The sequence below is a fragment of the Salimicrobium flavidum genome, assembly GCF_900156645.1.
Lineage (GTDB): Bacteria > Bacillota > Bacilli > Bacillales > Halobacillaceae > Salimicrobium > Salimicrobium flavidum.
This window is the reverse complement of the sequence record NZ_FTOC01000002.1, coordinates 287,271-344,941: the sequence shown is the minus strand read 5'-3', so window position 1 is coordinate 344,941 and position 57,671 is coordinate 287,271. Positions and strand designations below refer to the sequence as shown.

The following is a 57,671-nucleotide window of genomic DNA, read 5'->3' as shown; positions in this document are numbered from 1 at the left end:
CATAAGCGCCATCATCTGCGACTGCATGTCTGTCGGGAAGCCGGGGTGCGGCATCGTTTTGATATCTGTCGCCTTCAGTCGATCAGGACCGATGATGCGCAGTCCATCCCCTTCTTCTTCGACGGAAACACCCATCTCCTGCATTTTCGAAATGACGGCACGGAGATGTTCCGCTTCGGCGCGTTCGAGCAATACGTTACCACCGGTGATCGCAGCGGCTACCATGAAGGTGCCGGCTTCGACTCTATCCGGGATGATCGTATGCTCTGCGCCGTAAAGCTTTTCGACACCGATGATTTTGATTGTTTCTGTACCGGCGCCGATGACCTTCGCACCCATTTTGTTCAAGTAATTTGCTAAATCAATGATTTCCGGCTCTTTCGCAGCATTCTCGAGAATCGTCTTGCCATCTGCGAGTGCTGCTGCCATAACCAGATTTTCGGTCGCTCCTACGCTAGGGAAATCAAGGTAGATTTTCGCACCCTTGAGACGGCCATCCGTCGTAGCTTCAATGTAGCCGTCACCGACGGTTACATCAGCGCCCATCGCTTCAAAGCCTTTCAGGTGCTGGTCGATCGGGCGGGACCCGATTGCACATCCACCGGGCAGAGCGACTTTCGCGTGTCCATAGCGGGCCAAAAGTGGTCCCAGTACGAGCACGGAAGCACGCATTTTACGTACATATTCAAAAGGCGCCTCTGTTTTCAAAGGCTGAGTTGCATCTACAGTAACCGTGTTTCCATTTGTAGTCACGTCCGCATTCATATGCGAGATGACCTGGTTGATGGTCGTTACATCCGCCAGCTCCGGGACTTCATGGAGTACACTTTTACCTTCACTTGCTAAGATACTTGCTGTAATGACGGGAAGAACGGCATTCTTCGCACCTTCGACTTTCACGGTGCCGTTCAGTTTCCCTCCACCACGGACAATGATTTTTTCCACCATTCATTCTCCTCTACGTCCAGATTCTTTTACTATCATATTCAATCTCCATTGATTACATCCATAAGGTCAACACTGCATCTTCATTTGATTACTTCGTTACTTTCTTTACACAATAAAACAACATCCATCATACCACCATAATGTACTAATCGACAAGGGATAAATGGGGGATTTTAGAATCCGAGGTCTCGAATCTACATATTTTCCCCAAAAGTTGCTTCATGTACCTTTTTCCCGAGCACATTTAATCATAAACGCTTTTCTCCGTTAAAATAAGTAGATAAGACTATTGGACCATGACAGGAAATCCAGAAAGAACCTGCTCACTGTCGTACCGATCGCAATCGTCAGGAATATGACGAGTATCCGTGCCTCGAACACTTTCCCTTTACGGAATAAACCATCGAGGTTTACAGCCTGAAGTGCGTACCAGGTGATTACGATGAATACGAGATGACTCGTCATACTCATCAATGCATCCTGGACAAAAAAATCTTCCATCGTGCTTCCTCCTTCGGCATTTCCCGGGAAATATTATAGCATTCGGGAAATGTTCGTCTTTTACAGGGGTTGGGACGTAATTCATATGAGAATGGACATAAAAAATAATTGTCCGGGCTGTCAGTGCAGTATCGAGAAGAATCTTCCCCTCTTCGGCTCTTTTGCTCAACCCACAAAAAAACTGCTCTCCGAAGAGAAAGCAGTTTTTTTAAAAGTTGTTGTTATATACATCCAGACGGTTGATGGCTCGTTTAAGTGCCAGTTCTGCCCGTTGAAAATCAATATCGGACTGCTTGTCTTTCAGGCGGCGTTCGGCACGCTCTTTCGCTTTACGGGCACGTTCCACATCGATGTCCGATGGGCGCTCCGCAGACTGCGCTAAGATCGTCACTTTGTCCGGACGCACTTCCAGAAATCCACCGCTTACAGCGACCCTCTGGGAAGCTCCGTCCCCTTTGAGACGCACGGCACTGATCGTGAGTGGGGCTACCATCGGAATGTGGCCGGGCAAAATACCGAGTTCCCCGCTCTCCGCCTTGGCGCTGACCATATTGAACTCTTCTTCCAATACCGGGCCGTCAGGAGTTACAACACTCACCGTTAGTGTGCTCATGGATCTACCTCCTTAGGCAATGGAATAACAAGCACCTCCAGGGTACCTGTTATTCCTCATGTACTTACTCCATGTTTTTCGCTTTTTCGACAACGTCTTCAATACGGCCGACAAGACGGAATGCGTCTTCCGGAATATCGTCGTGTTTGCCGGCAAGGATCTCTTTGAAGCCTTTCACCGCTTCGGATACCGGAACATAAGAACCTTTCTGACCGGTGAACTGCTCAGCGACGTGGAAGTTCTGGGACAGGAAGAACTGGATACGGCGCGCACGCGCGACCGTCAGCTTGTCCTCGTCCGAAAGCTCGTCCATACCGAGAATCGCGATGATGTCCTGCAGTTCATTGTACCGCTGAAGTGTCTGCTGCACTTCACGCGCTACGTTGTAGTGCTCATCTCCTACGATTTCAGGGTCGAGAGCGCGGGATGTGGATGCCAGAGGATCCACGGCAGGATAAATACCCTGCTCGGACAATTTACGCTCCAGGTTCGTCGTCGCATCAAGGTGTGCGAACGTCGTAGCCGGAGCCGGGTCCGTGTAGTCATCGGCAGGGACGTAAATCGCCTGGATCGATGTTACGGAACCTTTGTCCGTGGAGGTGATACGCTCCTGCAACTGACCCATCTCTGTAGCCAGGGTCGGCTGATAACCGACGGCGGATGGCATACGTCCGAGCAGTGCGGATACTTCCAGACCACCTTGGGTGAAACGGAAAATGTTGTCGATGAACAGAAGTACGTCCTGTCCCTGTTCATCACGGAAATACTCGGCCATCGTAAGTCCTGTAAGCGCGACACGCATACGGGCTCCTGGTGGTTCGTTCATCTGACCGAACACCATTGCGGTTTTCGCGATAACGCCGGAGTCTTTCATTTCGTAGTAAAGGTCGTTCCCTTCACGGGTACGCTCACCGACACCAGCGAATACGGAAATACCTCCGTGCTCCTGGGCGATGTTGTTGATAAGTTCCTGGATCAGTACCGTTTTTCCTACACCGGCACCACCGAAGAGACCGATCTTACCACCTTTTACATAAGGGGCAAGCAGGTCGACGACTTTGATTCCTGTTTCAAGAATTTCCGTTTCGGTAGCCAGATGATCGAATGTAGGTGCCAATCTGTGAATCGGATCCCGACGAACGTCTTTAGAAAGCGGCTCGTCCAGGTCGATATTTTTACCGAGTACGTCGAAAACACGACCAAGCGTTTCGTCCCCTACCGGTGCGGTAATGGCTCCGCCTGTATCTTTCACTTCGAGTCCACGCTGAACTCCGTCTGTCGATACCATGGAAATGGTACGAACGGAGTTGTCGCCGAGGTGAAGTGCCACTTCAAATGTCAAATCTTCTTTGTCTTCCCGTTCTACAACGAGAGCATTGTTGATCTCAGGGAGTTGGCCATCGTCGAAAGCGACGTCTACAACCGGTCCCATAACCTGTGTTATGCGTCCAACACTCATTATCCTTCCCCTCCTAACTTAACTTCTCCCTCACTCATTACTATTCGAGGGCGGATGCACCACCGACGATTTCGGTGATTTCCTGGGTGATCGCTGCCTGACGAGCGCGGTTGTACGTAAGCGACAAGTCGTCGATAAGGTCGTCGGCGTTGTCGGTCGCACTCTTCATCGCTGTCATGCGGGCAGCGTGTTCGCTTGCTTTACTATCTATCAGCGATCCGTAAATAAGGCTCTCCGCGTATTGCGGCAGGAGCACCGCCAGAATTTCTTCCTGGTTCGGTTCATATTCGTAGGAAGCCGAAGAAGATTTCGTCGCCTGCTCAGCGGAAATATCGTTGAGCGGAAGTACTTTCGTCTTCTGCACTTCCTGTGTGATGGCACTGACATAGTGATTGTAGTAGATATGGAGTTCATCGATCTCTTCATCTGTATAAAGCTGGACCGTTTCGCTCGCCAGCTCTTTGATGTCTTCAAAATCAGGCTGATCGGCGATGCCGGTGATCTCTTTATCCACGGCCATATTCCGTTTCCGGAAAAAGTCCCGTCCGATACGGCCGATCGCTATGATCTTATATTCATCGGCGGAGGTATGGTTATTCCGGATGTCCTGATAGGCTTTTCGCAGGATGCTGGCGTTGTACGCCCCTGCAAGACCCCGGTCCGAAGTGATGACGACGTACCCGGTACGCTTCACTTCCCGTTCTTCAAGCATCGGGTGAGACGCATCTCCTCCACCTTGAGCGATACTGGCAACGACTTCCTGGATTTTTTCGCTATACGGAACGAATGCTTTCGCATTCTCTTCCGCACGGTTCAATTTGGAAGCGGAGACCATCTGCATCGCTTTCGTGATCTGCTTCGTTTTTTTCGTAGAATTAATACGGCCTTTGATCTCTCTAAGGGATGCCAAGCTGATTCACCACCCTTTCTGAAAACTCTCCGGCCTCTGAAGAAGAAAACCTTCTCCTCCGGGGGACACCCGTGGCGCGCTGATACCTGGTACGGGACGTCCTGGAGAGGAGAACCTTCCTTTTTTCATAGGAACAGAGGTTTTGTAATACTTACCATTTATTCAGAAACGACGAATGTCTTTTTGAATGCTTCGACCGCTTCACTCATATCACCGTCATCAGCAAGTTTGCCTGTGTCACGGATCTGATTGATGAGGTCTTTGCGGTTGTTGTCGAGCCAGTTGTGGAACTCGCGCTCGAAACGGGTTACTTCTTCAGTCGGGATGTCATCGATGTATCCTTTTGTAAGGGCATAGATGATCATCACCTGTTTTTCGACGGCGATCGGCTGGTGAAGTCCCTGTTTAAGTACTTCGACGGTTCTCGCACCACGGTTCAGTTTCGCCTGCGTCGCTTTATCCAGATCCGAACCGAACTGGGCGAAAGCCTCTAGTTCACGGAAGGATGCAAGGTCGAGACGAAGCGTACCGGCTACCTTCTTCATCGCTTTGATCTGTGCGGAACCACCGACACGTGATACGGAAAGTCCCGGGTTGATCGCCGGTCGTACACCGGAGAAGAACAGATCGGATTGAAGGAAAATCTGACCGTCGGTGATCGAGATGACGTTCGTCGGAATATAGGCGGAAATATCTCCGGCCTGTGTCTCAACGAATGGAAGCGCCGTAAGCGATCCTCCGCCTTTGTCATCATTCAGCTTCGCTGCACGCTCAAGTAGACGGGAGTGCAGGTAGAATACGTCCCCCGGGAATGCTTCACGACCCGGCGGGCGGCGAAGTAGCAAGGAAAGTTCACGGTAAGCGGATGCCTGTTTGGAAAGGTCATCGTAAACGACGAGTACGTGTTTGCCGTTATGCATGAATTCTTCACCCATGGATACACCGGCATAAGGTGCAAGGTAAAGAAGTGGTGCCGGCTGGGAGGCACTCGCTGTTACGACGATTGTGTAATCAAGCGCTCCGTGACGACGTAGTGTTTCCACTGTTCCGCGGACGGTCGATTCTTTCTGGCCGATGGCGACATAGATACAGATCATATCCTGGTCGTGCTGGTTCAGAATCGTATCGAGCGCTACGGACGTTTTACCTGTCTGACGGTCTCCGATGATCAACTCACGCTGACCACGGCCGATCGGTACAAGAGCATCGATCGCTTTGACCCCGGTCTGAAGCGGTTCATCAACCGATTTACGATCCATGACTCCAGGCGCCGGAGATTCGATTGGACGGGTTTTCGTCGTTTCGATGTTACCGAGTCCGTCCACCGGCTGACCGAGCGGGTTCACGACGCGGCCGAGAAGTTCATCTCCTACCGGTACCTGCATGATGCGTCCGGTACGACGTACTTCATCGCCTTCTTTGATTTCTGTAAACGGTCCTAGAATGACGAGACCGACGTTGCTTTCTTCCAAGTTCTGCGCCAATCCCATGACACCGTTCTGGAATTCGACAAGTTCACCGGCCATGACATTATCAAGGCCATGAGCGCGGGCGATACCGTCTCCGACCTCGATGACAGTACCGACATCGGTGACTTCCATGTCTGCTTCGTAATTTTCAATCTGTTGTTTAATCAGCGTACTGATTTCTTCAGCATTGATGCTCATGCGATTTCACCCCTATCCTCTATTGTTCGCTGAAAGTAGTTCACGTTCCATTTGATCGAGTTTGCCACGGACGGATCCGTCGAATATACGGTTTCCGATACGTATGCGTACCCCACCGAGAAGATCAGGATCCACGCGGTTATCGATGATAAGGGAATCCTTGCCTACTTTCGGGGCAAACGTGCGGGACAAACGCTGTTTCTCATCTTCCGTCAGTTCACGTACCGAATAGACGGTCGCTTCCTGTACTCCCTGATGGATGTGTACCTTTTCAAGGAAACGATCCGCAAGCGGTACGATGATATCTGTACGGTGACGATCGATAAGGAGGTGAAGCGTGTGAAGGACTTCTTCCGAGAATCCTTTGAAGCTACTCGTCACCAGTTCCTTTTTACGATCAGCCGGAATACGTGGATGTCCGAGAACGCTCTCGAGGGAACGGTTCTCCAGCGTAACTTTCCTAAGTGTTTTCATTTCTTCCTGAAACGTATCAAGTTTCGACTTTTCCTGTCCGATGTCGAAGAGTGCATCTGCATATCTCTTTGCTACGACTTCCTGACTCATTGCTCTTCTCCTGTGTCATTCACGTATTGATCGATCAGTTCTTTCTGATCCTGTTCGGAAAGTTCTTTTTCAATGACTTTCGATGCAATCATGACGGACATGGAAGAGACTTGATCCTTAAGCTGCTGTACAGCTTTTTCTTTCTCCTGCTCGATTTCCTGACGCGCAGCTTCTTTCATACGATCGCCTTCTTTTCTTGCGGAGGCGACGATTTCTTTTTCCTGCTTTGTTGCGGTCTGGCGTGCGTCTTCGATGATCTTTTGTGCATCCTGACGCGTCTGTTTCAGCTCTTCGGAGGCTTCGCGTTGAAGGCGTGCTGCTTCTTCACGGCTTTTCTCCGCTGATTCTATTTCACTGGAAATGTAATCTTCCCGTTCTTTCATCATATTCATGAGCGGTCCCCACGCAAATTTGCGTAGAAGTACCAGCAGAATAAGGAAGAAGAACAATTGGGCGAGCGCATCGCCTAATGCAAATCCACTTGCCTGAATGATCAGATTATCAGTCAACCCGTACACAGCTTTCACTCCTTTCCTTTCCTTACCGTAAGTACATAAAGATAAGCGCAAGTACCCGGCCGAAACGGAAAAACCGTCGGCTTGTAAGGCCTCAGGTACAAGCGCTCCTGCCAGAAGTATATCGATTCGTCAATTAATTAGATACAAGAAAGGCGAAGGTAGACTCCGCCCGTTCCAAGCGACGGCTATTAGCCACCGATTACGATAAACGCGATAACAACACCGATGATCGGAATCGCCTCAACTAGAGCGACACCAATGAACATTGTTGTCTGAAGGGCACCACGAAGTTCAGGTTGACGCGCGATTCCCTCTACTGTACGACTTACGATCAAACCGTTACCAATACCGGCACCAAGTGCTGCCAGTCCTACTGCGATAGCTGCTGCTAAAAGACCCATAATGTAAATCCTCCTCAAATAGTGTATAAATAGTTAGTTACTTTCTAAAAATATGTTAATGATCTTCGCTCACTTTGTGAGACATGTAGACCATCGTCAACATAACGAAAATGAATGCCTGGATGAACCCGATAAATGTACTGAAACCGAGCCAGGCGACCATCGGCAGTGTTGCTCCGATGAAACCTAAGAAACTGCTTGTGGCCAGCCCAAGAAGCAGGCTGATCAAAATTTCCCCTGCGTAAATGTTTCCGTAAAGACGAAGACCAAGCGTCAGGGTGTTCGAAAATTCTTCAATGATGTTGAAGGGCAAGAGGAACGGCAATGGACGAACATAATCCTTTGCGTATTCTTTTGACCCGCGCAGTTTGACCCCGTAATAGTGGGTCAGTACTACGACCATGACGGCTAACGTCATTGTTACCAGAGGATCCGCCGTCGGTGATTTCCACCATATGGTGTCTCCGACGATCCCGGTAACGACAACCCCCAGCATGTTTGAAACAAATATGTAGAGGAATAACGTCAACCCGAGCGGCAGGAACATTTTTCCTGTGCGCCAGTCCATATTGGAGCCGATGATATTTTTAATAAAATCGACGGTCCACTCGATCGCATTCTGCATGCCTTTTGGACGCCGCTGCAACTGTCTCGTCGCCGCAACGCAAAAGATAAAGACAACAAGAGATGCGATAAACATCATGAGGACGTTCGACAAGTTGAAACTTAACCATGGTATGCCAAACGCTTCATTCCACATTGGTGCTTCGTGATCCAATCTCTTCACCTCTCTTCCATCGTACTATCCTTGCTAGAATTAATGAAGGCATCTATAAAAATGACAACCGTGGCTGTCATCAGGCCCGATACTACGCCAATCAAATGGAAATATTCTTCGAACTGAAGGGCGATGACGACTGCTAATGCGCCGCTCGCAAGTCTCGTGAACGTGCCGATCCCTTTCATCGTACGGTTATCGGCCACGACTTCTCCAAGTTGCTTCATCTTACGCTGCATCAGCCACAAATTATAGAAGCTGAGCACACCTCCGAGAAGAGTCCCGAGAAAAAACGCTTTCCAAGGAGTGATCCCCCAAGCGAGAACCAGTAGTGCGAGAAGGTAGAACATCCATTTGCGTTGACGGGTCACCATAACATCATAATCTTTCAAGTTAATCGTCCCCCGTATACTTTCCGGCTAAATGAATCGTTCCATATGTACCTGCTCCGAGTCCGGTCAAAAGCCCGATGATCATAAAAAGCGGATCAGTCGAGAATTGCTCGTCCATCCATTTGCCAGCGAAGATGCCGACAAGGATGCCGCCTGCCAATTGTGAGGATATGGCACTGACGAGTCCGATTGTCCGGAACGAACCGTGGGAATGCCTCATACATTTTTCACCCGTTTCTGTCGTGTGAAAGCGCTTGTTTTTTTGAAAACCTTATCATTCCACACTATGTAAGATTACAATAGCAGTCCAGTCATGTCAATGAGTTGCTTCGTAAAAGTACAAACGTTCGATAACGATTTTTTCACATTTTTGCCACATTTCTTTCACCTTCTGTTCACGGGTGTGCAATCGTTTGTATTAGAAAAAGTGGAAGCTTCCGTTTAGAAATGCTGGCATAAGCAGATTGGTCAGACGAAAGGTGTTCTTTCCTTTCTCTGATCCGAGCTGCTTATGACACGAATTTCTGGAAGCTGGAACTGGACTAGGAAAGTGTAGCCATTCGTTTAGAAGCTCTAATATAAGTGGACGGCCCTGGCTTTGGGTGTTCTCCTCCAAAACAGGGATGGCCGCTTATATTATGGGCTTCTGAATGGTGGAACTGGACAAGGAAAGCGGAGCCACCCCGCTTAGAAGTTCTGGCGTAAGCAGGAGTTTGCTTTATGCGGCGTTCGGCGCTCCTAATCTTTTGCGAGCGCGGTATAAATGTAGATTATCCCGAACTCAGCCGGTGATCCGACCCGTGAACGCCGCAATACTCAAAGAAATGAGGTGCTCACCACAAAAGCCAGGTCGTGAGCACCTCATAAATCTCCTCTCCCCGCTTCTGCTTACGCCTCCCCGCGTGCGGGGGAGGCCAAGGGCATTCGAATGCTTTTATGCGGCGTTCGGCACCCCTACTTCCTCGTGAGCGCGGTATAACTTTAGGTTATCCCGAACTCAGGCAGCGATCCGACCCGTGAACGCCGCAATACATAAAGAAATGAGGTGCTCACCACAAAAGCCAGGTCGTGAGCACCTCATAAATCTCCCGTACCCGCTTCTGCTTACGCCTCCCCGCGTGCGGGGGAGGCCAAGAGCATTTGAATGCTTTTATGCGGCGTTCGGCACTCCCAATTTCTTCTGAGCGCGGTATAACTGTAGGTTATTCCGAACTCAGCCGGTGATCCGACTCATGAACGCCGCAATGCATAAAGAAATCAGGTGCTCACACTGTGAACCGTCCTGAGAACCCTGCATAACTCGAATTTTTTACCAAAAAAGGGCACCGGACCTATAAAAGTCCGATGCCTGTTTATCCAAGCTTATTCGATTTCGAACGGAGCGGGCCTGTCCGTACGCTGGCCGAAGAAATAACGGATCGCTTCGGCTATACGGGCGGACGCTTCTCCATCACCATAAGGATTCGATGCTTTCGACATCGCTTTATAGGCCTCGTCATCCGACAGAAGCTCATGAGCAAGGTCGAAAATATGATCCTCCTCGGTGCCGGCGAGTTTCAACGTACCCGCATCAATCCCTTCCGGGCGTTCCGTCGTGTCGCGGAGGACAAGAACGGGGACACCGAGAGACGGCGCTTCTTCCTGGACGCCACCGGAATCTGTGAGAATCAAGTGCGCCCGTGAAGCGAAGTTGTGGAAATCGATGACATCAAGCGGCGAAATCAGCTTGATCCGGTCGTCGTTTCCGAGAATCTCATCCGCCGTTTCCTGAACGACAGGGTTGAGATGCACCGGGTACACAACTTCGACATCGTCATGACTCTCCACCATACGCTTGATGGCACGGAACATCTGCTTCATATTATTACCGAGGTTCTCCCGGCGGTGTGCCGTCATAAGGACAAGCCGTTTTCCGTCAAGAGCATCAAGAACCTCGCTCGTGTACGTGTCATCGACCGTCGTCTTCAACGCGTCAATCGCCGTATTTCCGGTAACGAAAATATTCTCCTCCGGCTTGTTTTCAGCAAGAAGGTTGTCCTGGGATCTATTTGTCGGAGCAAAATGAAGATCGGCCATGACGCCGGTGAGCTGGCGGTTCATCTCTTCCGGGAACGGGGAGTACTTATTCCACGTTCTGAGTCCCGCTTCCACGTGCCCGACAGGAATCTGATTGTAAAGTCCGGCGAGAGAAGCGGCGAACGTCGTCGTCGTATCTCCGTGCACAAGCACGATATCCGGCTTCGTCTCTTTCATCACTTCATCCAGCCCTTCAAGCGCGCGTGTCGTCACCTGAGCCAGGGTCTGCTGCTTTTTCATGATATTCAGGTCATAGTCAGGCTTAATGTCGAAAATCGACAGCACCTGGTCGAGCATTTCGCGGTGCTGGGCAGTGACTGCTACAATCGGTTCGAACTGCTCCGGACGCTTTTTCAACTCCAGCACAAGAGGAGCCATTTTGATCGCTTCCGGTCTCGTTCCGAAAATCGTCATTACTTTGATTGGCTTTGACATAAGGACCTCCTTATTTTGTTCCGTATAGACGGTCGCCAGCATCTCCAAGACCTGGAACGATGTATCCTTTATCGTTCAGTTTCTCATCAAGTGCCGCTAAATAGATATCTACATCCGGATGTGCTTCCTGCATGAGTTCCACGCCTTCAGGAGCAGCAACGAGACACATCAGGCGAATCTGTTTCGCGCCCCGGCTTTTCAGGGAATTGATCGCTTCGATTGCCGAACCGCCGGTGGCTAGCATCGGATCGAGGACAATCAGCTCGCGGTCTTCGATATCACTCGGAAGCTTCACGTAGTATTCCACCGGTTTCAACGTCTCCGGGTCCCGGTAAAGTCCGACGTGACCGATTTTTGCAGCAGGGATCAGGTCGACCATCCCGTCCACCATACCGAGCCCGGCACGCAGAATCGGAACAAGTCCCATTTTCTTCCCTGAGAGTACTTGCGCTGTTGCATTATCGACGACAGGTGTATCGACGGAAACGTCCTCAAGCGGCAGGTCGCGGGTAATTTCGAATGCCATCAGCGTCGCGACTTCATCCACCAGTTCGCGGAAATCTTTCGTCCCGGTCTCCTTTTTTCGTATGTAGGTCAATTTGTGTTGGATCAGCGGGTGGTCCAGTACGTAAACGTTGCTCATCGAAGCACACTCCTTCGTATTTTTCATTATTCATATCTGTCTAATTGTACTGAATAATCGACTTGTTTGCAATGAGGAATGAAGAGGGGTAATGAAGGTTCAGATATTCATCTCAAAAAAGCGATCCGATCTGACGCGTCGGTACTTTTATCGTAAAAAAATTCAGTTTATCGTAATTTATTCCGGTTTATCGTAAAAAATGGGCGACTTATCGTAAATTATAGAAAAAGCCGCCCTGACATAGAGCGGCTTTCCTTATTTACTGCTGGGCACTTTCGAGTGACGGATAAAGCGGGAAGCGGGATGTGAGGGCACGGACGCGCTCTTTCGCTTCTGCCAACTTCTCTTCATTTTCATGGTGATCAAGAGTGAAGGCGATGAGTTCTCCGACTTCCTTCATCTCCTCTTCTTTGAAGCCGCGTGTCGTCACGGCTGCTGTTCCGATACGGATACCACTCGTTACAAACGGGCTCTCCGGATCGAACGGAATCGTATTCTTGTTCGTGGTAATACCGACTTCGTCCAATGCTTTCTCTGCAACTTTACCAGTCAGGCCTTTGTTGCGAAGGTCGAGAAGCAGAAGGTGGTTCTCTGTACCGTCGGAAACGAGACGGACCCCATTTTCCTGCAGCGACTCGCCAAGTTTCTTCGCATTTTTTACGATTTGACCGGAGTAGTCGCTGAACGAGCTGTCAAGAATCTCTTTGAATGCTACGGCTTTCGCAGCGATGACGTGCATAAGCGGGCCACCCTGCATGCCGGGGAATACGTTTTTGTCGATTTTCTTCGCGAACTCTTCCTTACACAGAATCATCCCGCCACGCGGACCGCGTAGCGTTTTGTGCGTCGTCGTCGTTATGAAATGGGCATGAGGGACCGGATCGGAGTGGTGTCCTGTCGCTACGAGTCCGGCCACGTGAGCCATATCGACGAGCAGGTACGCTCCTACTTCGTCCGCGATTTCACGGAACTTCCCGAAATCGATGTCGCGCGGATAGGCGCTTGCACCGGCGACGATCAGTTTCGGCTGCACTTCTTTGGCCTTGGCGAGCACAGCGTCGAAGTCGATCAGTTCGGACTCTTCGTCCACCCCGTATTCTTCGAAATTGTAAAGAGAGCCGCTGAAGTTCACGGGACTGCCGTGGGTCAGGTGGCCCCCGTGGTTCAGGTTCATTCCGAGCACGGTATCGCCGGGCTCTAATACTGTGAAGTACACAGCCATGTTCGCCTGGGAACCGGAATGGGACTGGACGTTGGCATGATCAGCGCCGAAAATCTCCTTCGCACGCTCACGCGCCAGATTTTCCGCGACGTCGACGAATTCACACCCGCCGTAATAGCGTTTGCCCGGGTACCCTTCTGCATATTTATTGGTCATGACAGATCCCATCGCTTCCATCACCGCTTCTGAAGTGAAGTTTTCGGATGCGATAAGTTCAATATTGTAATCCTGACGATGGTGCTCCTTCTGGATGGATGCGAACAGTTCCGGGTCTTGCGATTTCAATTGTTTCATCGGTTCGTATTCCCCTTTCTGATTGCCTTTTTCACCTTAGTTATACTTGGCTCGCGGTCCGCCGATCAGCGGCGGTCTTGTCCGGGCTGCTGTGACTCGCGCTTGTCCGATCCATTTCTGCTCGAGACGAAGCGGAACGGCTACGTGTTTCAGGTGCATGCCGATCAGCGTCTCTCCGATATCGATCCCTGCGTCCGCCTCTATGGTTTCCACCAGAACCGGATCGTTCATCTGCCGATACGCATGCGCCGCCATTGAACCCCCGGCTTCCCGGACCGGCACTGCAGCCACAATACGCCCGCGATAGCGTTCAGCCGTCTCCCTTTCCACGACGAGCGAGCGGTTCAAATGCTCACAGCACTGAAAAGCGAGCGACATCCCCGTTTTTTCGGCGAATGTACGGAATTCACCGTACAGGTCCTTCGCTATTTCTTCGCTTCCGGAGGTCCCGATCCGCTCCCCATGGACTTCACTGGTGGAACAGCCGATCACCAATGTGCCACCGGTCATAAACCCTGTGTCCGAGAGCTGTCGCAGAACGGTGGATGCATCGTGTTGAATATTCATAACGGGTCCCTCCTCTCTCCTGAAACTCCTATATTCACCTTCTGAAAAAGAGAAGCGACGGCTCCTCTTTAAAACTTTCTCCTATTGTATTACTATTTCTCATTTTCGGCAATGTTCGGATTCTGCTCTCTTCAGCAGTGGAATTCACCGTTCACCCTATGCTGACTACCGTTTTTCGTCGGTTTTTCCGATCAAAAGCTCAATATATTCCAGTAACTCCCGGTAAGTTTTTCGATAGATGTCTATATCCGCTCCGAACGGATCCATGATATTCACGTCCGGGAGAGAAGCCTCGATCTCCTCGATTTCCTCCAATTCTTCGCGGGCCTCTTCCCGCCATTTATCTCCGATATCGCCCTCATGTTCCTGACTGAGGCAGTTTCGCTTTTCTTCCACACGGCTGTACAGAGATTTCAATCGCTCCCATTTCTCGTCGGAAATGAGCACGTATTCCTTCAGCGTAAAAAGTTTCTCTTCATAGCCGGACTGTTGCATGGCAAGCGCCTGCTTGTGCCTCTCGGTCATCGTCAAAATGAGGTCTGCCCATTCAAGCAGCTCCGGAGTTACCGGTTGGGAATGGTGGTCCGTCTCCACGTCCTCTTCTTCCATCACTTCCCGTGCCTGAGCGGAAAGAGGGTGGCCTTCTCCCGCGAAAACACCTGCGGACTGAACGTCGAACCCTTCGTTTTTATCTTTCAAAATCGCTTCCGCCATAGGGCTTCGGCATGTATTTCCCGTACAAACGAATAATATATTCATACTTTCTCACTCCCCGTAAAAAATCATCCATACGTCTATTCTTCAGGAAACCGTAAAATCAGCCGCTTTTCGTAGACGATTCATGACGGCTGCTCCGACTTCCGTTTCTTCGAACGATTCACATAGAATAAGGCTGACCTCCGACCGATTGAACGCTCGCAGCGCTCCGTACAGCTCTCCGGCCACCTCGGTGAGATCATGACGCGAGCCGCATTCGATGAGCGGGGAATGGTCGAGGTTCTCGGCGAGTTCTCTGCTTGCAATCACGCCGACTTTTTCCCCCTGTCGTTTATACTCATCCAAAAGAGCGGCAAATTTCTGGTCATCCCCTTCCACAAGCCAGAGTGGAACTTCAGGGGCGTAGTGACGATATTTCATACCCGGGGATTTCGGCTGTTCTTCTGTGTCCAGAAGAGCAGGATCGACCCGCACCTCCCGGAATACTTGTTCAAGATCTTCTTTCGTCACGCCCCCCGGACGAAGAATGACTGGAATATCAGACGTACAGTCCACGACTGTAGACTCGACGCCGACTCCGGTACGCCCTCCATCAACGATTCCCGCAATTTTCCCGTGTAAATCCTGATACACATGCTGGGCTGTCGTCGGAGAAGGTTTGCCTGAGCTGTTCGCACTCGGTGCCGCAACCGGCAATCCGACTTCACGGAGAAGGTCGAGTGCCACCGGATGGTCCGGCATACGCACTCCGATCGTTCCAAGGCCTGCCGTCACGTTCGATGCTGCCTGATTATTTGAAGGAACGATGATCGTAAGCGGACCCGGCCAAAAAGCATCCATACATTTCTCGGCGGTCTCCGTCCAATGTGAAGCTACCGAACCCAGCTGGCTCCGGTCTCCGATGTGGACGATCAATGGATTGTCTGCCGGCCGTCCTTTCGCTTCGAATATTTTCTGCACCGCTGTTTCCCTGGTCGCATCCGCACCAAGGCCATATACCGTTTCTGTCGGAAAAGCGACCGCTTCTCCCTTTTTCAGAGCCGCCGCCGCTTCTTTCATCCCTTCCCCCGTCTTCCATAGCTTTGTCTCCATTACGCTTCTCCTTTGCCATTCAATTCTCTACTATCTATTATGTACAATGGATCGGCTCGAGGCAAGTTTAAGAAGTGGACAGTATTAAAACCCTTTCCACAGGGTTATCCACAGAATACGGTTTCATTTGTATATAAAAATCGAAATATAATCGCTTTCTTTCTCACTTATCCCCATTATACACAGGTTATGTGTACAAATAATCCACTTATGCACAGTTTCCTGTGGTTAACTTACGAAACCTGTGCATGAATCCCCGTTTCACGCCTTCTCCCGCGTTTTTTATCCCCAAATTTGTATATGGGACACGCTTTTATCCACACCTTCTGTTGTTCATTCCACTCTTTGTGGTAAGGCTACCCTGAAAATAACTATTAAGGCGGACGCTTATCCAGAGGCAACGCTTCAGCCTCCTCGATTCCCTACATCCACCCTGGCCACGCGAATCATTAACAACGGCCAGGAATTTTCATACATATTACTTGGCATGAACGTCTCTGTTAAAACCGGTTGTTGATTTCAAAACGAAGGGTGGAGACGCCTGCGGAACTAGCATGGAAGGAAAATCACCCGTATCGACCAGAGGGAGATGGGGGAAGTTTCCGCCATGCCCACGGCAAGCTTCCACCTGAAGAGACGAATATCAACAACAAACGATAACAGAGCCGTAGTAAAAAAATTCTCCGCCTCCGATGGTTTTCCCATCAGATGGACAGAGAGTCCGTCACTTATACACAGCTTTAACGATCCGATCTTTTCCGCTCAAATCTTTGATCACTTCCACCTCATAGCCAGGCAGCGCTTCTTCGAACAGACGGGATACTGCCGCTCCTTGTGTATAGCCGATTTCAAAAGCGACGAGCCGTGGTTTCCGTCTCCATCCTTTCAGTTCCCGGCATATCGTTTCATAGGCCGAGAGTCCGTCATTATCGGCAAAAAGAGCGAGTTCCGGATCATAATCCCGCACCGTGGCATCGAGATCCTTTTTTTCTTCCCAGGCGATATAAGGAGGATTGGAGACAAGAATATCGATCTCTTTTTCTTCAAGTGGGGTGAGGAAACTCCCTTCATAGAAATGCACACGCGCTCCGAGGTTCCAGGCATTTTCACGGGCCACACTCAGTGCTTCCGGGGAAATATCGGTGGCGACAACCTCCGCTTCTGTCTCGAGTGCAAGCGTGACTGCGAGCACACCGCTCCCTGTCCCGATGTCAGCGATGGTCTCTCCCGGGCGTGCATGCGTTCTTATGAAATCCATCAGTTCTTCGGTTTCCTGCCGGGGAATGAGCACATCCGGGCTGACGCGGAAAGTCCTGCCGTAAAAGGGAGCCGACCCGATGATATGCTGGTACGGCTCTCCCGTTTCGGCGTGGGTCCTCACTGCTTTCACGAAGCGATCCTTCTCTTTACCGGAAAGGTTACGGGGCTCTTCCATATAAAGGCGCGCCCCCTCGAGTCCGGTGTAGTACTCGAGAAGCAATATGCCGACGCGGCTTTCACGGTTATGTTCCTGTAAAAAAGAAGAAGCCCACTGAAGAGCTTCTCTTATCGTCATATCACTCATGTCATTCACCGATCTGCTCAAGCTTTTGTGCCTGTTCTTCCATGAGAAGCGGTTCTACGATCTGATCCAGATGCCCCTGAAGGACCTGATCGAGCTTCTGCAACGTCAGACCGATGCGGTGGTCCGTCACGCGTGTCTGCGGGAAGTTATACGTACGGATCCGCTCGGAGCGGTCGCCGGTTCCCACCGCAGATTTACGGCTTTCGTCGTATTCTTCCTGCGCCTCGCGCTCATATTTATCGTAAATACGGGCACGGAGGATCTGCATCGCTTTTTCTTTGTTCTTGATCTGTGATTTCCCGTCCTGACAGGAGGCGGAAATCCCGGTCGGTTCGTGGGTCAGACGCACAGCGGACATGGTCGTGTTGACACTTTGACCGCCGGGGCCGCTTGAGGCGAAGGTGTCGGTACGGATATCTTTTTCATGGATATCGACTTCGACATCTTCCGCTTCCGGAAGACATACGACAGTAGCTGTCGACGTGTGGATCCGTCCGCCGGATTCCGTCTCCGGAACACGCTGCACGCGGTGCGCTCCGCTTTCGTATTTGAAGCTGGAGTAGGCGCCTTCGCCTTTGATCATGATCGTAATCTCCTTGTAGCCGCCGACCTCGCTCATCGTCGAGTCGATGACTTCCGTTTTCCAGCCCTTGGCTTCCGCATAGCGGGTGTACATACGGTACAGATCGCCGGCGAACAGCGCTGCTTCGTCTCCTCCGGCTGCTCCGCGGATTTCCAGAATAACGTTTTTGCTGTCATTCGGGTCTTTCGGAAGCATAAGCACGCGGAGGCTTTCCTCGAGTTCTTCTTTACGGGTGGTCAATTCATCCAGTTCGTCCTTCGCCATTTCCTTCATCTCATCGTCCGATTCATCTTCAAGCATCATTTTCGTCTCGTCGATCTGTTCGTTGACATTCTTATATTCCTGGTAAGCCTGAACCGTCTCCGAAAGGTCCGACTGTTCCTTCGAATATTCCCGAAGCTTTTTCGTATCGCTGATGACGTCAGGGTCACTCAACAGTTCGTTCAATTTATCATAGCGGTCTTCTAATGTCTGTAACCGTTCGAGCATATTATTCACCTCTTTTTTCTTTACCGTCTGTCATTATATTATAGTCCTTTTTCCGATACAACTCCACACCCTGAGGCTCAATCTCTGTTCAAAGGGGAGGGTTGTTGTGACATTTACGACAGACGGGGTAATAAGCGTCATTCCCTCCGATCAGAATCTGCTCTCCGGAGTAGACCGGTTCGCCCGCTTCGTTGACTCGCAGGTTCATCACCGCTTTTTTCTCACAAAACCAGCAGATCGTTTTCATCTCTTCGATTTTATCGGCATAGAGAAGAAAATATTTGCTGCCTTCGAACAGTTCGTTCTGGAAATCGTTCTTCAGGCCGAAGCCCATCACCGGTATATTCAGCCGGTCGACAATCCTCGTCAGTTGCAGGACATGTTCTTTATCGAGAAATTGCGCCTCGTCCACGAGGACACAGTACGGCTGATCGTCTAACTGTCTGACTGTTTCATACAGGTCCGTTTCTTCAAAAATCGGATGCGCTTTGCGACGCAGGCCGATCCGTGAGGAGACATACCCGATTTCATCCCGGTCATCGAGCCCCGGTGTAAAGATGAGGACGGGCTTGTTCTGTTCCTCATAGTTGTGGGCGACCTTGATGATTTCGATCGATTTCCCACTGTTCATCGCTCCGTATTTGAAATACAGTTGTGCCATGTTCGACTCCCCTTTTTCTAAACGCTTCCCCCATTATACACAAAATCGCAGCTTCTTGGGATGCACTGTCTGTAATTCTTTTTATGTGGTACTCGAGGGTGCGATTCAGACCTTGAGCACCTCATTTCTTTCCGTATTGCGGTACTCACGCAGCGAAGCTCCTCCCGAGTTCCTTATAATCGAAATTTATACCGAACTCACGCCACATCAGGAACGCCGAGCGCCGCATAAAACATTCGATTGATGGGTCTCCGCCCGCTAGAGGGGAGGCGTCAGCCGGGGCGGAGAGGTGCGTTTATGAGGTGCTCAGGGGCTGTGTTCCGGCCCGAGCACCTCATTTCTTTCCGTATTGCGGTACTCACGTGGCGAAGATCCTCCCGAGTTCCGCATAACCGATCCTTTTACCGGACTCACAAGACGTCAGGAACGCCGAGCGCCTCATAAATCCATTCATATAAAAAACAGGCATATGCCTAAGCGACATGTGCCTGTTCTCTGTAAACTTTCCAAATCGATCAGGAAAGGTTGTATTTTTTCTTGAAACGGTCTACACGGCCACCAGCTTTGTCCGCTTTCTGTTTACCAGTGTAGAACGGGTGAGATGCAGAGCTGATCTCTACGCGGATCAATGGGTACGTATTACCGTCTTCCCATTCGATCGTCTCATCGGAAGTCTGAGTAGATCCTGTAAGGAACTTGTAGTCAGAACTTGTGTCGAGGAATACAACTTTTTGGTATTCGGGATGAAGATCTTTTTTCATTTTCTTCCACTCCTTTTTGCCCTGAACCCTTTTTCAGCCCAGAGTTATTGTAAGAGCCGTTTCAGGTGTACGTCCACACCATGAATGAAACTCACATAGAGAAATTATAGCAGTTCCCTATGGGGAATGCAACCGTTCTTTACCCCCGATTCTGGGAGGGCTGTTGCATCTCTTTGTCCATGATATCGAAGAATTCCTGATTGTCCTTCGACTTTTTCATGCGGCGCAGGAAGTTTTCGTAAAAGCCCTGGGAGTTCGCCATCGCCTGACGGATCGCCCACATTTTGTCGAGCTGTTCCTTGGAGAGAAGAAGTTCTTCTTTTCTCGTGCCGGAACGCTTCAGATCGATGGACGGGAAGATGCGACGCTCGGCAAGGCTGCGGTCGAGATGAAGTTCCATATTGCCGGTACCTTTGAACTCTTCATAAATGACATCATCCATTTTCGAGCCTGTATCGACGAGGGCTGTAGCCAGAATCGTAAGGCTCCCTCCTTCTTCGATGTTACGCGCGGCACCGAAGAATCGTTTCGGACGGTGGAAAGAGGCCGGGTCGATACCACCGGAAAGCGTACGACCACTCGGCGGGATGACCAGGTTGTAAGCCCGTGCCAGACGCGTAATGCTGTCCATGAGTACGATTACGTCACGCTTATGTTCCACAAGTCGCATCGAGCGCTCCAATACGAGTTCGGAGACTTTGATATGATTCTCCGGGACTTCATCGAAGGTGGAAGATACGACGTCGACGTCTCCTGCCACCGAGCGTTCAAGATCCGTCACTTCTTCCGGACGTTCATCGACGAGAAGAATGATCAGTTTCGCGTCGGGATGGTTTTTAGAGATACTATTGGCGATCTGTTTCAAAAGCATCGTTTTTCCGGCTTTCGGCGGGGCGACGATCAAGCCACGCTGACCATAACCGACCGGTGCCATCACGTCCATGATCCTTGTCGCCAGTTGGTTCTGAGCTGTTTCCAGGTTCATGTGACGATCCGGGTAGAGCGGAGTCAGTGCCGGGAAGTGAACCCGCTGCTTCGCTGAATCCGGCTCTTCTCCGTTCACCGCATCCACGTGCAATAGGCCGTAATACCGCTCATTCTCTTTCGGCGGGCGGACCTTCCCTGATACTTTATCCCCATTCCTCAAATCGAAACGTCGGATCTGGGAAGCGGAGATATAAATGTCCTCCGCACTCGGAGAATAGTTGATCGGGCGCAGGAAGCCGAACCCTTCGGACGGAATGATTTCAAGAATTCCATCCATGAACAAAAAGCCATCCTTTTCCGCTTGTGCTTTCAGAATGGCGAATATGAGCTCCCGTTTCGTCAATTTGGAATAGTAGGAGACTTTATATTCCCGAGCTTTGTCATACAAGTCTTTCAGTTTCATCGTTTCCAGGTTGGATAGATTCACTTCAACCACAAAATCACCACTTTAATTAAATTTTGGATTCATCGTTAATGTCTCGAAAGCTCATGAAGCAGAAGATAGATTGAGAAGGTAACAGAAGTAATATTTCTGAAGCTTACCGAGGCAGGTATTTTTCATTGAACGTACTCATTCTACATCTTAACACATTCAGACTGCAATAGGAGGATAAGGCTACTTCTCGGAAAAATTGCCGGTGTCCATAATCGTAAAAACTCAGGGAGAAAGGCCCCCTGAGTTATATTATGAGTTCTGGAACTGTTCTTTTTCGATCTCGGACATTTCTTCGTACCAGATGTTGGCACCCAGATTATTGAGTTTCTCCACAATATTTTCATATCCGCGTTCGATGTGCTCCACACCGGAAATTTCCGTCGTCCCCTCGGCCATCAGCCCGGCGATGACAAGCGCGGCTCCGGCACGAAGGTCGGAAGCTTTCACACTTGCGCCGTACAGAGGAGACGGACCGTGTACGATAACCGAACCGCCTTCTCCCCTGATTCTCGCATTCATCCGAGTCAGTTCGTCCACATGCTTGAAGCGGGACGGATAAATCGTATCGGTGACGACAGAGTTCCCCGAAGCATTCGTCAGCAATGAAGTGAACGGTTGCTGCAGGTCGGTCGGAAAACCGGGGTGCACGAGCGTTTTGATATCGACACTCTTCATCCTTTCAGGCGGGCGTATGTAGAGCTGATCATCCTTCATCTCTATCATGACACCCATCTCCCTCAGTTTCGCCAGCAGCGATTCGAGGTGTTGCGGGATGACGTTATCCAGAATGACTTCTTCGCCCTGGGCTGCTGCAAGAATCGCATAGGTTCCGGCTTCGATACGGTCCGGGATGATCGTATGCAGGCAGCCGGTGAGACGTTCCACCCCTTCGATACGGATCACATCGGTCCCGGCACCTTTGATGTTCGCACCCATGCTCGTGAGCAACGTTGCGACGTCAATGATTTCAGGTTCTTTGGCCGCATTCTCGATCACGGTCTTGCCCTCGGCGCGAACCGCGGCAAGCATGATGTTGATCGTCGCTCCGACACTGACCATATCCAGGTAAATGCGGGCGCCTTTCAGTTTTTCAGCACGAAGATAAATCGCTCCCTGTTCATTGGTCACTTCGGCGCCGAGTGCTTCGAAACCTTTGATATGCTGATCGATAGGTCTCGGGCCGAGCTGACATCCCCCGGGAAGACCGATCACCGCTTTGTTGAAGCGGCCGAGCATCGCTCCCATGAAATAATAGGAGGCCCTCAGTTTCTTCACCCGACCGTTCGGAAGTGGCATCGAAATCATTTCAGAAGGGTCGATGTGGATCGTCCTGTCTTCCTGTGATACTTCTCCTCCGATTTCCCTGAGCAGTTCCGACAAAGTTCCTACGTCTGAAATATCCGGAAGGCCTTCGATCGTTACCGGGGATTCCGCCAGAATCGCTGCCGGAAGCAGGGCCACAGCGCTGTTTTTCGCACCGCTGACCCGTAACGTCCCCCGCAGTTGCCTCCCTCCTTCTACCATTAGTTTATGCATGCCTGACTCCTCACTTTACACATTCTTGTGTTGGTTGGTGTGAAAAAAAGTTCTATCCGGAAAATCATTTGCTCTGTGCATTGTTCCAATCATTGAGGAATTTCTCGATTCCCTGATCGGTGAGCGGATGCTTCACAAGCTGACCCAGAACTTTGAAAGGGATCGTAGAAATATGTGCTCCGTTCAGAGCCGCTTCATGGACGTGCATCGGATGACGCACGGATGCCGCGATGATTTCTGTATCGATACCATGACGGTCGAACACTTCCGCGATCTGGGCAATCAGTTCCATACCGTTATGACCGATATCATCCAGACGTCCGAGGAACGGAGAAACGTAGGAAGCACCGGCACGGGCTGCCAGAAGAGCCTGATTGACAGAAAATACGAGTGTCACGTTCGTCTTCACGTTCAGATCAGCGAGCTGCTTCACCGCTTTCAGCCCTTCCATCGTCATCGGTACTTTCACCGTGATGTTCGGAGCGATGGCAGCAAGCTCTTTCGCTTCTTTCATCATGCCCTCCACCTCTTCAGAAACGACTTCCGCACTGACGGAACCGTCGACTTCCGCTGTGATTTCACGCAGACGATCGTGGAAAGATACACCTTCTTTCGCTACGAGGGAAGGATTCGTCGTAACACCTGAGAGTAACCCGAGTTCGTTCGCTTCTCTTACTTCGTCAATGTTCGCAGTATCGATGAAAAATTTCATAAATATTTCTCCTCCTTCAAAGTTATGGTTGCGTTTTCAAAATATATAGAAAGGAAACCGTTACGAGTGTAACGGCTTCACTATTCCCCTAAAGAAAAGACTGCAGTTGCGCTTATGCCCGGTTGGAAGAACCGAATTCACGCATTTTCCCGATGACGGTCTCTTTGATCGCGTCGCGTCCCGGTCCAAGGTATTTACGAGGATCATACTGTTCCGGCTGCTCTGCCAATACTTTACGTACCGCTTCCCCCTGGGCGATCTGGTTTTCTGTGTTCACATTGATTTTCGCTGTACCGAAAGAGATAGCCTTTTTGACATCCGCAGACGGGATGCCTGTACCACCATGAAGAACGAGCGGCTTATCAACGAGTCCCATGATCTCTTCCATACGGTCAAAACCAAGGTTCGGCTCTCCCTTATAAGGTCCGTGTACAGACCCGAGAGCGGGAGCGAACACATCAACATCCGTTTCATCGACGAGCTGTTTGCATTCGGAAGGGATCGCATAGGCGGCTTCCGCATCCTCTACAATGAGATCGTCTTCCTGACCACCGACGCGGCCAAGTTCAGCTTCCACGGATACTCCGTGGATATGAGCAAGTTCAACCACTTTTTTCGTCGTTGCGATATTTTCTTCGAGCGGGTCGTGGGAAGCATCGATCATCACCGATGTGAAACCGGCATGAATCGCTTCGGCACACTTCTCAAAGCTCGAACCGTGATCCAGATGAATCGCCACCGGTACCGTTGTACCATACGATGTCATAAGTGCCTTCACCATATCAACTACTACGTTGAAACCGCCTATGTAACGCCCAGCACCTTCAGAGACTCCCAGAATGACCGGAGATTTCTCCGCTTCTGCGGCCTGGAGAATCGCCTGTGCGTATTCCAGGTTGTTCAAATTGAACTGCCCTACGCCGTAACGCTCTTTCTTTGCTGTTTCCAGCATCTCTTTCATAGAAACTAATGGCATGAAAGGTTCCTCCTCATAACTATAACAAGCATGACGGCAGAGCGACCTCTGATATCACACGCGTTCACTTTTGTTTACAATTATAAGAATACCAGTCCCATTATAAAGGTGCAATACTGTCATTTCCATGTTCACGCTTACATGATAAAAATATTTTCACGGATAGAAAAAGACACCGCCCTTTCTCAAAAGGCGATGTCTTCAACAGTTCCAGTTTAAATCGGTAATGGAACAGATGCGTGTTCTACTGTGCAGTTCCCGACCGGGGAGACTACATTTTTCTTGGCCAATTGCGCCCCCCAGAAACCAGGGGTCATAAGCAGTCTCGCTTTTTTGTATAAGAGCATCCAAAACAAGACAAGGCTGCTTATGACTTAGGTTTTTGAACGGGAGACTCCATTTTTCCATTTAAGCTATATTAGCGTTTATTGTTGATTTTTGAACGAAGGGTGAAGACGCCTGCGGGAATAGCATGAACGGAAAATCACCGGAATCGAACGTAAGGAGATTCCGGTAGTTGACGTCATGCCCGCGGCAAGCTTCCACCCACAGAGAAGACAATCAACACCTGGCTTTAGTAGAGACGCTCATGCTAATTGGTTCGCACCATCACACGTGAAAATCATTCATTTTCAGGGTAGCTTTTATTTAAAGGTGGCGCCGATGAATCCGGTGAACAGTTCCTGCGGACGGGTCGGGCGTGATTTGAATTCCGGGTGGAACTGACTGGCTACAAACCATGGATGGTCCTCGACTTCAATGATTTCGACGAGACGACCGTCCGGGCTCGTGCCGGAGAAATGGAATCCTTCCTCTTCCATTTCATCACGGTAATGATTGTTGAACTCGAAGCGGTGACGGTGACGTTCATAAATCACTTCATCCTGATACGCCTCCATCGCTTTCGTCCCTTCCTTCAGACGGGAAGGATAGATACCCAGGCGAAGCGTACCGCCGAGGTCTTCCACATCTTTCTGTTCCGGCAGAAGATCGATGATCGGGTCTTCTGTGGATGGGTCGATTTCCGCGGAGTGGGCGTTTTTATAACCGAGCACGTTACGGGCGAATTCCACCGTAGCGAGCTGCATACCGAGACAGATGCCGAGGAACGGGATTTTGTTCACGCGGGCATGGCGGATCGCTTCGATTTTACCTTCGATACCACGATGACCGAAGCCTCCGGGAACGAGGATACCGTCTGCATCACCGATAAGCTCTCCGATATTGTCGGCAGTCACTTTTTCTGCATTGACCCATCTCACTTCCACGTCGGCATCGTGATGATAACCGGCATGTTTCAATGCTTCCACGACAGAAATGTAAGCATCCGGCAGTTCGACATATTTCCCGACGAGTGCAATGGTACGCTTGCCTTCGAGATGTTTGACCCGCTCGACGAGTTCATTCCACTCGGTCATATCCGCCGGCTGGCAGTCCAGACCGAAGTGATCACACGTCAGCTGATCGAGTTTCTGTTCCTGTAGCGTAAGCGGCACGTCATACAACGTTTCGGCATCGATCATTTCGATGACCGCTTCCTTTTTCAAGTCGCAGAACAGAGAAATCTTCTCTTTCATATCTTCTGAAATCTCCATCTCCGAACGGAGCACGATCACATCCGGCTGGATGCCGAGGGAGCGGAGTTCTTTCACACTATGCTGAGTCGGTTTCGTTTTCAGTTCTCCGGCCGCGCGGATATAAGGGACGAGCGTACAATGCAGGTACATCACGTTTTCCCGGCCGATGTCACTCTTGATCTGACGGATCGCTTCGAGGAAAGGAAGAGATTCGATATCCCCCACCGTTCCACCGATTTCCGTAATGATGACATCGGCGTTCGTTTCGTGTCCGGCACGATAGACACGTTCTTTGATTTCATTGGTGATATGTGGAATGACCTGGACTGTTCCGCCCAGGTAATCTCCGCGGCGTTCCTTTTTGATGACGTTCGAATAGACTTTTCCGGTAGTGACGTTCGAAAATTTATTAAGATTGATATCGATGAAACGTTCATAGTGACCGAGATCCAGATCCGTCTCCGCCCCGTCATCGGTCACGAATACTTCGCCGTGTTGATACGGACTCATCGTGCCCGGGTCTACGTTCAAATATGGGTCGAATTTCTGAATCGTCACGCTCAATCCCCGATTTTTCAAAAGTCGGCCGAGTGAGGCCGCCGTTATTCCTTTTCCTAATGAAGATACTACACCGCCGGTAACAAAAATGTACTTTGTCACTTTCATCCCTCTTTTCTGATTTATTTGCCTTACCTTTTCCTCACCTATGTCCAAACAGAGAAAGAGCGGGGATATCTCCGCCCTTTTTATAAAGGAAGTCCTGTTACTGCTCGCCGGGCAGATGTGAAAGCTTCCAGTATACTTATCTACATTCTTCCCTGTAAAAAAAGAAAAACTCCCCAATCGAAATTGGGGAGCTTCTGAAAGGTCGTTCTTTTTTAAGAGCCCAAATAGAATTATAAAAAGGTTGACCGGTAAAGTCAAGAACAGGAAGTAATTACCTGCCTTCCTTACGCTTTGTCGTCCTTGTTGTCATTATCATCATCTTCACCGATGAAGCTGGTGTCTTCACTGACCATTTCCTCTTCTTCGTCATCGAGGTCGTCCTCATCATAGTCGCCTTCGAAATCGTCGTCGTCCTCGAGGTCGAGGTCCTCATCAGTCAAATCGAGTTCTTCCGTACCTTCGCCCTCTTCATCTCCGTCTTCCTCGGAGAGACCGAGCTCATCTTCAAGAAGCTTGGAAGGTTTCTTTTTCTTCTTCTTTTTCTTCTTGCGTACTTTTGGAAGGTTCGCGATGTCTTCTTCCATCTGTTCGATCGGGTACCATTTACGGAGTCCCCATTGGTTCGTTCCCGTTGTGGTGAAACGTCCGTCAAGGTTCATATCCGTATAGAACTGAGCGATCGCTTCCTGTTTGCGGGTTTTCGAATATTTTTTCAAGTCTGCAATCTGATGGAACAAATCGTTGAAATCATACGTCTGCTGCTGGTCTTCCAATACGACATAAGCCATTTCCAGCATCGAAGTTTCTTCTATTTGTTGTTGGGTCAAATCTTTTAAACTCAACGTCAGCACTCCTTTTTTCTTGATCCGTCTTCGTCTCCCCGATCCATGAAGCTTACACTCAAGGAACGGAACTGTCACCTGCACTTGTTTATGCAATCACATACGAATCTCATTGTAACCATACCCTTCATTATAGAAAGAACAGCCGGAAAAATCAATAACAGAGATTTTTTTGGAATTCCCTCTCTATTTTTCGTACAATGTAATCAGATCCGTGACGAAGGAGAGAGAGAATTGAAACATAAAATGAAGATGCACCGCGTCAAAGAACTGCACCCGGTCACCTGGGTGATAATCGCCCTCATTGTAATCATCGTTCCGACCTGGCTTTATATGAACTACGGGATGATCCACGAAGAACATGTGTCGGAAGCGACAGTTTCTGAAAAGTACCAAAAAGAGAGTGACTACTACATCGTCGCAGATGGTACAGACATCAAGGTGGAGAATCCGAGTGAGTGGATGCTCATCGAAACAGATCAGAATTATGAAATCACCTACGAACAGTATGGTCAGAAAAGTCCTTACGTCGTCACCATCAACCAGGCTCATGATGATGACAGCGCAGGCGGCGGGCACTGATTTTTCTTTTTTGAAAGACACTTTCTTCGATTGGAAGAGTGTCTTTTTTTTGTGAAAAATGGGCGCCAAGTGTTTGTGTGGTGCTCAGAGAGGTCACTTCGGCCTGAGCACCTCTTTTCTTTTCCTATTGCGGCGTTCAGGTGCTTGGCCTGAGCGTGAGCACCTCATAACAGGAGGTTATGCCGGACTCGGGTGGGGCTTCTATCTGTGAACGCCGCATAAAAGCATTCCAATGTCCTGGCCTCCCTCGTCCACGGACGGGGAGGCGTTTATTCGATCTGGCTTCCGGCTGATGTATTAGGTGCTCAGAGAGCTCACTGGGGCCTGAGCACCTCTTTTCTTTTCCTATTGCGGCGTTCGGGTGCTTGGCCTGAGCGTGAGCACCTCATAACAGGAGGTTATGCCGGACTCGGGTGGGGCTTCTATCTGTGAACGCCGCATAAAAGCATTCCAATGTCCTGGCCTCCCTCGTCCACGGACGGGGAGGCGTTTATTCGATCTGGCTTCCGGCTGATGTATTAGGTGCTCAGAGAGCTCACTCGGGCCTGAGCACCTCTTTTCTTTTCCTATTGCGCCGTTCGGATGCTTAGCCTGTGCGTGAGCACCTCATAACAGGAGGTTATGCCGGACTCGGGTGGGGCTTCTATCTGTGAACGCCGCATAAAAGCATTCCAATGTCCTGGCCTCCCTCGTCCACGGACGGGGAGGCGTTTATTCGATCTGGCTTCCGGCTGATTTATGAGGTGTTCAGCGAGGTCACTCGGGCCTGAGCACCTCTTTTCTTTTCCTATTGCGCCGTTCGGATGCTTAGCCTGTGCGTGAGCACCTCATAACAGGAGGTTATGCCGGACTCGGGTGGGGCTTCTATCTGTGAACGCCGCATAAAAGCATTCCAATATCTCCGGAAACGCAAAAAAAAAGCGACCAGGTCTGAAGAGCGGAATCTATTCCGAATCAAGACCTGATCACTTATCATAACGCTTCTACTTTTATTGGCTAATTTTGCTACCGAGAGACCGGAGCCATAAGAAGCCAGGATCAGAGAAAGGAAATTCCGCCTTTCGTCTGACCGGTCTCCTTATGCTCGGGTTTCTAAGCGGGGTAGCTTCACTTTTCTTCCTACATATTCCTTCGATATTGTCCCCCTACCTGATACAACGCGTGTGTAATCTGACCAAGACTTGCGACACGCACGGTTTCCATCAGTTCTTCGAAAATATTCCCTCCTGAAGTCGCTGTTTCTTTCAGTCTGTCGAGGGCTTCTCCCGCTTCTTGTTCATGTGTTTTCTGGAAGTTGCGGAGCTCCGTAATCTGGTGCTCTTTTTCTTCTGTTGAGGCACGGGCGAGTTCCATCGAGTCGATATCTTCTTCCGACTGCGGGTTCGGGTGAAGGAACGTGTTCACTCCTACGATTGGTAGTTCTCCGGAATGCTTCTTGCTTTCATAATAGAGAGACTCTTCCTGGATTTTCCCGCGCTGATACTGACGTTCCATGGCTCCGAGGACACCGCCACGGTCGTTCATGCGTTCGAATTCCTGCAGGACGGCTTCCTCGACGAGATCGGTCAGCTCTCCGATCACGTAGGAGCCCTGCAGAGAGTTTTCGTTTTTCGTAAGTCCGAATTCCTTGCTGATGATCATCTGGATCGCCATTGCGCGGCGGACCGATTCCTCGGTCGGTGTCGTGATCGCTTCGTCATAGGAATTCGTGTGAAGCGAGTTACAGTTATCCTGTAGCGCAATCAGCGCCTGTAGCGTCGTCCGGATATCGTTGAAGTCGATTTCCTGGGCGTGGAGGGAGCGGCCAGACGTCTGAATGTGGTACTTCAGTTTCTGACTGCGCTCATTCGCTCCGTATTTATTTTTCATAACGATCGCCCAGATGCGGCGGGCGACGCGGCCGAGCACCGTGTATTCAGCATCGAGACCGTTGGAGAAAAAGAAGGACAGGTTCGGTGCGAATTTATCGATATCCATGCCGCGGCTCAAGTAATACTCGACATACGTGAATCCGTTCGCAAGCGTGAAAGCGAGCTGGGTGATCGGGTTCGCCCCGGCTTCCGCGATATGATAGCCGGAAATCGATACGGAATAATAGTTGCGCACCTCATGATCGATGAAATACTGCTGGATATCCCCCATCATTCTGAGTGCGAATTCCGTGGAGAAAATACACGTATTCTGTCCCTGATCCTCTTTCAGAATGTCGGCCTGTACGGTACCGCGTACGACGTTGACCGTCTCTTCTTTGATCCGTTTCGCTTCGTCTGTTGTCGGTTTTCTGCCTTCGTTCTCCTCGAATTTCTGCAGTTCCTTATCGATCGCCGTATTGAAATACATAGCGAGTATGATCGGAGCCGGTCCGTTGATGGTCATCGATACGGACGTCTTCGGGTCGACGAGGTCGAACCCGTCGTACAGTTTCTTCATATCTTCGAGTGTACAGATGTTCACGCCGCTTTCTCCGACTTTCCCGTAAATGTCCGGGCGCTCATCCGGGTCTTCGCCGTAAAGCGTCACCGAGTCGAAGGCGGTACTGAGACGTTTCGCTTCTCCGTCTTCTGATAAGTAATGGAAACGGCGATTCGTTTTTTCCGGCGTCCCCTCGCCTGCGAATTGACGGGTCGGGTCCTCCCCTTTCCGTTTGAAAGGAAAGACGCCTGCTGTGAACGGGAAAGCCCCGGGTACGTTCTCTCTTTGAAGCCATTGAACCCGGTCGCCCCAGTCCATGTACTTCGGCAAGGCCACTTTCGGCACTTTCGTCCCTGACAGACTCTCTGTCGTCAGATCCATCGTAATCTCCTGGTCCCGGACTTTGAACGTGAACGTATCGCCCTGGTAGCGCTCGTGAAGGTCATCCCAGTCGTCGAGTTTTTCTTTCACGTCCCGGTCCAGGCCACGTATCGCTTTCTGTTTCGCTTCGGTGATGGATTCATTCTCCCCGATAATCGCTTCTGTACCTTCCAGGTGGTACCACTGACGCGCCTTTTCCGCCTGTTCTTCGGCGAATTCGTGATAGCCCCTGACTTCTTTTGCGATATCACGGAGGTATTGCTGGCGATCATTCGGGATGATGACATTCTGTTTTTCCACTTTGGAAACACGCTCGAGAGACGTTTCGCGGTCCCACTCGTACCGTTCATTGATTTCATCAAGAATCGCCGCGAATAGCGTGTTCGTGCCGGGGTCGTTGAACTGACTGGCGATGGTTCCGTAGACAGGGAAGGATTCATGATCGCCGTGGAACAGCATGTGACTGCGCTGGTACTGCTTACGCACCTGTTTCAGAGCGTCTTCCGATCCTTTCTGTTCGAACTTGTTGATGACGATGAAATCGGCGAAATCGATCATATCGATTTTTTCAAGCTGGGACGGTGCGCCGAACTCCGCAGTCATCACGTACATGGAAAGATCAGTGATTTCCGTAATCTCCGCATCCCCCTGACCGATCCCGCTCGTTTCCACGATGATGAAGTCGTATTCCGCTTTTTTCAATATCTGGATGGCATCCTTCACCGCTGAAGCGATTTCTGTATGAGCTTCCCTTGTCGCGAGTGACCTCATGTAGACGTTCGGATGGAAGATGGCGTTCATGCGGATCCTGTCGCCGAGAAGTGCTCCACCTGTTTTCTTTTTCGTCGGGTCGACGGATAAAATGGCGATTCTTTTGTCCGGCACTTCATTCAGAAAACGACGGATCAGCTCATCCGTCAGGGAACTTTTCCCTGCGCCGCCGGTCCCGGTGATCCCGAGTACAGGCACTTCCTTCTCCGTTTGCCAATGCGTGCGAAGAGTTTCAAGTTCTTCTTCCTCTTTATTCTCCGCCTGAGTGATCATACGTGCGATTGTGAGCGGGTTCCCGTCCGTCAGGTCCATCTCTTCTTTCACAGGAGGGAGGAAATCCGCTTCTTCGACCATATTGTTGATCATGCCCTGCAGTCCATGTTCACGGCCGTATTCCGGGGAAAAGATACGAGTGACGCCGTACTCGTGCAGTTCTTTGATCTCGCGTGGCAGGATCACACCGCCACCACCGCCGAATATACGTACGTGAGAGGCACCTTTTTCATTCAAAAGATCGATCATGTATTTGAAATATTCCATGTGTCCCCCCTGGTAAGAGGATATAGCGATTCCCTGCGCATCTTCCTGAATCGCGGCGTTGACCACATCCTCTACAGAGCGGTTGTGACCGAGGTGAATGACTTCAGCCCCTGTCGCCTGCAAAATACGTCGCATAATGTTGATCGAAGCGTCGTGACCATCGAACAGACTGGAAGCGGTTACAAAACGAACCGCATTTTCCGGTTTATATACATCCATACTGTATTCCTCCTTCTTGATTTATCTGTGCGTCGAAACTCCTTCAAGCAACAGACTTACCTGATGATCGATGTATTCCTCGAGAGAGAACGACCGCTGCAGGATCCATCTCCGGAACCCCCACATCTGTCCCTCGACGAATACATTGTTCGCGATGATCGAAATTCTTCCCGGGGGTGCTCCCGGAAGACTGTGCGAGAGCACTTCCTCGAGCATGACCACCATTTCCTGCTCTTTTTCGAGAATATAGCTTTTCGCTTCTTTCGGCAGTGCTTTCACTTCCTGGTAAAGGACGATGACCTCTTCCTGCAGATCATCCATCAGATGGAAATAGGCGCGCACTGCTTCCTCCAGAGATGTCTCGCCGGGTATGGAGGCATCTACGACCTGTTTCATCCGCTCATTCACCTGTTCATAAATGGAATCACAGACGAGAAAAAGGACATCTTCCTTCGTGCGGATGTACTCATACAGCGTACCGATGCTGAAACCGCTCGCTTTGGCGATTTCTCTCGTCGTCGTTTTATGGAATCCCTTTTCACGGAAAAGGGTGACGGCGCCACGGATCATTTCCTCGCGCCTTTTTTCTACGAGTGCTCTATTTTTAATCGAGGACGGAACCTGTTTACTCTCCATCGCCACTCTTCCTTTCCTGCTTCCATTCATCAAACCATTGTGCGGCAAGTGCGTACGGATCATATCCGTCTTTCTGCAAACTTTCCGTGCGCTCTCCGGTTTCGATCCAACGCTTCACATCGCGCCATATCTCTTCCCGGATCAGTTCATATACTTCCATCTCCCGCTGCATCCGCTTTTTCTCCTGGCCGGAAGTGGTCTCCTCCAGATAACTGCGGTGCCGTTTCATTTCTTCCCACATTTCGGAGAGACCGGTTCTTTTCGTCGCGACGGTTTTGACGATCGGCGGGTACCAGCCCTCAGGATCCGCGATCATCATGTAGTCTTCGAGTGTGATCTTCAGCTTCTCCACATCCGGGAGGTCCGCCTTGTTGATGACGAACACGTCGGCGATTTCCATGATGCCCGCTTTGAATATCTGCAGAATGTCTCCGCTGTTCGGTGTAAGGACCAGTCCGGTCGTATCCACGACTTTCATCACATCCAGCTCCGACTGACCCACTCCGACCGTTTCCACGATGACGACGTCGAATCCGGCGGCATCACACATGCGTATCGCGTCTTTCGTAGCCCTGGCCAAGCCCCCGAGACTTCCGCGGGTCGCCATGCTTCTGATGAAAATCGAAGGATCGATGAAATGCTTCTGCATCCTCGTCCTGTCACCGAGAATCGAACCGCCGCTGAACGGACTGGTCGGATCGATGGCAATGACCGCTACACTCAAGTCCTGCTCCCGCAGGAGATGAAGCAGCTCGTTGATGAGCGTACTCTTGCCTGAGCCGGGGGAGCCGGTAATGCCGATATAGTGGGCCTGTTTTTTTATCGAAAATATGTCACTCATCAATGTGAGTTTTTCTTCGTCCTCCCTTTCCGCGAGAGTGATGGCTCTTGCGAGGGCGCGTCGGTCTCCGTTATGAATCCGTTCTGCGAGCGGGTGCATCGAATCCTCCTTTCTGTAGAGTTGATTCTGCTGTGAATTTACGATAAATGCAGTGTTTTTTACGATAAACATGGATTTTTTGCGATAACTGGTATCTTTTTTACGATAAATCAAAATAATTTACGACAAACTGAAATTTTTTACGATAAATGGGGTGCTGCGTAAGAAGTGGTTAGTGTTTTTTGAGATAAATGGCCGATTAATTGAGATAACTTCAAAAAAGTTGAGATAAACTTCTTACTTTTTGAGATAAATCCTGAAAAATTGAGATAACCCGCTCGTTTTTTGAGATAAAACTCTAAAGGGGCGTTTCCACTTTTCTTTGTACAGTTTCATCACCCAGAATCCCCTAATATAAGCGGCCATCCCTGCTTTGGGAAAGAACACCCGAAGCCAGGCCCGCCACTTATATTAGAGATTCTGAACGGGTGTCTCCGCTTTTTTTTGTCCAGTTGCAGATTCCAGAAATTCGTGTCATAAGCAGCCCGGATCAGAGAAAGGAAAGAACACCTTTCGTCTGACCGATCTGCTTATGACAGTATTTCTAAACGGAATCTTCCACTTTTTTTCGTCTAACTAGTAATCATCCGGCCGATGACGAGGCGCTGGATTTCGTTCGTTCCTTCATAGATCTGGGTGATTTTCGCATCACGCATGTAACGCTCCACCGGGTAATCTTTCGTATATCCATATCCACCATACACCTGGACCGCTTCGGTTGTCACATCCATCGCCGCATCTCCGGCGAAGAGCTTCGCCATTGCGGAGGCCTTCGCGTAAGGCTTTCCTTCCGATTCGAGAAAAGCAGCCTGATACGTAAGTAGTCGTGCCGCTTCTACATCAGTAGCCATGTCCGCGAGTTTGAAAGAGAGACCCTGGTGCTTCGCGATCGGTTTACCGAACTGTTCCCGTTCTTTCGCATAAGCGATAGATTTATCAAGAGCTCCCTGTGCGATACCGACCGCCTGAGCGGCTATCCCGTTACGGCCACCATCAAGTGTCTGCATAGCGATTTTGAACCCTTCTCCTTCTTCGCCGAGAAGATTTTCTTTCGGGACGCGGCAATTTTCAAAAATGAGTTCGGTCGTCGGGGACGAGCGTATGCCCAATTTTTTCTCTTTTTTGCCCTGGGAGAATCCTTCCATCTCTTTCTCGACGATGAAGGCACTTACGCCCTTGTGTCCGGCGTCGGGATCGGTTTTGGCGAACACGATATAGATATCAGCGACTCCGCCGTTTGTGATCCATACTTTGTTGCCGTTCAAGATATAGTCGTCTCCATCTTTTTTCGCCTGCGTACGCATCGAGGACACGTCACTGCCGGCTCCCGGTTCGGATAACGCATAGGCTCCGAGCGCTTCCCCTGTGGCGAGTCGCGTCAGGAAATTTTTCTTCTGCGCTTCGCTTCCGAATGTGTAGATCGGCCAGCTCGCAAGCGAGATATGAGCAGACAACGTAACCCCTGTCGAGGCACATACACGCGAGAGCTCCTCTACAGCGATCGCGTAGCTGACGAAATCCGATCCGATTCCGCCATATTCTTCAGGCCACGGAATGCCTGTGAGCCCGAGTTCAGTCATCTGATCGAAAATACCGCGGTCGAACCTCTCTTCTTCATCACGTTCCGCCGCTGTCGGTTCCACTTCTTTTTCCGCAAAATCACGGACCATTTTTTTAAGCATCTGCTGTTCTTCCGTCAATTGAAAATTCATGTCTTTTCCCCTTTCCTATTTCATCAAATGATTGCCGATGACGATGCGCTGGATTTCACTCGTACCTTCATAGATCTCACAAACTTTAGCGTCCCGGAAAAAACGCTCCACCGGGTAGTCTTCCGTGTACCCGTATCCTCCGTACACCTGCACCGCTTCAATGCTCGTATTCACAGCGGCGCGGGAAGCGTAAAGCTTCGCCATCGATACTTCTTTGCCACACGGCTTCCCTTCCTGCTGGAGACGGGCGGCTTCGTAGACGAGCAGCCTCGCCGCTTCGACTTCCGTCGCCATATCCGCCAATTTGAAGGAAAGACCCTGGTGCTTGGCGATCGGTTTTCCGAACTGTTCCCGTTCCTTCGCGTAGCCGACAGCGTGCTCTAAGGCCGCTTCCGCGATACCGAGTGCCTGTGCTGCAATCCCGATCCGTCCGGTGTTCAGGTTGTTCATGGCCACTTCGAACCCTTTCCCTTCTTCACCGAGAAGGTTCTCTTCAGGTACCCGGCACTGATCGAAATTGATCGTGCATGTACTGGAGCCGTGCATGCCCATCTTCCTCTCGACCGCGCCCACGGAAAAACCGGGCATACCTTTTTCTACGATAAAAGCACTGATACCTTTACTTCCTGCCTCCTGGTTCGTACGCGCAAAAACGATGAACGTATCCGCTGCCTCCGCATTGGTGATGAACGCTTTGGAGCCGTTCAGGATATAAGCATCCCCGTCCTTGACCGCTTTCGTCTTCAGACTGGCTGCATCCGATCCTGCTCCTGGTTCCGTCAGGGCGAAGGCTCCGAGGTATTCTCCACTTGCAAGCTTCGGCAAATATTTCTCCTTCTGCTGTTCTGTACCGAAATGAACGATCGGGTTCGTACCGACTGAGGTATGAACCGAAAGGATGACTCCGACTGTTGCGCTCACTTTCGACAATTCGTTAATTGCAAGAATGTAGGAAGTGAAATCCATCTCCGAGCCGCCGTATTTTTCAGGAATCGGAATTCCCATCAGCCCGAGTTCGGCCATTTTTTCTACGACTTCTATCGGAAAGCGATCTTCCGCTTCCATCCGTTCCACCGCAGGAGCTACTTCTTTCTCCGCGAAGTCACGCACCATTTTCCTCATCATCTGCTGTTCATCTGTAAAAGCCATTGGTTTCTCCCCTATTCATAAACGTAGAAGCCGCGTCCGGATTTCTTCCCGAGCCAGCCGGCAGCCACATATTTCTTAAGTAACGGACACGGACGATATTTCGAATCGCCGAAGCCGTCGTAAAGAATTTCCATAATCGACAGACATGTGTCGAGACCGATGAAATCCGCCAGTTCAAGCGGTCCCATCGGATGATTCATGCCGAGTTTCATGACCGTGTCCACATCTTCCTTCGAGGCCACGCCTTCATAAACGGTGAAAACCGCTTCGTTGATCATCGGCATCAGTACCCGATTGGATACGAAGCCGGGATAATCGTTCACTTCGACCGGCGTTTTCACGAGCTGCTGTGCCAGCTGTTCGACCCGTTCATACGTATCGTCACTCGTCTGGATCGCCCGGATGACTTCCACCAATTTCATGACCGGAACCGGGTTCATGAAATGCATCCCGATCACCTGGGACGGTCGGTTCGTGGCGGCTGCGATATCTGTGATCGGAAGCGAAGAAGTGTTCGTCGCAAGAATAGCGTGCTCCGGCATGATGTCATCGAGCTGACGGAACACTTTTTCTTTGATATCCATACTTTCGACGACAGCTTCAATCGCAAAATCGCATTCTGCGGCGTCTTCCATCGTCGAAGCGGTTTCCAGATGCGCTTTCGCCTGCTCCGCTTCTTCCTGGCTCATCCGTTCTTTTTCAACGGAACGATCCAGGCGTTTATATATACCTTCGATTCCTTTTTTCAGCGCTTCTTCATTTACATCAAACAGTTTCACGGAAAAGTTGTGCGTTGCGAATACTTGGGCGATTCCGGCGCCCATCTGACCGGCACCGAGGACGAAAATGTATTTCATGGTTACGCTCCCTCCACTTCGATTAAGACTGCATCGCCCTGGCCTCCGCCGGAGCAGATCGCTGCGATGCCGAGTCCGCCGCCGCGACGACGAAGTTCATAAGCGAGCGTCAGGATGATTCTCGCTCCACTCGCACCGATCGGGTGACCGAGGGCGACCGCTCCGCCGTTTACGTTCACTTTTTCCGTGTCGAGCCCGGCGATCTTCCCACTGGCGAGTGATACGGCAGCAAACGCTTCATTCACTTCGAAAAGGTCGATATCATCGAGCGTTTTCCCTGACTTTTCGAGCAGTTTGTTGATGACGAGTCCCGGCGTTTCCGGGAAATCCTGAGCTTCCACGGCCACTTCATCGTGAGCAAGAATCGTCGCGAGCGGTTTTAGGTTGGCCTGTTTCGCTTTTTCATCGCTCATCAATACCACGGCACAGGCACCGTCGTTGACACCCGGCGCATTACCGGCTGTAATCGTGCCGTCCGAATCGAAAGCGGGCTTCAATTTCTGGAGACGCTCCACCGTCGTATCCAGGCGCGGAGCTTCGTCTGTATCAACAGAAATCGGATCCCCTTTACGTTGAGGTACATCGACGGGGACGATCTCCTCTTTCAATACTCCGGATTCAATCGCTTTGCCGGCGAGATGATGACTGCGTGCCGCCCATTCGTCCTGGGCTTCTCTCGAGATGTCGTGGTTGTTCGCTGTACGATTTCCGTAAGAGCCCATATGCACTCCTTCAAAGGAACAGGTCAGACCGTCGTGAATCATCATATCTTTTACAGCACCGTCTCCCATGCGGAAACCGAATCTCGCTTTCGGCATGAAATATGGAGCGCTGCTCATACTTTCCATTCCGCCTGCAACAATGAGTTCCTCTTCCCCGAGACGGATGAACTGATCGGCCATCGTCACACTACGCATGCCGGACGCACACACTTTATTGACCGTTTCCGTCTTCACGTGCCAGGGAATGCCTGCATTCCGGGCGGCCTGACGTGACGGCAGTTGACCCTGGCCTCCCTGCAGAACCGTTCCCATAATCACTTCACCGATATCTTTGCCTTCTACCCCGGCGCGCTGCATGGCTTCTGCGATCACTTTTCCTCCGAGTTCGGAAGCGGATAAAGATGAGAGGCTTCCTCCTAATTTTCCAAACGCGGTACGTGCACCTTCGACGATCACTGTTTTCGTCATACCTGTTTCCTCCTTTAGTGTGATAACGCTTTCAAAAAATGTCTATCGAACGCTCGCTCAATTTTCTTCCATAAGGAAAGTGTACAAAACTTTCTGTACACTTTCCACTGTTTTCCTCATTTTTTTTGAGTTCATTTTGTTTTTGCGACGTTCATGGCGGTTGTCCCCGGCTGAACGTCGCATTTTAAAAAGTTATGAGACGTTCACGGCTTTCAAATGGTGCTGAATGTAGGGGAAAATCATTTTTCCCTACGTTCAAGCCGATTTTCTACCATGAACGTCTCACGTTTTCTCACAGGAGAAGTTTCTAAGCGGATGCTTCCGCTTTTTCTTTATCAAAGATAGATTTCGCGAGGATTTCCGCGATATCCATCGTGCTTACGGTTTCTTCGACTTCTTTCGCTTTCGTCCCGTCAGACAGCATCGTCAGGCAGAACGGACAGCCACTCGAGATCATCGTCGGTTCTACTTCCAGTGCCTGTTCGGTACGGGCCTCGTTGACGCGGTTTCCGGATTTCTCTTCCATCCACATCATCCCGCCACCGGCGCCGCAGCACATGCCGTTGGAGCGGTTCCGTTTCATTTCGACGACTTCGACACCCGGAATCATCTCCAGTACTTCACGCGGCGGCTGATACACTTCGTTATAGCGTCCGAGGTAGCAGCTGTCATGATACGTAATTTTTTCATTCACCGGAGTTTCCGGTTTCAGCCTGCCTTCCTCGAGCCATTTCGCCAGCATTTCCGTGTGGTGATAGATTTCCGCTTCGAATCCGAAGTCCGGATATTCATTCTTGAAAATGTTGAAGGCGTGCGGATCGATCGTAATGATCTTCTTCACATCGTATTTTTCGAACTCTTTGATATTCTTCTCGGCAAGCTCCTGGAACAGGAACTCGTTACCCATGCGGCGGGCCGTGTCTCCGGAGTTCTGTTCTTTGTTTCCGAGAATTGCGAACTTGATACCAGCTTCGTTCATAAGCTTGGCGAAAGCCATTGCGATTTTTTGACTGCGGTTGTCGTACGACCCCATCGAACTTACCCAGAAGAGGTATTCGAAATCTTCGCCTTCTTTCTGAAGCTCTTTCACTGTAGGGATGTACGCTTCCTCGTCAAGGTCACGCCAGTTTTCGCGTTCTTTCTTCGAGAGTCCCCAAGGGTTCCCCTGGCGTTCGATATTCGTCAGCGCGCGCTGACCATCCGGGTCCATCTTCCCTTCGGTCATAACGAGATAGCGGCGCAGGTCGATGATCTTATCGACGTGTTCGTTCATGACCGGGCAGGCATCTTCACAGTTCCGGCATGTGGTACACGCCCAAAGTTCTTCCTCCGTGATGACGTCGCCGATCAGGTTCGTTTCGTTCACACGATCAACGGCGTCATTCTGTTCACCGTTGGCCATCGAAGCGAGCATGTTTCCTTCCGTACCGGAAAATGCATAGGATGGCACCCATGCTTCGCGTCCGGTTACGGCAGCCCCTTTTTCCGTGAGGTGATCACGGATCTTCACGAGCAGGTCCATCGGTGACAGCATCTTCCCTGAGCCTGAAGCCGGGCAGACATCGGTACAGCGTCCGCATTCCACACAGGCATACAGGTCGACCATCTGTTTCTGATCGAATTCTTCCACTTTTCCTACACCGAAGGACACTTCTTCCTCGTCCGTCTCCTCATCCATATCGAAATCGATAGGTTTCAATTTGCCTGGTGCGTCCTCACGGCTGAGGAAGACGTTGACTGGTGCAGCGATAAGGTGTGCGTGCTTCGACTGTGGTACATACACGAGAAAGGACAGCAGCGCGATCAGGTGGATCCACCACATGACGAAAAATACAGCTGCTGCGCCTGTTTCAGGAAGCCAGCCAAAGGCGAAAGCGATCGAACTCGCTACCGGCTCCCAGACAGTAGGCTCATGGCCATGCCAGATGATGTTCATCGCGTTTCCGCCAAGGACCGTCACCATCAACGTCCCGATGAAAATAAGGACGAGCCCCGCTTTGAAGCCACGCTTCAGGCGGACGAGTTTTTCTATGTAGCGACGGTAGAATGCCCACACGACCGCTACGAGAATCGTCAGCGTTACAAGCTCCTGGAAAAATGTAAAACCTGGATACAACGGCCCGAGCGGCAGGTGTGAATCAGGCGCAAGTCCTTTCCAGATAAAATCGATCGCCCCGAACTGGACGAGTATAAACCCGTAAAACATCATCACGTGAATCGCTCCGGATTTTTTGTCTTTCAATAATTTTTTCTGACCGAAGACATAGATTCCTATCTTCTGAAGACGACGTTTGATCTTCCCGTCGAATTCATATTTTTTCCCCATCCGGATATACGCAATCCTTGTCTGGACGACCCGCGCGAACAAATACAAAGCGTAAATCGTCACTCCAAGGAACAACAGCCAGTTGACCAGCAGTAAAGGATCCATTCCTTCTCCCCCTCTTTTTCTGTTTGAGTTTTGAAACCCTTTTCATATTGCAGTTACCTATACTATAAATATGAATGAGCATTCAGTCAACAACTTTCGCTTTTTTCTTCCCGGCTTTGTGGATTATGATGGATGTGTAGATAGCATTTTTCGGTTACAATCGGGTAAGGTAGTTTTGGAGGTGTGGAGTTGCGGGTTATCAAAGTCATCATTGCATTTATTTTATGGGTCGTGCTAGATGTTCAGTTAGGAAAAAGGGAGCATCGCAAGAATCACAGGACCCTGCCATTCGAAGCGACGAAAGGAGACTACCGTTTCTATAAAAACGGTTCTCCGCTTTTCGAAGATTTGTTTGAGGAGGTCTCTCAGGCCCAGGATCAGATTGACGTCTATTATTATCTGATCCGCCGGGATAAGGTGAGCCTCAAATTTCTCTCCCTTCTGAAAATGAAGGCGGAAGAGGGGATAAAAGTTCATCTGATTGTCGATCGCATGGTCAGCGCTCCTTTACGACGGGAATACAGATCTCTGAAAAAAGCCGGAGTCTCTGTTTCCTTTGCGGAAACCCCCAGATTCCCTTCTTTCTTCTATACACTGAACCGGAGAAATCACCGCAAGATGGTAGTCATAGACGGGGCGATCGGCTACGTGGGCGGCTTCAATGTAGGCAGGGAATATATCGGTAAGAGTTCGGAATTCAGCGACTGGCGGGATTATCACCTTCGCCTGACGGGCTCCATCGTCCGTGATCTGCATCGCATCATTCTTGACGACTGGGCATATACGACCGGAGAGGTTCTTCCTTCCGTCTCTTATCGCGAAGGAGGAGAGTATCCTTTTCAGATTGTCGCTTTTGATGGGATCGGTGCTGAGAATACGTTCCTTACGATGATCAAAAGGGCGAAGAGAGAGATTCTGATCGGAAGTCCTTACTTCATTCCCTCGAAAAAAATCCAGCGAGAACTTTTGGACGCGCTCGACCGGGGAGTGAAGCTTCATATCCTGCTTCCTTTGAAGCGTGATCACGCTCTCGTTAAAGAAGCGGGGCTACCGTATCTTCAGGAACTCGTCCTCAATGGAGCGCATGCGCATCATTATAACGCCGGATTTTATCACGCCAAAATCATCATGGTGGACCAGGAAGCAGCCGATATCGGTACTGCGAATTTCGACAGACGGAGCATGTTCCTGAACAAAGAGGTCAATATTTCGATCTTTGATCAAGCTTTTGTCCAGCACTTGCGTAATGAATACTTCAAAGACATCGAAAGTTCCATTTATTTCGATAAACAAGAAGCGGCTTCACCTTCCTTCGGTACGAAAGTGAAAATCCAGTTGGCCAGACCGTTCAGAGGAGTTCTGTAACTGTAGAGGCGAGGCGAGACGTGGATTTATCTCAATTTTTTCATGGGTTATCTCAAAAAAATCAGGTTTATCTCAATTTTTTCACGGTTTGTCTCAAAAAAGGTCAGGTTTATCTCAATAAACAATAAAAAAGCCTTATTTCATCGCTATTAATGTGATGAAATAAGGCTTTTCTTGTCAGAGAGTGTTTCTAAACGGGGTAATTCCGCTTTTCTTGTCTAGTTACGTCACCCAGAAATTCGTGTCATAAGTAGCCCGGATCAGAAAAAAGAAAGACCACCTTTCATCTGACCGTTCTACTTATGCCAGTATTTCTGAACGGGCGACTTCACTTTTCTTGATCCAGCTGCATTACCCAGAAGCTCATGTCATAAGCAGAAATCTTATTTTCGGGAAAGGTCACCCAAAAAGTAAGCTCCCTGCTTATGCCAACGCTTCTAAACAGGGTAATTCCGCTTTTCTTCCTACATTTTCTCCGGGGCTTCTACGCCTACAAGGGCGAGGGCGTTCCGGAGCGTCTGCTTCACTGCTTCCATCAATTTGATCCTGGAAGCCGTACGTGCCGGATGCTCAGCATCAAGTACTTTCTCAGCATTGTAGAAGCTGTGCAGATTGGATGCAAGATCGAAAGCATACTGTGTGACACGGTGCGGTGTGCGGTTCACAGCTGCGTCTTCTACGATTTGCGGGAATTCGCCGAGACGCTTCAGCAGATCGATTTCTTTCTCCGCCGTAAGCAGCGACCCGTCGAACTCATCCGAATAAAGACCTTTTTCCTTAGCCTGCTGCAGCATCGTCGTAATCCGCGCGTGGGCGTACTGGATATAATAGACCGGGTTTTCGTTCGATTCGGAACGAGCCAGATCGATATCAAAATCGAGATGAGAATCACTAGAACGCATCGCGAAGAAATAACGCATAGCGTCCACGCCGACTTCGTCCATCAGTTCACGCAATGTGACAGCTTTGCCGGTACGTTTACTCATCTTCACTTTTTCTCCATTTTGGAAAAGGTTCACCATCTGGATGATTTCCACTTCAAGTGTATCTTTGCCATAGCCAAGGGCCTGGATAGCCGCCGTCATACGTGGAATATAGCCATGGTGATCGGCTCCCCAAATATTGATCAGTGTATCAAATCCACGGTCCAGCTTATTTTTATGATACGCGATATCAGGCGCTAAGTACGTGTACGTTCCATCGTTCTTCACAAGAACGCGGTCTTTGTCATCTCCGTACTCCGTCGTTTTGAACCATGTCGCCCCTTCTTCTTCATATACAAGATCCTTTTCTTTCAGTACTTCGATCGCCGCTTCGATACTGTTTTCTTCGTAAAGGGACGTTTCCGAAAACCACTCATCGAACGGGACGCGGAAATCACTGAGATCCTTCTCGATTTTGGAAAGAGCATAGCGAAGGCCGGACTGACGGAAGTGACGATGACGCTCCTGTTCAGAGGCCTCTGCCCATTTGTCGGCTTCCTCCTCGGCCAATTGCTTTCCGAGTTCGACGATATCCGGACCCTGGTACCCGTCTTCCGGCATAGCCCATTCTTTGCCGAGCGCCTGCATGTAGCGGGCTTCGACCGAATAAGCAAGCTTGGTGATCTGGCTTCCGGCGTCGTTGATGTAGTATTCCCTTTCCACATCATACCCGGCAGCGTCCATGATATTACACAACGCGTCTCCGATCGCCGCTCCACGGGCGTGACCAAGGTGAAGAGTACCTGTCGGATTGGCGGACACGAACTCCACCTGAATACGTTCTCCACGCTTCCCTTCGCGCTTTCCATATCCCTCTTTCTCTTCAAGGATAGAAGACACGAGTTCTGCGAGATACGTATTATCCATCCGGAAATTTATGAAACCGGGACCGGCGATTTCCATTTCTTCGATGGAAGCCTTGGATTTATCAAAGTGTTCGATGATATCCTCCGCAATTTGGCGAGGGTTCTTCTTTGCTACCCGGGCCAGTTGCATAGCCATGTTCGTCGCATAGTCGCCGTGCTGTTTGTCCTTCGGCTGTTCTAAGACCACCCCGGGGATTTCCTCTTCAGAAGCCAGACCCGCCGATTTCACCGCACGTACGATTTCCTCTTTGATTTTCGCTTCCGTCTTCTCTGCAATGTTCATTCCGAGTCCTCCTCCAGCGTTAATTTCAGTTGATGTTTCTGCGTCACATCGTCATTGACCGTCAGCTGATATTCAATGAACAATTCTCCGCTTTCGTTCTCTCCCGGAGCCTGATACTCCAGATTTTCCGTCCACGTCGTCATGAACAGCTTTCCATATTCGTGCACATACGCATTCTGCGTTTCTGCCTGCGGCTCAAACAGCTGGCGCATCTCCACGCCTCCGGAGCGTTTGATACTTACATGACCAGGTTTGATCGTCACCATCGTATCGACAGGATCTCTATCTTCCGGGTGTTCTCTGAACGTCACGACGTCCATATCCCCTTTTCTGAAAAAACGTCCTTTTTCCGTCAACGACATCCGCTCGGATTCCGCACCGTCCCGGATATGTGTTTCCAACGTAACAGCTATATTCGTCATGCCGCACTCGCTCCTTTTCGTTCCAACTATAACTAATCCATTATAAAAAGAGTCCGGGGAAAACTCAAGATACTCCCCGTAAATAGTCGATCGTCTCTTTCAATTCCGCATGGATGCCCATATGCGTGCTGATACTGAATACACCGTAAAGAACAAGAACCCCCGCCGTAATACCTACATAAGCTTTGTAAGGCACTTTATTCCGGAAGGGTCTATATTCTTTATGAAAAGCGAAAAGCACGAAAGGCAACAGGGCACCGATAACGACGATATCCCTCGTCCACTGCGCCTGCTCGCGATTGTTTGCAAGAGAAGCAGGCAGCGCTTCATTTACGTGCTCCTGGGCACTGACTTCCCACGTTTCCCCTTTATATGTCACCGTCCACGTATTGTCTTCGATCGAATGCTCGTAAGGAACCGGAGTAAACGAATACCCCAAGGTCGCAACGAGAATAATTCCCATGACAATCGCATACGTAGCGGGAATCCACAATAATTTTTTATTCATAAAATCTCCTTTACATTAAAAGTGGAAGCTTCCGGTCAGAAGGTCTGAGCTAAGCAGAACAATCACCAGAAAGATGTTCTTCCCTTTCTTTGATGGGACTGCTTGGATCACGGGCTTCTGGAAGCTGCAACTGGATCATAAAAAGTAGAAGCTTCCGATCAGTAGTTCTGAGCTAAGCAGGACTATCACAAGAAAGACGTTCTTATCTTTCTTTGATGGGACTGCTTGGATCACAATTTACACTTCACCTATTCTAGCATGAGTTTTTCCTCAGACCAAAATGTTTACAATCCGGGCTTCCTACCTGATCGAAAAAAACACCAGATGCCTGGTACAGAAGGGGTTGTCTGCGGCTTCTTTGAATCAGCCATCAGCTATCGAAAGCCCCCATACCATAGAAAAAAGACCGACTGATCCGCCAGCCGGTCCTCTTCCTGTCCTAGTAAAAGCATTTGTCCATGCTATTTTAAATATATTACCACCCACGTATTTTTTCAAGACGGGCAGCTCCTTAAAAAGTGAACATTTTGTGACGCTACATCGTCACATCTGTAATATCCGCCCAGGCAAGCATAAACGATTCGCCACTGTGAACATCACGGCATTCAATGAACTGGTTCTGTTTATGAAGACCGAGGAGCATCACTTCATACATCTCCAGGTCACTCCCGGTACCGACTTCGACCCGTACCGGCAGTTTTTCGTTCATTGCGTGCTTCAGCACAAAATCGATACTCGCCGCCTGTTGTTCTTCCATCCAGCCCTGTTCGACCCGTTCATCCTCTTTCCAGAGATTCCGAAGCATGTCGACGTGCTCCGGCAACATAAGTGAAGTCCATTTAACGGACCCGCGATCTTTCGGTTCCTGATTCATTTCCATCCCTCCGAACACGAACGTTTGTTCTCATCATACCACATATCTGTCTGTTGTGCACAAGGAATTTTCAGGAAACATAGCGCATCTCTTCAATAAACGTCCAAGCTTCCTCTACTTCCTCCTGCTTGTAATTCTGCTTGCTTTTCACGGTATAGACTTTCTCCTCGATCTCCTCCTTCGGCAGGTGCTCGAAAAAAAGCATCGTCGAGACCAGCTCAAGAAACCGGGAGCTTTTTCCATTCATCGCATCGATATAGTTGTCGAGCACCGGACGGTCGATCTCCGCATGGGATAGAAAATCCGCCCCCGCTTCTGTCAGTTGATAGCGATACTGGTAGTAGTTCTTCTTTTCTTCCATCGCTTCCGAAAGAAATCCGAGGTTGCACATTTCTTCGATCCGCAGGGTAAGCTCCTCTGAATAAGGGCCGTAAAAATGAAATTCATACCGTTCTTCAAAACGGATTCCACACTTTTTCATAATGTACACCATTTTCTGGAGACGCTTCCGTCCCACCACTTCATCACAGCTATCGAAAAAATGCATCAGCTTTGCGTGGTTCTCTAACATCACTGTTCCTCCTTGCCATACAATATACCCAGAATCCGCCGCTTCGTTTCACTATCTTCAGGCATCCGTTCCAATTCATCAGCCGGAAAATACAGTTTATGATCCGTACGCTTCTTTCCGGAAATCGATTCGACGATCTCAGAAAGACGGGAGAGCTCCTTCAGTGCCCCGTTCGGCTGCAGCAGATGAATCGGCAGTCTTTCCCCTTCTTCTCCCGGACGATAAAAATCATAGGGGAGATCGGAGCTTGAATCGACTTCCAGGTAATAACGCGGATTTATGTCCGCTTCCTCAAATAAATCATAAAGTTCCCGCCATTCTTTCATCTGCAGGTTCGGGTTGAATTCGATATATTTGAACAGACGCCGGTTGACGAACCGTTCGCATAAATCGCTCAACACAGGGTCCTTCTCCCTCATCCACATCTGAAAATAGTACATGACGACATTTTCATCCAGCCCCAGGTATTCCTCGAGCGATGGAGCTTCTTCGAAAAAGGAGAGAAAATGCAACGGTTTGAGCTCGAACTTATAACCGTCTTCATACAACTCCTTCGCCCGGTGGAGGATTTTGGACAAAATCACTTCCGCACTGCGGGTCACCGGATGGAAATAAATCTGCCAGTACATCTGATAACGGCTCATTATGTAGTCTTCGACGGCATGCATGCCACTTTCTTTGATGACGACCTGGTCCTCCATCGGCCGCATCACCCGGAGTATCCGCTCCATATCGAAATGCCCGTAGCTGACGCCGGTGAAATACGCATCGCGCTGCAGGTAATCCATACGATCGGCATCAATCTGACTGGAAATCAGGCTGATGACGAGTTTATCGGAGTACGTTTTATTGATGACATCCGCCACCTTCTTCGGGAAGCCTGGTTCCACTTGAGACAGGACCCGGTTCACTTCTGTGTCCCCGAGCAGAATCGCCTGCGTATAATCCTCGTGGTCGAGCTTGAACACTTTTTCGAACGAGTGGGAAAACGGTCCATGCCCGAGGTCATGCAATAGAGCCGCACACAAGCACAACAATCGCTCTTCTTCATTCCAATTGTCCCGGTCATGGAAATTCTCTAAGATCCTTCTGATGATTTCATACACGCCGAGAGAATGACTGAAGCGGCTGTGCTCCGCTCCATGGAATGTCAGATACGTCGTTCCAAGCTGCTTCACGCGGCGCAGTCTCTGGAACTCACGCGTACCGATCAGATCCCATATAACACGGTCCCGCACATGGATGTAACGGTGGACCGGATCTTTGAACACCTTTTCTTCTTCCAGTTTTTCATCGCGATAAGTCATTGGTCTGCTCCATTCCCTTTTTGTTCAGTATATCCTCTTTCCGCATGGAAAAAAACGTCTTGACAACAGGGGAGGCACGTGGAGTCCGCTCCTCCTCTCCATCCGGCAGAGAGAAAAAATTTTTGCTATAATGATGGCAGTTTACATGAAAAAGGAGACCCATCCATGACGCTATCGATATTGCATCAGCCCTCGTACCGGATCGTCGACCACAGCGACCCGGACGTCTACACATCCGCTTTGCCATCTTTCGCTTATGACGATACGCTGGCAACCTCTGTCGGAGCCGGACTCAGCCCGGCGACAGCACGTTTGTGGGTTCATCCGAAAACCGTGGTTCTCGGCATCCCCGATTCACGGCTTCCCTACATTCAGGAAGGGATCGATTTTTTGGAGAAAAAGGGATACAACACCGTCGTCCGTAATTCCGGAGGCCTGGCTGTAGTCCTTGATGAGGGCGTGCTCAATCTTTCCCTCATTTATAAAGAAACGAAAGACGTCAGTATCCACGGCGGCTATGATGTCATGGTCGATTTCATCCGTTCGATCATCGACACTGACATCGACGTCTATGAAATCACGCAGTCCTACTGTCCCGGAGACTATGACTTGAGTATCGGAGGCAAGAAATTCGCAGGTATTTCCCAGCGCCGGGTCAAGGGAGGATTCGCTGTACAGGTCTACCTGGATGTGACCGGGAGCGGCGAAGAACAGGCGCAGCTGATCCGTGAGTTTTACGATATCGCCAAAAGAGGTGAAGAAACGAAATTCACTTACCCCGACATCGAACCTTCGGTAATGGCTTCTCTGAATGAACTGCTCGAGGAATCGCTGACGATACAGAAGATCACGGACCGCATCAAAAATAAACTACATGAATACAGCGATGAGCTTCTCGCTTATCCACTTACGGAACAGGAAGAAGAATGGCTCGACAAACGGACGAAACAGATGATCAAACGAAACGAAAAAATGTGAAGTTAAGGTAGTATTTATCGTAAAAAATTGCTGTTTGTCGTAAATTATTCCGGTTTATCGTAAAAACCGTCTCCGTAACAAAAAAGCTCTGTTATCGTTCATTGTTATTTCTTTCTCTACGGGTGGAATCAACTACCGGCTTTAACAGACCAAATAAAAAAAGTGTGATATCAGCTGAGTAGAGGCTGACATCACACTTTTTTTATTATTCTACGGACTGGGCTGCCGTAATGATGGCGAGTTTGTACACATCGTCCGGGCTACAGCCGCGGGAAAGATCGTTCACCGGCTGGTTGAGCCCCTGGAGAACGGGTCCGACCGCATCGAAATTGCCGAGACGCTGAGCGATTTTGTATCCGATATTCCCTGCTTCGAGACTCGGGAAGATGAACGTGTTCGCTTTCCCTTCCAGCGGAGAACCGGGAGCTTTCTTTTCAGCGACGGACGGAACGAATGCTGCATCGAACTGGAACTCTCCATCGATGAGGAGATCGCTATTCTTTGCTTTGACGATTTCGAGCGCCTGCTCGACTTTTTCCGTCTCAGGCGACTTCGCTGAACCTTTCGTGGAGAAGCTCAGCATAGCGACACGAGGATCGATATCGAAAAGTGCCGCCGTTTCTGAGCTGGCCATCGCGATTTCCGCTAGATCCTGACTATCCGGAGAAATGTTGATCGCGCAGTCGGCGAACACATATTTCTCTTCGTCACGGACCATGACGAATACACCGGAGGTCTTCTTGATGCCTTCTTTCGTCTTGATGATCTGAAGAGCCGGACGTACCGTATCTGCCGTGGAATGGGCCGCTCCACTCACAAGACCGTCCGCTTCATTCATATAGACGAGCATCGTACCGAAATAGTTGCCGTTCTTCAGAATCTCACGCGCGTCCTCTTCCGTCGCTTTGCCTTTCCGGCGTTCCACGAAACTCTCGACCATTGTCTCAAGCTTTTCATAATTCTCCGGATCCGCGATGGTCGCATTACTGACATCCACACCGAACGACTCCGCTTTCTGTTTCACTTCTTCCTCGTTTCCGACTAATACAGGCTGAACGTACCCTTCCGCTCCGAGCTTACTGGCGGCTGTGAGAATTCTCTCATCCAGCGCTTCCGGAAAAACGATACGCTTATTCTGCCCTTCAATTTTGCCTTTCAATGTATCAAAAAGATCACTCATGTGTATCCCTCCTGTTTAGAACTCTGTACCATATGATAAAACCTCCCTTGCAAAAAGAAAAGCAATAAACAACGACTTTAAGGAAGCAAACGGTTCCAATTTTCTTATTCCCTATCTTCCTTTAGCATATGTGACAAAAATCGGAAAAATAACCGGTTCGAACATACTTCACATGCCCATAGAAAACAGGTATGTTATATTGAAGAAGGATAAATTAAGGACTATTTATGTAAAAAGGAGCGATTCGATTATGCCAGAACCGGTAGTGACAATGGATGGCTGGTACGCACTTCATGATTTCCGTACCATGGATTGGACATCATGGAAGTATGCCAGCACCGAAGAGCGTCAGCAGGCCATCAATGAGTTTCAGGCGTTGATGGAAACATGGGAAGCGAAAGAAGACGACCGTGAAGGAAGCCACGCTGTGTATACGATCGTCGGTCAGAAAGCGGATCTCATGATGATGATTCTGCGTCCGACCGTGGACGAACTCAATGACGTCGAAACGGCTTTCAATAAATCAAAACTCGCGGAATTCATGACTCCAGCGTATTCCTACGTTTCTGTCATCGAACTCTCCAATTACATGGGTGGCGAGCAGAACCCGGAAGACCCGGAAATCGAAGGCCGCCTCAAGCCGAAACTTCCGAAATGGGAGCATGTCTGCTTCTATCCTATGGACAAACGCCGCGAGGGCAACGACAACTGGTACGTGCTTGAAAAGGATGAGCGCGCCAAGCTCATGTACGAACACGGGATGACCGGACGTCAGTACGCCGGAAAAATCCGCCAGTTCATCAGCGGCTCCATCGGTCTCGATGACTGGGAATGGGGCGTGACGCTGTTCGCTCACGACGCGCTTCAGTTCAAGAAGCTCGTCTATGAAATGCGTTTCGATGAAGTCACTTCCCGGTACGGGGATTTCGGTTCCTTTTACGTCGGGAATCTGCTTACGAATGAAAAAGCCGAAACGTTCTTCGGAATATAAAGTGGTGTCCCCGGTCTGCACAGAGCAGTCCGGGGTTTTTCATATCCATAAACGTGCAGAAAAAAACAGCTAAACGGATTCTCCCGTCCAGCTGCTCCTTCATCCATTTTCTATTAATCGTCACAACACTTTCAAAGCTCCATAGCCGAGCAGTACCCAGCCGATGAGGAAAGCGACACCACCAAAAGGTGTAATCATAGCGAGCGTCTTCACCCCGGTCAAAGCATAGACATAAAGGCTTCCGGAAAACAGAAGGATGCCTGCGAAAAACAGCCAGCCGGCTCCTGTGAACATTCCGGACGCCCCTTTCCCCAGCAACAGCGCCGTTATGAAAAGTGCCATCGTATGGAACATCTGGTAGTTCACCGCTTTTTCCCACTGACCGATACTTTTCTCCGAAAGTCTGCTTTCCAGTCCATGTGCTCCGAACGCCCCGAGTGCAACGGCCAGAAAACCGTTGATAGCACCCAATATCAGAAATAATTTCATTATAGGTCCTCCTTATCAAAAATCAAAAATGGAAGATCCGTTAGCGTCCTCATCTGACGAATCTTTTTGTGTACTCTTCGACTTCGACGGTTCTTCGCCCATCATCTTACGGACTTCAGCGGCCGTCGGTTTCGAGTTGTTGTCTGAAGGCTGAAAGGCTTCCTCCCGCGCAGAAGTCTTTTCCTCCTCGAGAACGAGGTCGCACAAAAGCTGCACGGCACGGACATGTTCCCTCACACGGGCGGAATCTCCGTGACTCGCCAGCGCTTCTTCTACTTCTTTATTCATGCGTTGCAATAGTTGCTGATTGGAAACTGTCATTTGTCACACTTCCTTTCCCTCTGACAGTTTATCATGATTCCCCTCCGGATACCTATGACAAAAAATCGAGAAAATATAAAGATAGTGTACGAAAAGGTTCCCGCAAAGAAGCCCTCTCCATTTTTCAGGAAAGGGCTTCTAGTTTATTGGATACTACTGATGAAAATGACGATGATCATGATTGGCACCAGGTACTTCACAAGCGCGTACCACACGTTGCCGAACACATCATCCTTGAGGTCTACAGCTTTCAGGGCTGTCGGCTTAGCGAAATACCAGCCCACGAACAGTGCCATCGATAACCCGCCGAGCGGCAGGAAGATGTTCGAAGCTATATAGTCCATCGAATCAAGAATGTTAAAGTCAGCGATTGGTGTGACATCCGCCCAGATTCCGAACCCTAAGGAGACGAAAATCCCAAGAAAGAACATGATCGAGCCGACAATCACACTCGATTTCTTCCTTGTCCAGTTGAACAGACGCATGAAGTAAGCCGTCGGAACTTCCAGAATAGAAATAGCCGAGGATAAAGCCGCCAGCGAAAGCGCGAAGAAAAAGAGAAGCCCCGCTATTCCTCCGAGCGGCATCTGTTCAAAAATGGACGGCAAGGTGATGAACACAAGCGGCGGTCCGGACGTCGGATCGATACTGAATGCGAAAACTGCCGGAAAGATGACCAGTCCGGAGATGACCGCAAAAAACGTATCCATCAGCCCGATGCCTACCGCGGCACTTGGCAATCGTTTGTCGTCCGAAAGGTAACTTCCGTATGTAAGAAGTGCGCCCATACCAAGACTGAGTGAGAAAAATGCCTGTCCCAGTGCCTGAATATAGATGGATGGCTGCGTCAAAGCAGACCAGTCCGGCTGAAACAAAAAGGCAAGGCCTTCCATCGCCCCGTCAAGCGAAAGACTGAAGCCTGCAAGAATAATCAAAAGCAGAGCCAGCAACGGCATAAATATTTTATTCGCCATTTCAATCCCTTTTTTCACGCCGCTGAACACGATGATGATTGTGAGCGTCATGAATAACGCAGACCAGAAGAGCGGCTGCCAACCTTGTGAAATGAAGCCGCCGAACGCACCTTCAAACCCGCCTTCTGCAGGTGCCTGGAAAAAGTTCCCGGTCACGTAATTGACGAAATAGTAGAGGGCCCACCCCGCTACTACAGCATAGAAACTCAATATCAAAAATGCGCTGCAAACGCCGAAGAACCCGGTCATGAACCAAGGCGTCCTCGGAGCCAGCGTCTTATAAGACCCGATTACGTCACTTTTCGCTTTCCGGCCGATACTCACTTCCGTCAAAAGAAGCGGAATTCCGATCAAAAATACAAATACGAGATATAATAGCAAAAAAGCGCCTCCGCCATTTTCACCGGCGACAAAGGAAAAGCGCCATATATTCCCAAGACCTACAGCCGATCCCATCGCTGCAAGCATGAATCCCAGTTTCGTTCCCCATTGTTCACGAGCCATAACCAACCTCCTCCACAGTAAATATGCCTCATCATACCATAGATTTCCCCTTGTTACGACATGTTTCAGACAATTTCAACTACTTCTTCCTCCCTGAGGATTAATTTTCAAAAAAGTATGCCGATACTAAGACTTATGTAGGATTTATATGTAATTCTAAAGATTCGAAGGAGGAAAAGAGCACATGTGGAAAAACTTGAGTATCGGAAAGAAATATGGTGCCGGCTTCACCGTCGCTATCGCTTTGTTCGCCGTAGCCATCGTCCTCGTATTCCTTCAGCTCCAGGCTGCCGGGGAAGACGTAACACGTGTCAGTGAAACAGGCACGACGGCAGTAGACGTGTCGGACATGGCTTCTCTCACCCGTTCCAAAGACATACGGGTCGCTGATTACATAGAAAACCCGCTCCAGTCGTATGTCCAGGAATTCGAGGAGCGCCGCCAATCTTTCAACCAGCTCCAGGAAGAGTACGCCGGTTATTATGAAGGGACGGAATATGAAGAAACGATGAACACGGTCCAGGACATAGATTCCCAGCTGAACGATCTGTTTCTGAACAAAATTGTCGGCAACCTCAGTAATGAAGATGCTGTCGAAGCCTCCCGGGCACGTATCCAGACCCTTCGAGGCGACCTGATCGAGGAACTCGAAACGCTGCAAACTGCTGCCGAAAGCGAAATGGATAACGCCAATTCCGCCGCTGACAACGCGATTCAACTAACGCTCCTCACCCTTATAACAGCGGGTCTCCTCGCTCTGATAGCCGGAGCGGTGACGATGCTCCTCGTATCACGTAAGGTGAGAAGAAACATGAATGCTCTCGTACAAAAGGCCGACCAAATTTCCGAGGGGGAACTGTATCATGATAACTTCGATTACGACGGCAACGATGAAATCGGTCACCTCGGTACATCCATCAATACGATGAAAGGGAACCTGGAACGTCTGATCACTGAAATCTCAACGCTCTCGCACCAGGTCGAAGAACAAAGTAGAGAACTGAAGCAGTCCTCCGGCGAAGTGAAAGAAGGCTCGGAACAGATCGCCTCCACGATGCAGGAGTTGTCTTCAAGTTCAGAACAGCAGGCCTCCGATGCCTCGAACCTTTCTGAAATGATGACTGTCCTCTCTCAGAAAGTCGAAGGAGCGAATGAAGAAAGTTCCAAAGTCTCGGACGATGCAAAAGTAGTCCTCGAAAACTCCAACCACGGCAAAGAACTGATGGACGAATCCGTTAAACAGATGAGGGATATCCATACGGTCATGCACCAGGCCGTCGAACGCGTCCATCGCCTGGATAAACAGTCCGGAGAAATATCGAAGCTCGTCCAGGTGATCCGGGACATCGCGGATCAGACAAACCTCCTGGCATTGAACGCAGCTATTGAAGCAGCCCGGGCCGGAGAACACGGAAAAGGTTTCGCTGTTGTCGCTGAAGAAGTGCGTAAGCTGGCGGAGCAGGTATCGAATTCCGTCGGTGAAATCACCGGTATGGTGGACGGTATTCAGACAGAATCGAGAGAAGTCTCGGACTCTCTTGCAAGCGGATACACACAGGTGGAAGAAGGAACGACACAAATGGAGGAAACTGGAGCCACATTCGAAGAAATTCAAGCATCGATCAAAAACATAGCCTCCGGGATCGACGTCATTTCCACCAACCTCGAAAGTATCGAAGAGAGTACGTCCGATATGAACCAATCGATTGAAAGTGTCGCGTCCTCCTCTGAAGAAGCGGCTGCCGGTGTAGAAGAGACCACCGCTTCCGTAGAACAGTCCCATCATTCGATAGAAGAAGTGAATCGCAGGTCCGGAGAGCTCTCCGCCATGTCGGGCAGACTGAACAGTCTCGTCGCACAATTCCAGCTCGAGGATACGGATGCTGATTCTCAGGAAGACGAAACGGACGAATCAGCATATGAAAAAGAACAAGAGGATGAGAATCAGGAAGAAGACGATTCAAAAGAACAGGCAAGCTGACTTTTCCCTTCCTGATTGAAAATCATTTCCTACAAAAAAGTCTGGGACAGAATGTATGGTAGAAATGCTAAAACGAATATTCAAAGGAAAACACGTCGCTTTCCATGGGCACGGCTTCAGCTCGTGCTGTTCCCATAGGAGTCTCCGTGTTTTTCTTATGAATCATCCCATAAACGAAGGTATATAAAAATCCGAACAACTTTGTTCGGATTTTTATACGTAAAAGCAGTTTTTGTCCCGGGCTCTTTTTCGATTGCTTATTCGTTCTGTTCTCTGTGTAATTTTTCAAGCTGCGCAACCCTGGCTTCAAGTTCCCGGTAGTCCTCTTCCGGAACGAAACCGAGCTCTTTCACACGATTTTTCATCATTCCGCGTGTCTGGTTGCTCCAGTCCCTGTCCGCGGACTCGCCTTTTTTCACCCATTCATCCATTACCGATTTCGCTTCCTTCGGCGTCATTTCACCTTTATCGACCATGTCCTGAACCATTTTCTCAAACCGTTCCTTGCCGCTGATAGCAGCTCCGATACCTAAATAAAAACCACGTTTCATCCAGTTGTCCATCATTCTTCAACTCCTCCTACGTAATGTTTTTAATCATTTTAGCATGCTTCAGGGAAAATAGAAGCGTTCCGGCGAAACTGAAGCCGGCTACCAGATAGAAAACCCATACCGGCACAGCCTGCCACGACGCCGGCATGAGGAAAGACGCGAAAAGAGTCATGATTCCGATGAAAAATGTCATCGCAGCGTAAAAGAAATAATAATGATGCCATAATGACTGCTGCTGCTTCGTCCTTTGCCACTCCCGTTCCTTGTCCCCATCTTCGAGATACTCGACAAGGGCTCGTGGCAGGGAAAGAAGAGGCTGTCCGGTTTCTTTGGCGATGTTTTTGTAGAAACCGAATTTGGACTGATTACCGGTCATCCACTCATTGATCACCGGTTTGCCCCAGGCGACGATGTCCATCTTCGGGTGAACGACCATCAGCACTCCGAGAATCATAGAGGCCGCCCTGCCGAGGAATGCGTAATCGGCCGGAAGTTGAATCGGCTGATCTTTCACGAAATCCTGCATATCTTCGAGAATTTCGTTCATCACCGTAGCATCCAGGTTACTCATATCTTCGCTCAGATACATGGTGAGCATACGCCGCATCATCTTCTTCATCGCTTCCGTATCGGCACCTTCGAGAAGGAAGTCCATATCTCTCAGGGAAGCGATGATCCGGTCATAGTCGTCTATGATAAACCCTTCGATGATAGCACGGATATGTTCGACGTCTTCCCGTTTCACTTTTCCGACCATGCCGAAGTCCAGAATGACTACAGTACCATCTTGTTTAATCATTATATTTCCCGCATGAGGGTCCGCATGAAACATTCCGGCATTGACGAACTGTTCTACACACAGATCGAATATCGTACGGGCAAGTCTCTCCCGGTCCAGGTTATGCCGTTTGATGAATGAAATATCGGTGACCCGCGTTCCTTCCACCCATTCCATCACAAGTACGCGGCCGGTGGATAAATCCGTAAAATATTCAGGGATGTAGACGTTGGAGTGGTCTTCGAACCGCTTCCGGAAATAATTACCGTTCTCGAGTTCCATCGTAAAATCGAGTTCATTACTCATCACAGCCACGACTTCCTTGTAGAGCGCAGGTA

Annotated in this window: 53 protein-coding genes (2 of these 53 cut by a window edge); 5 read left to right on the top strand and 48 right to left on the bottom strand. The window is 49.8% G+C overall.

Features of this window, described 5'->3' with window-relative positions:
* The 28 genes from murA to rpoE all read right to left on the bottom strand — a co-directional run.
* Positions 1-945, bottom strand: the 5' portion of a protein-coding gene (gene murA / locus BW944_RS04910) for a UDP-N-acetylglucosamine 1-carboxyvinyltransferase (protein WP_076557432.1). 351 nt of this gene lie to the left of the window's left edge; 945 of the gene's 1,296 nt are visible here — the first part of the coding sequence; its start codon is at positions 943-945; the stop codon falls past the left edge of the window.
* A 270-nt stretch (positions 946-1,215) separates the two neighbouring features.
* A complete protein-coding gene (locus BW944_RS04905) occupies positions 1,216-1,449 on the bottom strand; it encodes a DUF1146 family protein (protein WP_076557311.1) in 234 nt (77 codons plus the stop codon).
* A 208-nt stretch (positions 1,450-1,657) separates the two neighbouring features.
* A complete protein-coding gene (locus tag BW944_RS04900) occupies positions 1,658-2,062 on the bottom strand; it encodes a F0F1 ATP synthase subunit epsilon (protein WP_076557309.1) in 405 nt (134 codons plus the stop codon).
* Between the two features lie 64 nt (positions 2,063-2,126).
* On the bottom strand, positions 2,127-3,521 hold the full coding sequence (atpD, locus tag BW944_RS04895) for a F0F1 ATP synthase subunit beta (RefSeq protein WP_076557307.1): 1,395 nt from the start codon (positions 3,519-3,521) through the stop codon (positions 2,127-2,129).
* Positions 3,522-3,561: 40 nt separating this feature from the next.
* Positions 3,562-4,431, bottom strand: a complete 870-nt coding sequence (locus BW944_RS04890; RefSeq protein ID WP_076557305.1) for a F0F1 ATP synthase subunit gamma — start codon at positions 4,429-4,431, stop codon at positions 3,562-3,564.
* 158 nt (positions 4,432-4,589) lie between these two features.
* Positions 4,590-6,098, bottom strand: coding sequence for a F0F1 ATP synthase subunit alpha (atpA, locus tag BW944_RS04885; RefSeq protein WP_076557303.1), 1,509 nt, complete (start codon positions 6,096-6,098; stop codon positions 4,590-4,592).
* Positions 6,099-6,110: 12 nt separating this feature from the next.
* Positions 6,111-6,662, bottom strand: coding sequence for a F0F1 ATP synthase subunit delta (locus BW944_RS04880; protein ID WP_076557302.1), 552 nt, complete (start codon positions 6,660-6,662; stop codon positions 6,111-6,113).
* Positions 6,659-7,180: a F0F1 ATP synthase subunit B gene (gene atpF / locus BW944_RS04875; RefSeq protein ID WP_076557300.1), complete on the bottom strand. Its 522-nt coding sequence runs from the start codon at positions 7,178-7,180 to the stop codon at positions 6,659-6,661. The genes BW944_RS04880 and atpF overlap by 4 nt, the downstream gene beginning before the upstream one ends.
* 188 nt (positions 7,181-7,368) lie before the next feature.
* The gene (atpE, locus tag BW944_RS04870; RefSeq protein WP_076557298.1) at positions 7,369-7,581 is read right to left on the bottom strand and encodes a F0F1 ATP synthase subunit C; all 213 of its coding nucleotides are present in this window, start codon (positions 7,579-7,581) and stop codon (positions 7,369-7,371) included.
* 55 nt (positions 7,582-7,636) lie between these two features.
* A complete protein-coding gene (gene atpB, locus BW944_RS04865; protein WP_076557297.1) occupies positions 7,637-8,359 on the bottom strand; it encodes a F0F1 ATP synthase subunit A in 723 nt (240 codons plus the stop codon).
* Between the two features lie 5 nt (positions 8,360-8,364).
* A complete protein-coding gene (locus tag BW944_RS04860) occupies positions 8,365-8,751 on the bottom strand; it encodes an ATP synthase subunit I (protein ID WP_076557295.1) in 387 nt (128 codons plus the stop codon).
* A gap of 1 nt (position 8,752) precedes the next feature.
* Positions 8,753-8,971: an AtpZ/AtpI family protein gene (locus BW944_RS04855; RefSeq protein WP_076557293.1), complete on the bottom strand. Its 219-nt coding sequence runs from the start codon at positions 8,969-8,971 to the stop codon at positions 8,753-8,755.
* 1,142 nt (positions 8,972-10,113) lie between these two features.
* Positions 10,114-11,262 carry a non-hydrolyzing UDP-N-acetylglucosamine 2-epimerase gene (wecB, locus tag BW944_RS04850; protein ID WP_076557291.1) on the bottom strand — a complete coding sequence of 383 codons (1,149 nt, stop codon included), beginning with the start codon at positions 11,260-11,262 and terminating at the stop codon, positions 10,114-10,116.
* A gap of 10 nt (positions 11,263-11,272) precedes the next feature.
* On the bottom strand, positions 11,273-11,905 hold the full coding sequence (gene upp, locus BW944_RS04845; protein WP_076557289.1) for a uracil phosphoribosyltransferase: 633 nt from the start codon (positions 11,903-11,905) through the stop codon (positions 11,273-11,275).
* Between the two features lie 259 nt (positions 11,906-12,164).
* On the bottom strand, positions 12,165-13,421 hold the full coding sequence (locus tag BW944_RS04840; protein WP_076557287.1) for a serine hydroxymethyltransferase: 1,257 nt from the start codon (positions 13,419-13,421) through the stop codon (positions 12,165-12,167).
* Between the two features lie 36 nt (positions 13,422-13,457).
* A complete protein-coding gene (locus BW944_RS04835; RefSeq protein WP_076557285.1) occupies positions 13,458-13,988 on the bottom strand; it encodes a TIGR01440 family protein in 531 nt (176 codons plus the stop codon).
* 165 nt (positions 13,989-14,153) lie between these two features.
* Positions 14,154-14,747: a low molecular weight protein arginine phosphatase gene (locus BW944_RS04830; protein ID WP_076557283.1), complete on the bottom strand. Its 594-nt coding sequence runs from the start codon at positions 14,745-14,747 to the stop codon at positions 14,154-14,156.
* A 42-nt stretch (positions 14,748-14,789) separates the two neighbouring features.
* Positions 14,790-15,797 (bottom strand): L-threonylcarbamoyladenylate synthase, encoded by a 1,008-nt coding sequence (locus BW944_RS04825; protein WP_076557281.1) that lies wholly within the window; start codon positions 15,795-15,797, stop codon positions 14,790-14,792.
* Positions 15,798-16,521: 724 nt separating this feature from the next.
* Positions 16,522-17,361: a peptide chain release factor N(5)-glutamine methyltransferase gene (prmC, locus tag BW944_RS04820; protein WP_076557279.1), complete on the bottom strand. Its 840-nt coding sequence runs from the start codon at positions 17,359-17,361 to the stop codon at positions 16,522-16,524.
* Between the two features lies 1 nt (position 17,362).
* Entirely contained in the window at positions 17,363-18,433 is a 1,071-nt protein-coding gene (prfA, locus tag BW944_RS04815; RefSeq protein ID WP_076557277.1) for a peptide chain release factor 1, read from the bottom strand.
* Between the two features lie 88 nt (positions 18,434-18,521).
* On the bottom strand, positions 18,522-19,094 hold the full coding sequence (locus tag BW944_RS04810) for a thymidine kinase (RefSeq protein WP_076557275.1): 573 nt from the start codon (positions 19,092-19,094) through the stop codon (positions 18,522-18,524).
* Between the two features lie 515 nt (positions 19,095-19,609).
* Entirely contained in the window at positions 19,610-19,855 is a 246-nt protein-coding gene (locus BW944_RS04805) for a type B 50S ribosomal protein L31 (RefSeq protein ID WP_076557273.1), read from the bottom strand.
* A 139-nt stretch (positions 19,856-19,994) separates the two neighbouring features.
* Positions 19,995-21,278 carry a transcription termination factor Rho gene (rho, locus tag BW944_RS04800; protein ID WP_076557270.1) on the bottom strand — a complete coding sequence of 428 codons (1,284 nt, stop codon included), beginning with the start codon at positions 21,276-21,278 and terminating at the stop codon, positions 19,995-19,997.
* Between the two features lie 249 nt (positions 21,279-21,527).
* Positions 21,528-22,814: a UDP-N-acetylglucosamine 1-carboxyvinyltransferase gene (locus tag BW944_RS04795; protein ID WP_076557268.1), complete on the bottom strand. Its 1,287-nt coding sequence runs from the start codon at positions 22,812-22,814 to the stop codon at positions 21,528-21,530.
* 64 nt (positions 22,815-22,878) lie between these two features.
* Positions 22,879-23,526: a fructose-6-phosphate aldolase gene (gene fsa / locus BW944_RS04790; protein WP_076557266.1), complete on the bottom strand. Its 648-nt coding sequence runs from the start codon at positions 23,524-23,526 to the stop codon at positions 22,879-22,881.
* Positions 23,527-23,638: 112 nt separating this feature from the next.
* A complete protein-coding gene (gene fba, locus BW944_RS04785; protein ID WP_076557264.1) occupies positions 23,639-24,502 on the bottom strand; it encodes a class II fructose-1,6-bisphosphate aldolase in 864 nt (287 codons plus the stop codon).
* Between the two features lie 644 nt (positions 24,503-25,146).
* Positions 25,147-26,739: a CTP synthase gene (locus BW944_RS04780; protein ID WP_076557262.1), complete on the bottom strand. Its 1,593-nt coding sequence runs from the start codon at positions 26,737-26,739 to the stop codon at positions 25,147-25,149.
* Positions 26,740-27,029: 290 nt separating this feature from the next.
* Complete coding sequence (gene rpoE, locus BW944_RS04775; RefSeq protein ID WP_076557260.1) at positions 27,030-27,587, bottom strand: DNA-directed RNA polymerase subunit delta; 558 nt, start codon at positions 27,585-27,587, stop codon at positions 27,030-27,032.
* A gap of 234 nt (positions 27,588-27,821) precedes the next feature.
* Here rpoE and BW944_RS04770 point away from each other — a divergent pair, with 234 nt between their 5' ends.
* Positions 27,822-28,169 carry a hypothetical protein gene (locus BW944_RS04770; protein WP_234983113.1) on the top strand — a complete coding sequence of 116 codons (348 nt, stop codon included), beginning with the start codon at positions 27,822-27,824 and terminating at the stop codon, positions 28,167-28,169.
* A gap of 1,119 nt (positions 28,170-29,288) precedes the next feature.
* Here BW944_RS04770 and icmF read toward each other — a convergent pair.
* The 8 genes from icmF to BW944_RS04730 all read right to left on the bottom strand — a co-directional run bounded on the left by icmF (position 29,289) and on the right by BW944_RS04730 (position 41,407).
* Complete coding sequence (gene icmF, locus BW944_RS04765) at positions 29,289-32,492, bottom strand: fused isobutyryl-CoA mutase/GTPase IcmF (protein ID WP_076557257.1); 3,204 nt, start codon at positions 32,490-32,492, stop codon at positions 29,289-29,291.
* Positions 32,493-32,513: 21 nt separating this feature from the next.
* Complete coding sequence (locus tag BW944_RS04760) at positions 32,514-33,128, bottom strand: TetR/AcrR family transcriptional regulator (protein WP_076557255.1); 615 nt, start codon at positions 33,126-33,128, stop codon at positions 32,514-32,516.
* Positions 33,118-34,068 (bottom strand): methylmalonyl Co-A mutase-associated GTPase MeaB, encoded by a 951-nt coding sequence (gene meaB / locus BW944_RS04755; RefSeq protein WP_076557253.1) that lies wholly within the window; start codon positions 34,066-34,068, stop codon positions 33,118-33,120. Before meaB ends, BW944_RS04760 begins: the two co-directional genes overlap by 11 nt.
* Before the next feature lie 572 nt (positions 34,069-34,640).
* Complete coding sequence (locus tag BW944_RS04750; RefSeq protein ID WP_076557251.1) at positions 34,641-35,780, bottom strand: acyl-CoA dehydrogenase; 1,140 nt, start codon at positions 35,778-35,780, stop codon at positions 34,641-34,643.
* A gap of 15 nt (positions 35,781-35,795) precedes the next feature.
* Positions 35,796-36,929 (bottom strand): acyl-CoA dehydrogenase, encoded by a 1,134-nt coding sequence (locus BW944_RS04745; RefSeq protein WP_076557249.1) that lies wholly within the window; start codon positions 36,927-36,929, stop codon positions 35,796-35,798.
* An 11-nt stretch (positions 36,930-36,940) separates the two neighbouring features.
* Complete coding sequence (locus tag BW944_RS04740) at positions 36,941-37,786, bottom strand: 3-hydroxybutyryl-CoA dehydrogenase (RefSeq protein WP_076557247.1); 846 nt, start codon at positions 37,784-37,786, stop codon at positions 36,941-36,943.
* Positions 37,787-37,788: 2 nt separating this feature from the next.
* Complete coding sequence (locus BW944_RS04735; RefSeq protein ID WP_076557245.1) at positions 37,789-38,976, bottom strand: acetyl-CoA C-acetyltransferase; 1,188 nt, start codon at positions 38,974-38,976, stop codon at positions 37,789-37,791.
* Between the two features lie 307 nt (positions 38,977-39,283).
* Positions 39,284-41,407 carry a (Fe-S)-binding protein gene (locus BW944_RS04730; protein WP_076557243.1) on the bottom strand — a complete coding sequence of 708 codons (2,124 nt, stop codon included), beginning with the start codon at positions 41,405-41,407 and terminating at the stop codon, positions 39,284-39,286.
* Between the two features lie 189 nt (positions 41,408-41,596).
* Here BW944_RS04730 and BW944_RS04725 point away from each other — a divergent pair, with 189 nt between their 5' ends.
* A complete protein-coding gene (locus BW944_RS04725) occupies positions 41,597-42,772 on the top strand; it encodes a phospholipase D-like domain-containing protein (protein ID WP_076557240.1) in 1,176 nt (391 codons plus the stop codon).
* A 464-nt stretch (positions 42,773-43,236) separates the two neighbouring features.
* Here the strand turns inward: BW944_RS04725 and argS are convergent, their stop codons facing one another.
* From argS to BW944_RS04695, 6 genes are all read right to left on the bottom strand, one after another.
* Positions 43,237-44,904, bottom strand: a complete 1,668-nt coding sequence (gene argS, locus BW944_RS04720) for an arginine--tRNA ligase (RefSeq protein WP_076557238.1) — start codon at positions 44,902-44,904, stop codon at positions 43,237-43,239.
* Positions 44,901-45,326 (bottom strand): YwiB family protein, encoded by a 426-nt coding sequence (locus tag BW944_RS04715; protein ID WP_076557236.1) that lies wholly within the window; start codon positions 45,324-45,326, stop codon positions 44,901-44,903. Before BW944_RS04715 ends, argS begins: the two co-directional genes overlap by 4 nt.
* Before the next feature lie 64 nt (positions 45,327-45,390).
* Positions 45,391-45,834, bottom strand: a complete 444-nt coding sequence (locus BW944_RS04710; RefSeq protein ID WP_076557234.1) for a hypothetical protein — start codon at positions 45,832-45,834, stop codon at positions 45,391-45,393.
* A gap of 535 nt (positions 45,835-46,369) precedes the next feature.
* Positions 46,370-46,708: a YolD-like family protein gene (locus BW944_RS04705; protein ID WP_076557232.1), complete on the bottom strand. Its 339-nt coding sequence runs from the start codon at positions 46,706-46,708 to the stop codon at positions 46,370-46,372.
* Positions 46,709-46,778: 70 nt separating this feature from the next.
* A complete protein-coding gene (locus tag BW944_RS04700) occupies positions 46,779-47,279 on the bottom strand; it encodes a YwgA family protein (protein WP_076557230.1) in 501 nt (166 codons plus the stop codon).
* Positions 47,279-48,586: an HD domain-containing protein gene (locus BW944_RS04695; RefSeq protein ID WP_076557228.1), complete on the bottom strand. Its 1,308-nt coding sequence runs from the start codon at positions 48,584-48,586 to the stop codon at positions 47,279-47,281. The genes BW944_RS04700 and BW944_RS04695 overlap by 1 nt, the downstream gene beginning before the upstream one ends.
* 165 nt (positions 48,587-48,751) lie before the next feature.
* Here BW944_RS04695 and BW944_RS04690 point away from each other — a divergent pair, with 165 nt between their 5' ends.
* Positions 48,752-49,564 carry a lipoate--protein ligase family protein gene (locus tag BW944_RS04690; RefSeq protein ID WP_076557226.1) on the top strand — a complete coding sequence of 271 codons (813 nt, stop codon included), beginning with the start codon at positions 48,752-48,754 and terminating at the stop codon, positions 49,562-49,564.
* 205 nt (positions 49,565-49,769) lie between these two features.
* Here the strand turns inward: BW944_RS04690 and pta are convergent, their stop codons facing one another.
* Entirely contained in the window at positions 49,770-50,744 is a 975-nt protein-coding gene (gene pta / locus BW944_RS04685) for a phosphate acetyltransferase (RefSeq protein WP_076557224.1), read from the bottom strand.
* Between the two features lie 250 nt (positions 50,745-50,994).
* Here pta and hemQ point away from each other — a divergent pair, with 250 nt between their 5' ends.
* Entirely contained in the window at positions 50,995-51,735 is a 741-nt protein-coding gene (gene hemQ, locus BW944_RS04680) for a hydrogen peroxide-dependent heme synthase (protein WP_076557222.1), read from the top strand.
* A gap of 120 nt (positions 51,736-51,855) precedes the next feature.
* Here hemQ and BW944_RS04675 read toward each other — a convergent pair whose 3' ends face one another.
* From BW944_RS04675 to BW944_RS04665, 3 genes are all read right to left on the bottom strand, one after another.
* Positions 51,856-52,224 carry a DUF423 domain-containing protein gene (locus BW944_RS04675; RefSeq protein WP_076557220.1) on the bottom strand — a complete coding sequence of 123 codons (369 nt, stop codon included), beginning with the start codon at positions 52,222-52,224 and terminating at the stop codon, positions 51,856-51,858.
* Positions 52,225-52,239: 15 nt separating this feature from the next.
* A complete protein-coding gene (locus BW944_RS04670) occupies positions 52,240-52,545 on the bottom strand; it encodes a YwdI family protein (RefSeq protein WP_076557217.1) in 306 nt (101 codons plus the stop codon).
* Positions 52,546-52,688: 143 nt separating this feature from the next.
* Entirely contained in the window at positions 52,689-54,023 is a 1,335-nt protein-coding gene (locus BW944_RS04665; protein WP_076557215.1) for a sodium-dependent transporter, read from the bottom strand.
* A gap of 184 nt (positions 54,024-54,207) precedes the next feature.
* Here BW944_RS04665 and BW944_RS04660 point away from each other — a divergent pair, with 184 nt between their 5' ends.
* Positions 54,208-56,004, top strand: coding sequence for a methyl-accepting chemotaxis protein (locus BW944_RS04660; protein WP_076557213.1), 1,797 nt, complete (start codon positions 54,208-54,210; stop codon positions 56,002-56,004).
* Positions 56,005-56,261: 257 nt separating this feature from the next.
* On the opposite strand, the gene BW944_RS04655 is transcribed toward BW944_RS04660, so the two are convergent.
* Entirely contained in the window at positions 56,262-56,570 is a 309-nt protein-coding gene (locus BW944_RS04655; protein ID WP_084193623.1) for a phasin family protein, read from the bottom strand.
* Between the two features lie 13 nt (positions 56,571-56,583).
* Positions 56,584-57,671 carry the 3' portion of an ABC1 kinase family protein gene (locus BW944_RS04650; RefSeq protein ID WP_076557211.1) on the bottom strand. It continues 553 nt past the right edge of the window, so 1,088 of the gene's 1,641 nt are visible here — the last part of the coding sequence; its start codon lies off the right edge, out of view; the stop codon is at positions 56,584-56,586.

Excerpts from the sequence above, each read along its gene's own strand:
- BW944_RS04905 (WP_076557311.1), bottom strand. The coding sequence starts at position 1,449 with ATGGAAGATTTTTTTGTCCAGGATGCATTGATGAGTATGACGAGTCAT.
- BW944_RS04900 (WP_076557309.1), bottom strand. The coding sequence starts at position 2,062 with ATGAGCACACTAACGGTGAGTGTTGTAACTCCTGACGGCCCGGTATTG.
- atpD (WP_076557307.1), bottom strand. The coding sequence starts at position 3,521 with ATGAGTGTTGGACGCATAACACAGGTTATGGGACCGGTTGTAGACGTC.
- atpA (WP_076557303.1), bottom strand. The coding sequence starts at position 6,098 with ATGAGCATCAATGCTGAAGAAATCAGTACGCTGATTAAACAACAGATT.
- BW944_RS04880 (WP_076557302.1), bottom strand. The coding sequence starts at position 6,662 with ATGAGTCAGGAAGTCGTAGCAAAGAGATATGCAGATGCACTCTTCGAC.
- atpE (WP_076557298.1), bottom strand. The coding sequence starts at position 7,581 with ATGGGTCTTTTAGCAGCAGCTATCGCAGTAGGACTGGCAGCACTTGGT.
- BW944_RS04855 (WP_076557293.1), bottom strand. The coding sequence starts at position 8,971 with ATGAGGCATTCCCACGGTTCGTTCCGGACAATCGGACTCGTCAGTGCC.
- wecB (WP_076557291.1), bottom strand. The coding sequence starts at position 11,262 with ATGTCAAAGCCAATCAAAGTAATGACGATTTTCGGAACGAGACCGGAA.
- upp (WP_076557289.1), bottom strand. The coding sequence starts at position 11,905 with ATGAGCAACGTTTACGTACTGGACCACCCGCTGATCCAACACAAATTG.
- BW944_RS04840 (WP_076557287.1), bottom strand. The coding sequence starts at position 13,421 with ATGAAACAATTGAAATCGCAAGACCCGGAACTGTTCGCATCCATCCAG.
- BW944_RS04835 (WP_076557285.1), bottom strand. The coding sequence starts at position 13,988 with ATGAATATTCAACACGATGCATCCACCGTTCTGCGACAGCTCTCGGAC.
- BW944_RS04830 (WP_076557283.1), bottom strand. The coding sequence starts at position 14,747 with ATGAATATATTATTCGTTTGTACGGGAAATACATGCCGAAGCCCTATG.
- BW944_RS04825 (WP_076557281.1), bottom strand. The coding sequence starts at position 15,797 with ATGGAGACAAAGCTATGGAAGACGGGGGAAGGGATGAAAGAAGCGGCG.
- prmC (WP_076557279.1), bottom strand. The coding sequence starts at position 17,361 with ATGAGTGATATGACGATAAGAGAAGCTCTTCAGTGGGCTTCTTCTTTT.
- prfA (WP_076557277.1), bottom strand. The coding sequence starts at position 18,433 with ATGCTCGAACGGTTACAGACATTAGAAGACCGCTATGATAAATTGAAC.
- BW944_RS04810 (WP_076557275.1), bottom strand. The coding sequence starts at position 19,094 with ATGGCACAACTGTATTTCAAATACGGAGCGATGAACAGTGGGAAATCG.
- BW944_RS04805 (WP_076557273.1), bottom strand. The coding sequence starts at position 19,855 with ATGAAAAAAGATCTTCATCCCGAATACCAAAAAGTTGTATTCCTCGAC.
- BW944_RS04795 (WP_076557268.1), bottom strand. The coding sequence starts at position 22,814 with ATGCATAAACTAATGGTAGAAGGAGGGAGGCAACTGCGGGGGACGTTA.
- fsa (WP_076557266.1), bottom strand. The coding sequence starts at position 23,526 with ATGAAATTTTTCATCGATACTGCGAACATTGACGAAGTAAGAGAAGCG.
- fba (WP_076557264.1), bottom strand. The coding sequence starts at position 24,502 with ATGCCATTAGTTTCTATGAAAGAGATGCTGGAAACAGCAAAGAAAGAG.
- icmF (WP_076557257.1), bottom strand. The coding sequence starts at position 32,492 with ATGGATGTATATAAACCGGAAAATGCGGTTCGTTTTGTAACCGCTTCC.
- BW944_RS04760 (WP_076557255.1), bottom strand. The coding sequence starts at position 33,128 with ATGGAGAGTAAACAGGTTCCGTCCTCGATTAAAAATAGAGCACTCGTA.
- meaB (WP_076557253.1), bottom strand. The coding sequence starts at position 34,068 with ATGCACCCGCTCGCAGAACGGATTCATAACGGAGACCGACGCGCCCTC.
- BW944_RS04750 (WP_076557251.1), bottom strand. The coding sequence starts at position 35,780 with ATGAATTTTCAATTGACGGAAGAACAGCAGATGCTTAAAAAAATGGTC.
- BW944_RS04745 (WP_076557249.1), bottom strand. The coding sequence starts at position 36,929 with ATGGCTTTTACAGATGAACAGCAGATGATGAGGAAAATGGTGCGTGAC.
- BW944_RS04740 (WP_076557247.1), bottom strand. The coding sequence starts at position 37,786 with ATGAAATACATTTTCGTCCTCGGTGCCGGTCAGATGGGCGCCGGAATC.
- BW944_RS04735 (WP_076557245.1), bottom strand. The coding sequence starts at position 38,976 with ATGACGAAAACAGTGATCGTCGAAGGTGCACGTACCGCGTTTGGAAAA.
- BW944_RS04730 (WP_076557243.1), bottom strand. The coding sequence starts at position 41,407 with ATGGATCCTTTACTGCTGGTCAACTGGCTGTTGTTCCTTGGAGTGACG.
- argS (WP_076557238.1), bottom strand. The coding sequence starts at position 44,904 with ATGAACATTGCAGAGAAGACGGAAGCGAAAATCAAAGAGGAAATCGTA.
- BW944_RS04715 (WP_076557236.1), bottom strand. The coding sequence starts at position 45,326 with ATGACGAATATAGCTGTTACGTTGGAAACACATATCCGGGACGGTGCG.
- BW944_RS04710 (WP_076557234.1), bottom strand. The coding sequence starts at position 45,834 with ATGAATAAAAAATTATTGTGGATTCCCGCTACGTATGCGATTGTCATG.
- BW944_RS04705 (WP_076557232.1), bottom strand. The coding sequence starts at position 46,708 with ATGAATCAGGAACCGAAAGATCGCGGGTCCGTTAAATGGACTTCACTT.
- BW944_RS04700 (WP_076557230.1), bottom strand. The coding sequence starts at position 47,279 with ATGTTAGAGAACCACGCAAAGCTGATGCATTTTTTCGATAGCTGTGAT.
- BW944_RS04695 (WP_076557228.1), bottom strand. The coding sequence starts at position 48,586 with ATGACTTATCGCGATGAAAAACTGGAAGAAGAAAAGGTGTTCAAAGAT.
- BW944_RS04690 (WP_076557226.1), top strand. The coding sequence starts at position 48,752 with ATGACGCTATCGATATTGCATCAGCCCTCGTACCGGATCGTCGACCAC.
- pta (WP_076557224.1), bottom strand. The coding sequence starts at position 50,744 with ATGAGTGATCTTTTTGATACATTGAAAGGCAAAATTGAAGGGCAGAAT.
- hemQ (WP_076557222.1), top strand. The coding sequence starts at position 50,995 with ATGCCAGAACCGGTAGTGACAATGGATGGCTGGTACGCACTTCATGAT.
- BW944_RS04675 (WP_076557220.1), bottom strand. The coding sequence starts at position 52,224 with ATGAAATTATTTCTGATATTGGGTGCTATCAACGGTTTTCTGGCCGTT.
- BW944_RS04670 (WP_076557217.1), bottom strand. The coding sequence starts at position 52,545 with ATGACAGTTTCCAATCAGCAACTATTGCAACGCATGAATAAAGAAGTA.
- BW944_RS04665 (WP_076557215.1), bottom strand. The coding sequence starts at position 54,023 with ATGGCTCGTGAACAATGGGGAACGAAACTGGGATTCATGCTTGCAGCG.
- BW944_RS04660 (WP_076557213.1), top strand. The coding sequence starts at position 54,208 with ATGTGGAAAAACTTGAGTATCGGAAAGAAATATGGTGCCGGCTTCACC.
- BW944_RS04655 (WP_084193623.1), bottom strand. The coding sequence starts at position 56,570 with ATGATGGACAACTGGATGAAACGTGGTTTTTATTTAGGTATCGGAGCT.